The following is a 53,710-nucleotide window of genomic DNA, read 5'->3' on the forward strand; positions in this document are numbered from 1 at the left end:
ATCGTTAGGATAAAGCACACGGGATATGTCCTCAGCGTATATCTTCTCCTTTGAAGCCTCAAGGTAGTCCTGCTTGTTGAACACATCGAAGTCGAACTCCTTTACAGGCTCAGCCTGCCACAGTCTGAGAGTTCCCACATTCTCAGTACGGAAACCGAATACGGGCATATCATAAGGCACAGCCTTAACGGTCTGACCGCTGTACTCTATGAGGACAGTGTCCTCGTCGCAGCGGACTGACCACGGATCGCCGTATTTCGTCCAGTCGTCGATATCCTCGCGCTGAAAGCCATCAACTATTGACTGCTTGAAAAGTCCGTATTTATAGCGAATGCCATAGCCGTCAAGGGGAAGTCCCAGCGTTGCGGCGCTGTCAAGAAAGCAGGCAGCAAGTCTGCCGAGGCCGCCGTTTCCGAGAGCAGCGTCCTCTATCTCTTCAAGGTCTGCAGGATCGAGCCCGAGCTCCCTGAATACCTCGCCTGCCTCGTCGTAAATGCCGAGAACCAGAAGATTATTGTAAACCGCCCTTCCCACAAGGAACTCCATTGAAAGGTAAGCCGCACGGCGCTTTGAAAGGTGCTCCTGACGGGCATTTTCCCAGCGGTCTGCAAACATCTCCATTACGGTCTTACCGAGAGCGTCGTGAAGCTGCTGCGGCGAAGCGCTTTTTATATCCTTGGGAAGTCTTCCCGTAAACTTTTCCATAAACAATTTCTTATCCATATTCCCTTGCTCCTATTCTTAAAGTTAAGGGTTTTGAGTTGCGTTTTTCTTTTAAATGATATTCATAGATGTGACCGACAAGTCACATCTTAACTCTTAACTCTCCACTCTCAACTATTCAGCGATTATACATTTTATTCAGCTTACGTATTTTCTTTGCAAGCTCTGGTGTAAAGTCCGACTTCTTCGTGCGGAACTGCCAGTTTCCGCCGAGAGTCGAGGGAGTGTTCATTCTTCCCTCGGGCGGACTTTCAAGGAAGTCCTGTATCTGAGCCGCAGCCACCTCTGCGACGCTTCCCCATGCAGCGCGTATCACAGCGTCGGGAATGTCCTTTTTCTTCTTGACGTTGAGGTATTTCATGGCGAATTTCAGCGACTTCTTATCCAGGTCGTCCACCCAGCCGCTGAGAGTCTCATTGTCATGGGTGCCCGTGTATGCAAAGTAATTCGTACTCCTGAAATTATGGGGCAGATACTCGTTTACTCCGTCGCTGAACGCGAACTGCAGCACCTTCATGCCCGGATATCCGCATTTGTCCAGCATTTTCCTTACCTCGGGAGTAATAAAGCCCAGGTCCTCGGCGATTATTTTCAGCTTGCCCAACTTTTTTTCGGCGAGCTTGAAAAGCTCATAGTTCGGACCTTTTTTCCACTCGCCCACAGTAGCGTCCTCGTTTCCGTAGGGAATGGTGTAATAGCTCTCAAAGCCGCGGAAATGGTCGATACGGACTATATCGTAGAGCCTCGAAGCCGCGCCGATACGGTCTATCCACCACTCATAGCCTGTCTTTTTATGATAGTCCCAGTCGTAGAGCGGATTGCCCCAGAGCTGTCCCAGCGGCGAGAAATCATCGGGAGGACAGCCTGCAACGGCAATAGGTCTGCGCTCCTTGTCAAAGTAGAAAAGCTTAGGCGAAGCCCACGCCTCAACGCTGTCGAGGGCACAGTATATGGGAATATCGCCGATTATCTCGATACCGCTGTCGTTGGCGTACTTTTTCAGCTCCTTCCACTGACGGCTGAACTCGAACTGTATGAATTTATGGAAATTTACATCTTTTTTGAGGTCCTTTTTCGCCTGTGCAACAGCCTTGGGCTTATGCATGGCGAGGTCCCCGTCCCATGAGTACCAGGGCTTTCCCTCAAAGCGGAATTTCAGCGCCATGAAAAGTGCATACTCGTCGAGCCACTTCTTGTTCTCCGTGCAGAACTTCCTGTAATCGGGGAACTTAGCTGGCTTGAAGCGTTCAAAGGCGATACGCAGAACGTCGTAGCAGTTATCATAGAGCAGGGCATAATCCACCTTATCCGGCTCGTTTTCCCAGTCGAACATATCATATTCGTGGCGCTCGAGAAGTCCGTCCCCTTCGAGGACTTCAAAGTCGATAAAGTAAGGATTTCCTGCATTTACCGAGAATGACTGATATGGCGAGTCTCCGTAGCTCGTCGGAGAAATGGGCAGTATCTGCCAGCATTTCACACCTGCGGACCTGAGAAAGTCCACGAACTCGAAAGCCGCCTTTCCCATTTTGCCTATGCCGTAATTTGACGGCAGACTCGATATATGCATAAGTATACAGCTTTTTCGCATTTATTCCAACTCCCTTTTTGAATATTCACTCTGAAATATGTCGATAATAATTCTGAGGTGATACCATGAAGCTTTCACAGCTCTTATTCTCTTTTTTAATGGGATATTTCTGTTACAGTCTTATCGAAATTGTCATGCGAGGATATACTCACTGGACGATGTCCCTTACGGGCGGACTGGTGCTTATGGTGCTGTACATCATAAACAGCCGCAGCTCCGTTACCCTTATCAGGAGCTGTATCGCAGGAACTCTCAGCATAACAGCCATAGAGCTGACCGTCGGCATATTCGACAACGTTATTATGCACTGGAACGTATGGGATTACTCCGATATGCCATTTAATTTTCTCGGTCAGATATGTATCCCCTTTTCCTGTCTGTGGTTCGTGCTGTGTATCCCTGCAAGGCTACTTTGCAGGCAGATAGGCCGCACTCTCGGCAGACAGCCTGTGAACAAAAAGGCTGTTCCGATAAGATCAGAACAGCCCTTATGATCAATAATTCTTGTTTGGATCAGCATTAAAGAAGTTATTGCTGCTTTCCGTGTAATAATCATTAGGCTCAAGCGACATGAAGTCCTCGTCCTCGATATCGGGAAGTCTTGCGCCGCAGCGTCCGCAGAACTGGAAGCGTTCATTGACCTCAGCGTCGCACTTGGGACATACCTTATAGCCCCTGATGCCGTTGAGCTCATATCTCATCTTCTTTATTCTTCTGCGTCGTGTATCTATGTCGTCGCAGAGCACTTTAAGGGCCTCAACGTCCTCACCGTGCTCCTTGTAGTACTTCTTGCCGATATCGGTGAAGATCTCTACGATCCTTTCCTCCTCGTAAAGAATCTTCCTTTTCAGATTATTAGCCTCCGAAATGCTTTTAGCCTTCTCTGAAACACCCCTGCTTGCGTCATTGAATTTATCGAGAATACCCATTTTACATCACTCCTGTCGAATATTTTCTCGTTAATTCTTATCATATTGTATTATACAACATTAACAGGAATTATGTCAAGCGTTTTCAAAATATTTTTACAAACAGAATGGCTTTTTGTGCAATCCCTACATCTCAGCAATGTCATTTTCGGTAAGCTGAATAATGCCCCCGTCTGTCAGAGCCTCGGACGCATTTGCGATGTCGTCCACCCTGATAACAAACGAAACAGACCTGTCCGATTTACCGAGGAATGTATAGAGGTATTCGAGGTTAACGTTCTTTCCTCCGAGGATATCGAGCACGCGGCTCAGCTGTCCGGGAGAATCGGGAATGGATATTGCGACTACCTCTGTTACCGTAACAGCGTAGGAAGTAGCTTTCAGCTTTTCAACTGTCTTATCCGTATCATTGACTATCATTCTGACGATACCAAAATCACTTGTGTCGGCAAGGCTGAGGGCGCGGACGTTGATCCTGCACTCCTTTATCATCTTCATGACGCCTGCCAGCTGATTGGGCTTATTATCAACAAATACTGAGATCTGTCTTACGTTTGACATATGTTTTGCCTCCTTCAGGTCAGGATAATAATACGCCGCGAAGGATCACTTTTTCTTTGCTGCTGTCTTCGGGAGATCCTCATACATAACGAGGACTGAATGCTCGTCAACATACTCGTTTACATGAGTCTGTGCATCATGGCAGAGACCTGCTGATGTGCTGTACTTGATGTCGATGACTTTTACCCCCTGAATGAACTGATTGAGCTCGTTCTCAAAAGCAGCGAATCGCTGGTACTTCTCCTGCTCCGGCATATAGTTTGTGGAAAATAATCTGATTTTCATAAATGAAACCTCCTTAAAATAATGGAAAATATTTAACAGCGCGTCAGTGACGACGCTGTGTAAACCTTAATCGTGAAGCTTTCGTCTGTCGATAACTCGTACAGCCTTACCCTCGCTTCGTGTGATAGATTTCGGTGACACCAGGTGGACCTTGGGGTTGATGCCCAGCATAGTCTTGATAGCTACTGCAAGGTCTCTCTCCTGTTTCTGCATATCCTTTACCTTATCCGAGAACTGCTCGGGATTCATTTCAACGCTGATGTCCAGCGTATCCGTGTTGTTTACACGGTCTACCTCAATGAGATAGTTGGGCGAATAGCCCTGTTCGATAAGAACAGTCTCTATCTGTGACGGGAATACGTTTACTCCGCGGATTATCATCATATCGTCGCTTCTGCCCATAGGCTTGGCCATTTTTATGAGAGTACGTCCGCATGAGCACTTCTTCCTGCTGAGTACGCAGAGGTCACGTGTACGGTATCTGAGAAGCGGGAAAGCTTCTTTTGTGATACTTGTGAATACAAGCTCGCCAACTGTTCCCTCGGGAAGAACTTCACCCGTATCGGGATCGATTATCTCGGGGATAAAGTTGTCCTCGTTGATGTGCATACCTGTCTGCTCGGAACATTCAAAGGCAACGCCGGGGCCGCTTGACTCGGTAAGTCCGTAGATATCGTAAGCCTTGATACCCAGCGACTTCTCAATTGAGCGGCGCATTTCCTCAGTCCACGGCTCTGCTCCGAAGATACCTGCCTTGAGCTTGAGGTCCTCGGGCTTAATTCCCATTTCGGCGATGGTCTCGCCTATGTAAGCCGCATATGACGGCGTACAGCAGAGTATGGTAGAACCGAGATCCTGCATGAACTGTATCTGCCTTTCGGTATTTCCCGAGCTCATCGGGAGAGTAAGACAGCCTGCCTTGTGAGAACCGCCGTGAAGTCCCATACCGCCCGTGAAAAGTCCGTAGCCGTATGCCACCTGAACAACATCGTCCTCGTTGCCGCCTGCGGCGGTGATAGCTCTTGCACAGCAGTCCTCCCACATATCCACATCGTTCTGTGTGTAGAAAGCAACTACTCTCTTTCCTGTGGTACCGCTGGTGGAGTGTATCCTTACACAGTCGCCGAGAGGCTTTGCAAGCAGACCGTAGGGATATGCTTCACGAAGATCAGCCTTGCTGAGGAACGGAAGCTTGTGAAGGTCTTCTGTTCCCTTGATGTCCTCGGGCTTAACGCCCTTTTTGTCCATGAGATCGCGGTAGTACTTCACGTTTTCGTAAACGTGCTTTACCTGTGCCACGAGGCGCCCGTCCTGGAGCTTTTTCATGTCCTCCCGTGACATACATTCGATCTCTTTGTTCCAATACTTTTCCATTGGACTTCTACTCCTTATTATTGGGATTTATTATGTTATGATATGATGTTCGCCTTTAGAGGCGGATACTATCCGCCCGAATAATCGTCCGATATCCTTTGTAGGGGCTGATGCCCGCATCAGTCCGGTATAACGAGCCCGAACTCACGTGACGCCGAGGGCGGTGTCTCCTACATAGTTTACTGAGCGTTCTTTCCCAGCTCGAAAGCCTTCCTGTTTAGGTCGAGGAATTTGGGCGGTACGCACTGCTCCAGTGCCTTCTGCCACAGCTCGTCGGGATAGTCCATACGTGAAGCAAGCACGCCCATAAGAACTACGTTTGAAGCCTTTGCTGTACCTGCCTGCTCTGCAAGAGAGAGAGCGTCAACCGCAACAAGCTCAGCACCTGCTGCTTTGAGCTTCTCAACGAGATTTTCGGGATACTTTGCAGCGCCTGTAATAACGGGCATAGGGTCTATCTGCTGTGTGGAGGTTATAAGCTTGCCGCCCTTCTTGAGGTAAGGGAGACATCTTGCAGCCTCAAGGAGCTCGAAGGAGATAACGGCGTCAGCCTCGCCCTTTTCGATAACAGGCGAGTAAACCTTATCGCCGTACTTTACGTATGTAACAACGGAGCCGCCTCTCTGAGACATTCCGTGCACTTCGCTGACCTTTACGTCATAGCCCTGCGCAAGAAGCACGTTTCCGAGAAGTCTTGAAGCAAGCAGCGAACCCTGTCCGCCGACTCCGACTATCATTATAGATTTAGTTTCCATTATATATTACTCCTTAATGTTATTATTCTTTAAAAGCTTTTCTTTCCGAACTTCGAGAACAGCCAGAGGGCTCCCAAAGCGCAGAAGAGGTAGTTTTCAGCGAGTGAACCGATGAACTTTCCTTTCAGACCAAGTATCGTAAGTATCCTGCTGAAATTCGAGGAACAGTTGGAATACGTAGGCTCGGTATGTCCGAAGAGGAACTCATAGCTCGTGTCGATGTTATCCATATCCTCGTCCGTATACTCGCCGCTGTCGTCCATATACGAGTACGTAAGGCTCTTTACGGTTTTAAGCGTGTCTCTAAGCGCAAACGTCCACGATGAACGTACTGCGATGAATATTGCTATGACCATAACGGCTATGCAGACGATACCGCCCCGCTTCATATCGAAGCCGCTCTTGCGGGTGGCGATATAGTAACCGAAGAATGTTCCGGCTGCAAGGATAGTTCCGCATATGGAAGCGATTATTCCGAACCTGGCAAGTCCCATGATGAAGAAAAATCCCGGGATCGCTCCGATTATAGCGCCTATTGCGCCCTTTACTATGGTCATGAACTCGGTCTCGGAGCCTTCAAAATCGCCGTAAGACGCTCCGAAATCGGGAGTCGGACTGTACTGCGGTGTGTCGTTGTAGCCCGAAGCTCTTTGTCCATAGCCGTTCTGCGGTGCATTATAGCCTGCGGACTGCTGTCCGTAACCGCTCTGCGGTGCATTATAGCCTGCGGACTGCTGTCCGTAACCGTTCTGCGGCGCATTGTAGCCTGCGGACTGCTGTCCGTAACCGTTCTGCGGTGCATTGTAGCCTGCGGACTGCTGTCCGTAACCGCTCTGCGGTGCATTGTAGCCTGCGGACTGCTGTCCGTAACCGTTCTGCGGTGCATTGTAGCCTGCGGACTGCTGTCCCTGAATGGTATTATTATGCGGCTGTAAAGCTTCTTCCGCCTGACGCGCAAGCTCGTTTATATCGTCCATTCCGCCTGAATTTCCGACTCCTGTCATTAAATCGTCCATCTCTGTACTCTCCCTGATGTTATTTTACAATTTCAAGGTCACCATCGACAAATCCAATGGCAGTTCCTTTGACTTCATTAAGAATATCCTTATATCTGCCGTTTCCGAGGTACTCCTCAGCCATTTCCTTTATGAGTTCCTGAGCGTGTTCGCAGCCTGTGTCGTCTTCGTCCGAGGTATCAACGGTGAAGATGTTCTCCTCACAGCTCCACACTTCTTCGCAGGCCCATTCTCCGTCCTTGTCGTCGGGGTCGAACTCACAGGTGGCAACAAGCTGCACACCATAGATGTGGTCCTCCTCGGACTCCTCATACAGATTAAAACAGAACGCCTTTGTTTCCGCAGGCATATCGTTGTTTTCGAGGAGATCGTCCAGCCAGTGGGCGAACTCCTCATATATTGGTAACTGTATCATATTATTTCCTCTTTGTTTTCTTGTATCTGAATAATTCAAGCTTTCCGCACTTCGGACACTCATATATACTCGCTGAGAGTGCTCCGGAAAACAGATTATCCAAGTCGCCTAATATAAAGCCTGTACGTCCAAGCTGTATGCGTTTAGTGCCCTTATATTCCATAAGCACATTGCAGTAAGGGCAGTATATAGTTCTTATCTTCATAGTATTACCTCATTGATTATCGATTTTTTATTGTACATTTGAACTATTTTACGTTTTGTGGAACGCCGAGTGCCTCCGCACCCGGCGTTCCTTAGTCTTTCACGTTCAGCAGCTTACTGGATAGCTCCTACCTTACACTGCTCCTGACAGATTCCGCAGCCTACGCAGAGAGTGTGGTCTACTACTGCCTTACCGTCGCGCATGGAGATAGCAGGACATCCCAGCTTCATGCACATCTTGCAGCCTACGCACTTGTCGGTATTTACCTTGAGAGGCGGATTGTGCTTTACGTACTTGAGCAGAGCGCACGGACGGCGCGAAATGATAACAGAAGCCTCGTCAGCTGCAAGCTCCTCCCTGATAGCTGCCTCAGTCTCGGCAAGCTTGTACGGGTCTGTAACTCTTACACGCTTGATACCGATAGCCTTGCAGAGCTCCTCGAGGTTTACAGCCGCAGCAGGGTCGCCCTTGAGGTTCTTGCCTGTTGTCGGGTTCTGCTGATGGCCTGTCATTCCTGTGATGGAGTTATCAAGTATGATAACTGTGGAATTTGAATTATTGTAAGCGATATTCACAAGTCCTGTCATGCCGCTGTGCATGAATGTGGAATCGCCGATAACTGCAACTGTCTTGTGCTCGGACTCTGCGCCCCTTGCCTTGTTGAAGCCGTGGAGTCCAGAGATCGAAGCTCCCATGCAGATAGTTGTGTCTATAGCATTGAGAGGTGCTGCCGCTCCGAGAGTATAGCAGCCGATATCGCCCGATACTGTTACGCCCAGTTTCTTTAAGCAGTAGAAAAGTCCTCTGTGCGGACATCCTGCACACATAACAGGAGGACGTACAGGTATCTCGTCGTCAAGCGCTGTGAAATCCTTCTTCTCGCCGAGAAGCTTCTCTGCAATAACAGACTGCGGAAGCTCGCCGATGTAGCCGAATATCTCCTTGCCCTTAACATTGTTTACGCCGATATTGCGGCAGTGCTCCTCGATAATGCCGTCAAGCTCCTCGATAACGTATATCTGCTGGTACTTCTTTGCGAAGTCCTGAATGAGCTTTACGGGAAGAGGATTTACCATACCGAGCTTCAGCACGGAAGCCTTGTCGCCGAGAGCTTCCTTTACGTACTGGTAAGCAGCTCCGTTTGTGATAACGCCGAACTCAGCCTTGTCCGATATCTCGACTCTGTTGAGAGGTGTGGTCTCTGCATACTCTGTGAGCTTCTTTGTGCGCTCCTCAACGAATACGTGTCTGCCCTTTGCATATGCAGGCATCATTACGAACTTGCTGGGAGTCTTTTCATAGTCCTTGAGAGGGAGGTCGTTTCTGTCCTCCATTTCAACTATGCTCTGTGAATGAGCAACTCTTGTGGACATTCTTACTATGAACGGTGCGTCGTACTTCTCCGAAAGCTCGAAGGCAAGCTTGACGAACTCCTTACATTCCGTTGAATCAGAGGGCTCCAGCATAGGCACCTTTGAAGCGATAGCGTGGTGACGGCTGTCCTGCTCGTTCTGAGAGGAATGCATTCCCTGGTCGTCGGCAACTGCGATGACCATACCTGCGTTAACGCCTGTGTATCCTGCTGTATATAAGGGGTCTGCAGCTACGTTGAGACCAACGTGCTTCATTCCGCAGAAGCTCCTTGCGCCTGCGATAGAAGCTCCGAGAGCTGTCTCCATAGCAACCTTTTCATTGGGAGCCCACTCGGCATAGACCTCGTCGTACTTTGCGACCTCCTCTGTGATCTCTGTGGACGGTGTACCGGGGTAGCTCGATACTACGCGGCAGCCCGCTTCATACAAGCCTCTCGCAAAGGCTTCGTTTCCCAGCATTAATTTCTTCATATTATGTATTTCCTTTCATGTTAAAGATTATCATATCAATAAAGCCCTTAGCCTTTAGCTTTCAGCCATTAGTGAGCGGATTCGCCGCTGCAACAAGCTAACGGCTAATGGAAAATGGCTAACGGCTCAGTTCGTCAAGCAGCCACTTTGCAACCCCGTCCTCGGAGTTTGTCCCGATGACTATATCGGCTGCGGCCTTTACCTCGTCCCTTGCGTTGCCGACTGCGACCTTTATGTCCGCCTCCGCGAACATGGGCAGGTCGTTCAGGTTGTCGCCGAATGCGACTATCTCGTCAAAGCCGTACTTCTCACGCAGAAAACGAAGCCCGTTGGACTTTGAGGCTTTGTGTGAGAATATCTCAAGATACCACGAATCGTCGTAAACGTCAAGATAAAAGGCGATATCAACGCCTGCTATCCTTTCGGCTTCGAGCTTTACGGGTAAAAGTTCGTCATACTTTCCTCTGGTGGTGAAGTATACCGTGTACTCGTCGGCATAATCCTCAAGTCGGCACTGTACAAAGGGTTTCTTGTACTCATGCTTCCTTACCTCCGCAAAGCTCTGCATGACTCTGCTGGTGAGCTTTGAATAGTAACAGGTAAGAGCTCCCTTGTCTATGCGGTACATGAAGCATTCAACGCCGTGACGCCTGTATATTTCAAGCAGCTTTGCAGACAATGCGGGGTCTATGAACTCGTTCTTGACATAGCTCTCGTTTCTGATATCATAAATGCTCACGCCGTTCATAAGTATACACGGTACGTTTATATCCAGAGCCGAGGTTATCGGTACCGCCGAATATATCGACCTCGCAGTTGCAAATGTGAAGTTCATGCCCTTTCGTGCAAGAGCGTTCATTATCTCTGCGGTATGCGCTGTTATTTCGGGCTTCGGGCTCAGAAGAGTTCCGTCAAGATCGCTGATATAGAGCCTTTTCAAATTTTACGGTCACCCCCGTGATCTGCATATGGATATTCATAATAGTATTATAGCATATTCAGTCAAAAAAGTGAAGAATTAATTTTTAACAGGAAAGCGATTTGTACATTCCGACGGATTTTGACAGCTCTTAATGTTAATCATGCATAAAGCAGTATACTGCCGTGCATTGAAAAAGGGCGGCCAAATGCCGCCCTCAAAAAAATAAAGGACGGAAGCCCGTGTCCGCCCTTTATATCGGTATTTAATTTATCTCAAGTCTTCTGGCAACAGGAGCTTCGGGAGCTTTCTTCGGGAGCTCAATGGTAAGGATACCGTTCTTGTACTCCGCACTGATAGCTTCCGTATTGATATCGCCGATATCAAAGCTCCTCTTATATGAGCCGTAAGTCCTCTCACGGCGGATATAATTGCCCTTCTCGTCCTTTTCGTCGTTATTTGTGCTGTGCTCAGCCGCAATGGTGAGCTGTGTTCCGCTCAGGTCGAGCTTGATGTCCTCTTTCTCAAAGCCCGGGAGCTCCGATTCAAGAACGTATTTGTCGCCGTCGTCGCGGATATCTGTCTTGCAGTTGTTCATCGGCATATTGCCGCCGAAGAAATTCTTGTCAAAATCATTGAATGCGTCCCACAGACCGTAGCCTGTGCCGCCGAAAGGTGTAAGTCCATACATAATTCATGCCTCCATTTGATTTTTCATATTTATCCTATGCAGTTTTCCTCATAATATGCACTTTCCATCGGTATCGCTTCCTTTCGTTTCATTGTCTATATATTACAGCGCTTTTTTGAAAGGAATATCAAGGTTCTGTGACAGTATAATGAAAATTAGCACTCTCGATGCGAGAGTGCTAATCTGAAGCTTATTCAATTGTCCTTTATCTCAGCTTTCAGACTGTGCAAGCACAAGATCCTCGAATTTTCCGCGTATCGCCTTTACAAGTGCCTGCGGAGAAAGATGTATCTGCACGCCTATCCTGCCGCCGCTTATGTAGAACTGCGGCATAGCTTCGGCGCTGTTGTGCACCACCGTCATGAACTGCTTCTTCATGCCTATGGGCGTACAGCCGCCGCGGACATAGCCCGTTACTGCCGTTATATCCTTAACGTGGAGAAGCTCCACGGATTTCTCGTCCACGCTCTTTGCAGCCTTTTTCAGGTCCAGCTCCAGCGCCACGGGAAGCAGAAAGCAGTAATAGCTGCCGCTCTTTCCCTTTGCAACGAGGGTCTTGAAGGTCTCCTCAAGGGGCTGACCCAGTTTTTCGGCTGTGTGGATACCGTCGATGAACTCCTCGCATTCGTAGGTCTGTACTGTGTATTCTATCTTGCTCTTATCAAGAAAACGCATTGCGTTTGTTTTCAGTTCCTTGCCCATTGTTTTTCTCCCTGACAGAAATAATCGTTATCATTTCAGCACGTTTATACAGTTAGAATAGTACCGCGCTATAAAGTTGGAGCAGTACCACAAAAATACCAAATGAAATATAAGACATGAAACCACTAATAATATACTTACCCGTTTCAGGTCAGCTTTTTTGCCTTTTTCTTTGCATTCCGGATATGTACCTTTGCACAGAGGAAATACAGCCCCAGCCATATTATTATGTCTGTGATGCAGAATAAAACAATTATGATGCGTTCAGAATACTGCATATCTTTTTACCTTTTCAAAACAGCGGATAATATCCGCACATACCAAGCACTTATCACTTTTTGCTGAAAACGCAGCCGCAGTAGTTCTGTCTGTACAAGTTATACTGCCTTGACAGCTCTATGGAATGCTTGTAGCCGTCGTGCTTCTTGAAGTCCGAGAAAAGGTACGGTACTCCGCATTCGTCCTGTATCTGCGCTCCGCACTCGTTGATAAAGGTACAGTCCTTATGGGGGCTGATAGTAAGGGTAGTGGTGAACATATCACAGCCAAGCTCCCTTGCCTTTGCTCCTGCCTTTCTCAGGCGGTATGCTATGCATCTGCGGCAGCGCTCTCCCCTTTCGGGCAGGTCCTCAAGGCCCTTTGCAAGCTCGTAAAAGGGTGCAGGGTCGTACTTCTCCTCTATCACCGGGATATCAAGTCCCATTTCCCGAACCAGCCTTTTCAGCTCCGCAAAACGGAAGGCGAACTCCTCCTCTGGAGCTATGTTCGGGTTGCAGAAATACAGCGTGACACTGAAGTATTTCTCCAGCACCGTAAGGGTATGGCTGCTGCACGGCGCACAGCAGGCATGGAGCAGAAGCGACGGCCTTTCGCCGCTTTTTTCGAGGTCACTGAGCTTGCTGTCCAGCAGTAGACCGTAATTCGTCTTAGGCTTGCCCTCCATTACTGATCCTCAAGGTTCTTCAGCGCCTTGAGCTCCTCTTTGTTTATCCTTATCTCCGCGTCCTTGAGGAGCTTTACCTCGCTCCTGTCAAGAGTTACGGGAACTTCCGACTTATCGGTCTTTACGCGAAGCTTTCCTGTGATGAGGTTTACGTCCTCCACCTTGCCCCTGTCACCGTCGGGAGTTACTACGATAGCTCCCACCTTAGGCGTTATCTTGAGCAGAGCTTCATATGCGTTCTGCTCGTTTTTAAGGCAGCACATAAGTCTGCCGCAGGTTCCCGATATCTTCGTAGGATTGAGGGAAAGTCCCTGTTCCTTTGCCATTTTTATGGAAACGGGCTGAAAATCGCCCATATAGCCCTTACAACAGAACTCCCTGCCGCATATGCCAAGTCCGCCGAGTATCTTCGCCTCGTCGCGGACGCCTATCTGACGCAGCTCTATCCTGGTTCTGAATACGGCTGCAAGGTCCTTTACCAGCTCGCGGAAGTCAACACGGTTCTCGGCTGTGAAGTAGAAGAGAAGCTTGTTGTTGTCAAATGTGCATTCAACGTCCACAAGCTTCATGCTCAGCTTGCGGAAAGCTATCTTTTCCTCGCATATCTTGAAAGCGTCCTTTTCACGCTGTTTGTTCTTCTCCACGGTTTTCATGTCGTTGGCGTCCGCAAGCCTGATTATGGGCTTGAGAGGCGAGGTCACCTGATCGTCGTTTATCTGACGGTTGGCGATAACGACCTCTCCGCATTCAACTCCGCGGATAGTCTCGACTATGGCGTGGTCGCCAACGTTCGCCTTTATATTTCCGGGGGAAAAGTAATATATTTTGCCTACGCTCTTGAAGCGTACTCCGACTATTTCTTTCATAGAAGCTCCTAACCGAAAGTCTATCCGACTATCTCCATTATCTCAGCGCCAAGCGCCGTAAGCGCCAGCGGTATGCCCACATTCCTCTCCACAGCCCTCCATGCGTTCTCTATGCATGAATGGAGCCGCGCAGACTGATACGCCGTCACGGCCTGTGACAGAGCAAGGGCTCCCTCGCGGAAGCAGCCTATGGTGTGGGCAGAGCTGTCCTTTGCAAGCACCGCCGCGTCACGGACGAGCTTATCAAGCATGGACAGCGTTTCTCTCACGTCCCCGCGCTCCCTGCCGAGGGAGAAAAGTCCGACTGTGAGAGCGTATTCATCTTTTCTTATTATACTATCGGCAAGCGATTTTGTCAAATCCACACGCTTTCTCAGCTCCCCGTCGCTGATATAGCTCTCACACATTCCGATATTTCCGTGAAAGCAGCTTACTGCGGCGCTTATCTCCTGCTGACCGTGACCGCTCTCCGCAAGAGCCTCCGCAGCTTCTTCCTCGGTGCAGGGAGAAGTGGTGAAGCACACGCAGCGTGAGATTATAGTCGGCAGGAACTCCGACTTTGAGCCGCAGGTGAATATGAAATACGCATACTCAGGAGGCTCCTCTATGAGCTTGAGGAGAGCGTTCTGCGTTCTGTCGTCAACATTGCAGCAGTCCGCAAAGATGTATACCTTGCAGCCGCTACTGTTGTTGGGCTTGATATAGGCGTCAGCTATAACCTCGCGCGCAGTCTCGACGCTGTAATTGCCGAGCTTTCCCGTTTTTTTCGGGTATATCACATCGGGGTGCACATCGTTACAGATATTTTTGCAGGTATTGCACACTCCGCAGGGTCTGCCCTCCACGGGAGCCTCGCACATCAGCGCCTGTGTGTAGTATTTCGCGATACTCTTTCTGCCGCTGCCCTTTTCGCCGCTTATTATAAGGGAATGAGCCGTCCTGCCGCTGACCGCCATTCGCTCAAGAGTGCTTTTCAGCTGCTCGTTTCCGTATATTTTCTTCATATTCAGTCCTTTTCAAAGGGAAGTCTTTTCTTTCCGCGCACCATAAAGGGAACTGCCCTCTTGTGACAGCATATGCGGTTCACGGCCTCCTCGCCGCCGTACTCGCCGTCTCTCGTCCATGAGAACGGCTTGTCGGAAAGATTGGTTATCGTCACTTCATTGGTACGGAAGAATACAATGTTCTTGTCCGTCATGTCATTTTTCAGGAGAGCAAGAGCTGTTCTGCCAAGCTCTGCTGCATTTTTCGGCTTTCTTATGAGAGTTACCTCGAAAATGCCGTCGTCAAGGAGAAAGTTCTTCATATTTATCATGCCTGCCACGGAAGCTGTGTTCGTCACCATTCCGTATACGAATTCGCCCTCGATAGTCTTGTCCGCATACTCTATACGCATGGGTTTTGCCTTGATACTGCCGAGATGAGCAGCTCCCCCTGCGATATAAGCCGCGTGGCCGAAAACGTTCTTCACCTTCTGCGAGGTCTCGTAGGTGATATTGGTAAAAGCTCCGAAGGCCGCAACATAGGAGAAATAGCTGTCGTTGAAGCCGCCGACGTCGCAGAGGACAGGCTTTCCGTGAGTTATGACCTTTGCAGCCTTTATCTGGTCCGAGGGGATACCGAGGCTCTTTGCAAAATCATTGGTCGAGCCTGCAGGAACATATCCTATGGGTATCTTCTTTTCATAGCCCATAACTCCCTGCAGACACTGGCTGAGAGTTCCGTCGCCGCCTGCCACAACAAGCAGGTCGTAGCCCTTTTCACAGGCGAATACCGCCTGCTCAACAGCGTCGCCGCCGCTCTGTGTGGTGTGTACGGTCACTTCATATCCCTCTTTTACGAACTCGTCGATTATCCTGCCCAGCTTCTTGTTTATGACTGCCTTGCCTGCAACAAGATTTACCACAAAATATATCTTTTTCATAGCTTTCTCCCTATATAATCAGCGGACAGGGGTTAGCTGTCCGCTGAGATCGTTATGCCTTCTTTAAAAATTCCTCAAAAGTTTTCTTTTCTCCCTTTGCGCTTGATAGATATGCATAGAATCTAAGTATCTTTGCAGCGTCAACGGAGTCTATCATGCCGTTTGAGTCGATGTCTGCCGCCTTGTTCTGAGCATCTGTAAATGTGCCCTTTGCACCGCTTACAGAACGTTTTGCGTACTCAACAAGCACCTTTGCCGCGTCAACTGCGTCTACATAGCCGTCGTTATTCACATCGCCCAGCTTGTATGACGGAACTGGCTGTGTTGTTGTAGTGGTCGTTGTTGTAACGGGAGCTGTAGTTGTGGTAGTTGTGGGCTTTGCAGTTGTTGTGGTAGTGGTCGTGGTTGTCGTTGTAGTTGTTGTTGTCGTCGTGGTAGTTGTGGTCGTTGTTGTCGTAGTAGTTGTGGTGGTGGTTGTAGTTGTGGTAGTAGTTGTTGTCGTTGTTGTTGGCTTTGCAGTTGTTGTAGTGGTGGTCTGCTCCTCCTTTACGCCTGCAACTCTCTTGTATGTAGCAAGGGGAAGTGCAGGATAGCTTGCCTTATCGGTGAAGCTGTCGAAGGTCCCGGAAAGGAGTCCCTTATCCTCGTGGAGCTTGCCTATCTTGTCAAGAACTGCCGCTGCGATCGCAACGTGTCCCTTCTGATTGGGGTGGATATCCATATCAAACAGCGAGCCTGATGACTGTACGTCAACAAAGTAGTATGCATAGCCGTTGTTGTTCTGACCATCCTTGTTTGCGCTGGGCGCTTTGCCGAGAGCTGTGAACTCGTACTTTACGTCAACTATGTCGATACCCTTTACGTTCTCGATCTGCTGAGAATAGGACTTCATTATGTCCTCAAGGTCAGCTCTCAGGATATTGACCATTGATGCGTTGTCGCCGAACCTGTCAGTCATGTACTTGGGGTCGAACTGAAGAGGCTGGAATATGGTCTGAACATATATCTTGGCGTCGGGATTTACCTTCTTTATTCCGTCCGCAGCCTTCTGTATGTTGGGAACGATGTGCTCTCCTATAAGACCGCCACTGTATCTCTTGTCCTTTGTGTAGATATCGGGCTTGCCGCTTATCTCCTCAACAAGGTCGCCAAGCTCTGCGCCGAATACCAGCTGATTTGTAAAAGAGCCTGTGAGAGATTCCTTGAGTCCGCCCTTGCCGTTGATGTTTATCATGGTGGTTATGTCCGAAACTGTGGGATTTTTGGGGATATCCTTTGCAGAATAGCCCTCGTTGAAGAAATTGTTGCGGGTAGCGTAATCAAGCATGAACTTCGCAATATGCTCGATAATGTCGTTTCCGCCTACAGAAATAACGACATACTCTGCGTCTGCAAGGTTTTTCTGCTGCTGTGTGTCAAATGCAGACATCTTTGCGAGCATATCATCGGTATTGTCGCCTGTGTGTGCATAATTATATACATCACAGCCGAGATAATCGCCGCATATCTCGCCGTAATTATGCTCTACAGCACCTTTTCTCGTGTATCCCGAAGCAATGCTGTCTCCGAGAAGAACCATTCCCTTCTTTTCGGGAGCTTTTTCCGTTTCAACAGCGTTTGTTGTAAAGGACGCCATTGCACTGACACCTACGATTGCTGAAACGAAAGCTGAAATGATTTTTTTCATGTGGATTGCCCTCCTAAATAATTAATCTTATACGCTGATTATATAATATTTCTTACTCATTGTCAAGCAGTAAGTTTCAGCCATCTGCCCTTTGCCGCGGGAAAAAGCCGTTTCATCTTCTATTTCCGCAGGGCACACGCAAAAATGCGGAGCAAAAGCTCCGCATTCGTTGATATCTTATTTAGCGCCTTCCATTATGGCACTGAGGATATTGCCCTCCCATGTGAGAGCTCCCCTGTTGAATATGCCGAAGCTGGAATCGCCGCTCATCTTGCCGTTGTCCCATACAAAGCACTTTATGCCCTTTGCCTTTGCCGCGCTTATGTAATAGGTATAGTAGCTGCTCCTTGTAGCCGCGTCCGCAGCGTTCACACAGCCGAACTCGTCAATGATAACGGGTATTCCCTTATCTATGAACTTCTGCTTGAGCTCGGAGAACTTAGCGTCCAGCTCGCCCTTGCCGCTTTCGGTAAAGACTGTATCAGCTCCCTCCGCAAAGCGCCACGGAGCATAGTAGTGAACTGTGAATATCACGTTCTTGTCGCTGGGGACTATCATATCGTTAAGGGCTACGCTGTCGGCAGAAGCCGCATATGACGTAACGATAAGGGTCCTGTCGGCGTTCTTGCCGCCGCTGGCGCGGACTGTGTCAACGAAATCCTTTGCATACTTGTTGACGGTCTTGCGCTCTCCCTTGGTACCGCCCATCCATTCCATAGCCGAGCCTACCGTTCTCGGCTCGTTCATGCCCTCGAACATGAGCCTGTCATCGTAATTCGCAAAACGTGCGGATATCTGCTCCCATATCTTCTTCAGACGGGCGCTGTCGCCGCTGTAGGAAGTCTCCTGGGGATCGAACCATATATAGTCGTCATGGTGCATATTGAGTATGACGAAAAGTCCCTCGCTGTATGCATAGTCAACGACCTCCTGAACTCTGTCGAGCCATTCGGTCTGTATTTCATCGCCGTTCATATGCTCAGACCACGTTACAGGTATTCTCACGGCATTGAAGCCTGCCGCCCTGACGGAATTTATCATTTCCTTCGTGGTCTTCATATTGCCCCAGCCAGTCTCGGTGCTGAGACCTGTTTTGCCTGTATCATAGCTGTCAAGGGTATTGCCCAGGTTCCAGCCAACCTTTATCTCGGATACTATCTCCTTGGCGCTGCGGAAGCCGTTTGCGTTATGGGCGGCTATCTCCGTAGCCACCTCTGTTGTGGGCTGTACCGCAGGTGCAGGGTAGTCTCCCGTGCCCGTGCTGAACTTTACGTCTACCGTTTTTATGGTAACTGTCGGCTGTTCGCTCCACCAGTACTTGAACAGGAGCTCGTTGTTCCTTGCAATGCAGCCCTTTGCCCTGTCAGGTACGAACCAGACGAGGTCAAGCTCCGAATCATTGGTGAATACCGCTGTATCTCCCGATACGTATTCGCCGTCTGAGGAGCTTATGCCGTATGCTCCCGTGAATTTTCCCAGCCTTCCTTCGGAAGCTATGCTGAATGTTACCACCTCGGGGACCATTCCCTCGGGGATAAAGTCGAGAGGTATGCGTACTGTCCTGTCGCCCTCGGAATAGCTTACGCTCTCCCCCGATTTGGTGACGCCCTCACCGTCAACGGGAACTTCTCTCGTTCTCTCAAGGGTGCAGATAACGTTCTCTATCCTGAGACTGTCGCAGTTTCCCCACCAGTAGCCGAACATTACCTCGCCGCTCTCATGGATATAGTCCTTCAGCTCCTCGGGGACTACCCATGTGATCTCGCCGTATGTTCCCTGTGTGGGTGCTGTAAACTCCTCCGACTGGAACCAGCCGGGATGTGTTGCGGCAGGACATCTGTCCTCGACAGATATTCCGCAGCCGCCTTTGAATTCGCCTATATTGCTCGTACCATCGCCTGAGTATATGATGAAGGTGAACGAAACTATCCTGTCCCCCTCATCTATAAGATCGGCAAGGGGAAATTTTGCGGTATTGCTTCCCTGTGCTCTCCCGATAACTCTCCCGTCAGTCATCTGAGTGCCGATCATAGCCGAAACGGTCTCAACTGGGCTTATATGCTCGGTTGCCATCTCTGTAGTTTCCTCCTCAATAACGGCGGTCGTCACCTCCTGTGTACCCGTCTCTTTTTCTTTTTCCGACAGGTCAGGCGATCCGCCTTTCTTCGCGCATGACACGCCGAGCAGCAGCATAGCTGCGGCTGTGAAGAGCGCCATTGCCTTTTTTCCCATTGTTAAATGTCCTTTCCTCTTTAGCCCTGATCTCTCTCTTATCTAAGGCATACTAAAAACACCTATTTTTATTATATCACGCTATACGCTCATTTGCAATGCATGATTTTGCCTAATATGAACCCCACAGAAACGACTTTATATAATAATCTGCCCATAACTATATAATTATTTTATAAATAAATATGACAAAACGGTGAAGCATAAGTGGTAAAAGTGTGTCTCTTTGTCGAATAATTGATTACAATTCTCCCTTTGGCTTGACAAATTATCAGCGCCCGTGTATAATAATTACAGTAGAAGCGGAACTACTTCTTTCCGCGGTAAAATAAACGAATACCTTTAGTTATGAAAGGATAGGAAACTATGAATATTTCAAAGAAAAAAGCAATCGCGCTGGCATCTGTTCTCTGCGTAGCATTTTCTTCTCTCGTTTCATGTCTCGACAACAAGGAAGGCGGCTCTTCCGATAAAAATGATACAAACAGCAAAAGCAGCAGTTCTCAGACAACTACTGCCGCTGACGGTCAGCAGTCTGCTCCTACCAAGGATATCAGTCAGATAAAGAACGACGAAGGTGCCGTTGTAGGTACCCCATTCCAGTCAGGCTCCGCTGCTGATTTTGCAGAAACAGGTATGCCTGTAAAGGACGACCTCAATGCTGACGATCCGACTTCAAAGGAGCCCGCTACAGAGGTCGTTGAGGTGACAGAGGCTAACGGCGAAAAGGCTACAGACGCACAGGGACAGGTCGTTACCGAGATAGTTACAAAGGCTCCGTCGGCTGACGATTACGTAAGCAAGACAGATAAGAGATACTGCCTCTGGATCGACATCTCCGCTGATCCCGACACTGAGAAAGAATACAAGGGCGTTCCGATAACTCAGGACGGTTACGCTTTCAACGATCAGATCGTTAAGGTAACATTCAAGCTCAAGGACAATATCCCCGACAGAGACTACGCTGTAAGATTCAACCCTGATTTCTCAAGTCTCCGCGGCGTTTCACTCAAGCCGAAGGTAGTTCAGGGCAATATCCGTGTAGGCGGCGATATCGCTGCACAGGACGTTTCGGGCGAGTCTGATTTCGTTGCATACGGCGACAATATCTCCGCAAAACCAGGCGATACCGTTGATTACTACATCAATTTAAAGAACAACCCAGGTCTCGCAGCTATGCTCCTCTGGGTATACTACGATTCAAACGCTATGGACGTTCAGAGCATTACTGCTGCAGGCGACTACGCAAAGATCGCACGCGGCACGGAAACAGGATCCAAATAATCAGGATAAAGACAAAAGCCATAAGGAAGCTATCACTTCTTTGTGGCTTTTTATTTTGTGCTGCCGCCCGTGCATGGCTGCTGTCAGGCGTTTCTTCAAGGGCGGAAACATTTTTTCAAAAAAGGGTTGACAAATGTAAATTTACCTGATATAATATAATCATACCAAACATATAGGTAATATGAACATTACTTGGAGGTACATCATGGTTACTTATATTTTTATGCGATGTTGCAGATGAAATGCATATCTTTACCGGGAACGAATAAAATTGATAAAAATCATATAAAGGAGATATTATTATGGCAATTTATAAGAAGATAACAGACCTCATCGGCGGAACTCCGCTCCTTGAGCTCACAAACACAGAGAAGAACAACGACCTCAACGCTACTATCCTCGCTAAGCTCGAGTACTTCAACCCTGCCGGAAGCGTTAAGGACAGAGTTGCAAAGGCTATGATAGACGATGCAGAGGCAAAGGGTATCCTCAAAGAGGGCAGCGTTATCATCGAGCCCACCAGCGGCAATACAGGTATCGGTCTCGCGTCTGTTGCAGCTTCAAGAGGCTACCGCCTTATCATTACAATGCCCGAGACCATGAGCATCGAGCGCCGCAACCTCATGAAGGCTTACGGTGCAGAGCTCGTCCTCACTGACGGCTCAAAGGGCATGAAGGGCGCTATCGCAAAAGCAGAGGAACTCGCACAGGAAATAAAGGGCAGCTTTATCCCTTCACAGTTCACTAACCCTGCAAACCCTGCTATCCACGAAAAGACCACAGGCGTTGAGATATGGGACGATACAGACGGAAAAGTCGATATCTTCGTTGCAGGCGTCGGTACAGGCGGTACTGTCAGCGGTACAGGCGCTTACCTCAAGTCCAAGAACCCGAATGTCAAGGTAGTTGCTGTAGAACCGAAGAACTCGCCTGTTCTCTCAGAGGGCAAGGCAGGTCCGCATAAGATACAGGGTATCGGCGCAGGATTTGTTCCGGAGACTCTCAATACAAAGATATATGACGAGATAATCACCGTTTCCAACGAGGACGCTTTTGAAACAGGCAAGGCTATCGTAAGAAACGAGGGCGTACTTGTGGGTATTTCATCGGGTGCGGCTGTATGGGCTGCTATCCAGCTTGCAAAGCGCCCCGAAAACAAGGGCAAGACTATAGTTGCTCTGCTTCCTGATACAGGCGAGCGCTATCTCTCAACTCCTATGTTTGAATAATAATATTAACCATATACACTTCTCAAAAAAAGCCATAAAGAAGAGATTTCTTCTTTATGGCTTTTTACTTATACCGGATCGTTATGCTGTCCCCCGAATTAAGCTCGAAAGACAGCGCTTTGTCATTTTCTTCGATGAGGAGCTCTGAGGATACGATATAGCTTCCCTTGCCCCACGGTTCCCTGTGCGTGATGTTCAACTCCGAAAAAGGGCATATAACGAGCTCTGCGCCGCAGCCCCGTGCGTCCCTGAGGTATATTTCGACCCTTGAAGCCGAATAGTCCACGCAAAAAGATACTGTTTCATAGTCATGCAGCCCCGAATCGGCTGCCATAGACTCGGTTATTATGCTTTTCATGGCTTTATATGCAGTAATCGCCTGAAATGCTTATTCCGCGGTCGATTATGTCCTTGAGACTTATACCGTCGAGATATTCGTTGACCGCCTTATAAAGCCCCTCCCATACGAAAAGGGTGGAGCAGTCGGCTGCTCTCGGACATTCGTTGGGTTCAAAGTCAAGACAGGCTACGGGCGCAAGACTGCCCTCGGTAGCTCTCAGTATATCTCCTACCGTTATCTCGTCGGCTTTTCCTGCAAGCATATATCCGCCCTTGTTTCCGCGGTTCGTCCTGAGAAGCCCTGTCTTGTTCAGCAGAGGAACGATCTGTTCGAGGTATTTCTTCGATATTCCCTGCCTGTCTGCTATATCTTTAAGCGATACGTAGCCCTCCTCCTGGTGGAGCGCAAGATCATAAAGCATTCTGAGCGCGTATCTTCCTTTAGTCGATATTTTCATAGATCAATCTGCACGTCCTTTCTGTCTGCTGTATCTATTATTATACCATAGGTTTAGTATGAATTGCAAGAGCTGAGAGAGATTTTTTTATATTTTTCCCTGATTTTCGCCGATGTGCTTTTCCCCCTTGACATATGCCGCCTTGTTGTGATATACTATATGTGCTCAAAATGCAAATATATCGCAGTGCGATTTCTTAATACCACGGAGGATACAAACATGAGGATCAAAAAGACAGCTGCGCTTTTTATGGCTGCTTCGCTTATGGCTGCGCTTTCCGCAGGCTGCATTAACAATAACAATAAAAACAATACTTCCGAAGAGGACATCTTCCCCACACTCAGCAATGAAACTGTTGCTCCCATAGGCTCTACCGAGATAAAGGGCGAGCTCGGCAAGGAAGTAACTGCCAACAATACCTCTTTCACTCTGAGATCACTGCTTGTCCACACCGACAGCGCTGCAAAGGAAAGATTCATATTCTTCGATATCGACCTCAGAAACAGCACAAATAAGGAGTACACGCTGAATACTCTCAACAACTTCTATATAAAGCTCGATGACGGTACCGAGGTATTCTCCGACGTCCGCAGTCAGCTCTATGCAAACGGCAACATCAAAAAGGACAAATACTTCGTTGATCCTTTCAATATCCCCTCAAACGGACAGTTCAGCGGTATCGTGGGCGGATTTATCCTCAAGGACGATATCGACAGCTTCACGGTCTGCTTCTTCCCGACAGGCAGCAACCCCAACGACAAGGGTACGGTCATTGAGTACAGCATAACCGCCGACGACCTAAAAGAGCTTGATTCAACATTACTGAAATAAAGAAAGCCCGCATTGCGGGCTTTCTTTTTCTATCTGTCTATGGCTTGTCACTTAGACTTGATCTCTTCACAAAAAGCTTTGAATGTGATATTCTTGCCTGACGAAACTCTTGCATAATATGCAAGCAGCAGTGAAGCGTCAACTGCGTTTATCCTTCCGTCCTTATTAACGTCGCTTACATTGATATCCTCAGCTGTGGGAACAGCCTTGTCCGTGGAGTATTTCGCGTAGTCCGCAAGAAGGAACGAAGCGTCTACCGCGTCGATAATGCCGTCGCCGTTAAGGTCGCCTGTCTTTTTCTTTGCATCTGTTATTTCGATATATCCCTGCTCGATTCCCTTTGTGAAGAGCCATGCCTCCATATTCTTGCCGTCCTTGTCGTCGGCAAAATTCGTGAATATATCATGGCGCAGGGAATTGCTCTTGTCCACCCAGAAAAAGACCTCTATGGGGTACTTGTCCCCGACCTTTGCATTTTCCGGCACCTTTACCCTGAACTTCCACATAACGCCGTCTTTACCGCCGTTGCCGTTGCCGCAGGAGGTAGTCAGGAACAGTCCGTGAGGGGCACCGTTTTCGTCTACATAATCTGGCTCCTGTTTATAGCTCAGCTTCTTTATAGCAGGACCGTTGTCCGCATAATCCTCGTCGTCCACAGGGATAAGCCGAAGTCTGTCGTCAAATCTTATATGCAGTCCTGTTGAAGCATATTTTCCGTCGGCGCCGCTGATCGTGAGTTCTATCTCTTTTTCCTCATCTGTCTGATTAACGGGCACTTCAAAACGGCTAAGGGACAATGTAGGCTTGGTTTTCGCCTTTTCGGGGTTGAGAACTACCTTTTTGCCCCCCTCTGTTCCGTCGTCTACTGTATATTCAACCGCATAGCTCTCGCCTGCCGCAGGTCCTGCATAGACCTTTGATATAGACGGAGCAAGCAGCATTGTAGCCGCTATACAGAACGTTATAAATCTTGCTATCCTTCGTTTCATACATCTCACTCCTTTTGTCCCCTGAGGGGGCTTCCTTTGTTGATTTTATTATAGCATATTCGATAAATTATTGCAATATGGTTACGAAAATTCAGGAGTTATAACAATCGGCAGTAGCTTTTTTGACCTTTTTCACCAAAAAGAAGCTTCTCATTAGTTGTTTTTACTTATCTCTCGGAAAAACGGTCGTCCGATCTGCTGAAAGAGCCCTCAGAAACGCTATGTAAACAGTTCCTCCGACCACCGCAGATGCACCTATTACTGTTAATCGCGACAGTTCCCTATGTTTCGCGGTGCACGCTGTCAGATAAGCTGAACCGCCGCACATAAAGCCTGCATAAAGCGCGTTTACAAATGGTATAATATGTATTTTTATTTTCACCGTTGTAATATAAATCCGGAGTGATAGACAGAGTATCAGCGCATAGCACAGTGTGGTGGAAAATGCAGCTCCGTCAACTCCCATAAAAGGTATGAGCAGCAGATTGCCCGCGAGCTTCACGGCTGTGCCTGCAAGCATTATCTTCAGGGGCGCGGAGGGTTTCCCTGCGGCCTGAAGCATACTGAACAGCGGATAAGAAGCGCACAGGCAGACCATTCCTGCCATAAGATACCTCAGCGGAGCTATGCACAGCGCCGCTTCGTCGCTCTGCCTCGGATACAGGAAGCCCAGCACCTCGGGCGCAAGAACAAAAAGCCCTGCCGCCGCAGGTACCGATATTATCACGGCAGTCAGCAGTGCCTGCATCGTACCGCGCTGTACAGCCGCCCTGTCGCCGCTGCCGCAGGCTGAGGCAATGCAGGTAAGAGCTCCCTTGCCCAGCATATTCGTCACCGAGGGAACAAGTCCGAACACCGTGAGGGCTATGCCTGCAAATGAACCGTACACAAAGCTCGGCAGTTCCCCTGCCGTTACGCCTGCGGGAGCTTTTATTCCGCTGCCGAACCTTGATATACAGCCTATCACAGTCCACATATCAACTACCGCCGTGAGGTTCGTCACAAGAGCTCCTATGCCTACGGGAAGCGCCGTCGCCATGAGCTCCCTGACTATGGCCCTGCCGCTCATGAGATGAGCTTCGCCGCCGCGGTGCGGACGCACGACAAGTCTCATGACGCCAAAGAAAAGAGCCGCTCCTGCCGTGGAGAGAGTAACTCCGAGGACGCCTGCCGCCGCGGCTGCTCCGCGGATATCGGTGATATCCGGAAACAGTCCCATGACCGTGCCGGGGTGTGAGGTCACATAGCCGCACAGCATAAGGCCTGCGACTGCCTTAACTACGCCCTCCGCCGCTTGTGAGAAGGCTGTGGGGTACATGTTGCTCATGCCCTCATAGTAGCCGCGCTCAACAGCGGTGATACAGCCGAAAAATACGGACGGAGCTATCATTGCAACTGCTCCGTAAGCTTCGGGGCTGCCGATAAAATACAGGCTGAACGGCTTTGCAAGCAGAAATATAAGGAGGCTCCCTACAAGTCCCACTCCCGAAAACAGCATCAGAGCAGTCCGTCGCACCTTTGCGGCATTTGCATACATACCGAGAGCCGCGCTCTGTGCAGTCATACGCGCCACGGCGGAGCTCAGCCCCGTCACGGTCAGGGCGTACACGGGCATGAAGATACTGTAGGCACAGCTGAAATAGCTCATGCCTATGCCGCCCAGTATGTTGGTAAGAGGTATCTTGAATACCGCTCCCAGCAGCTTTGCTGCCGCTGCCGATATCATCAGTATTATGGAGCCCTTGAGGAAATCCTGCCTTTTCAGTCCGAAACGCCTCCTGTTTGACATAATATGCGGAAAAGACCGCTTTTTTATAAAAATATATGATGCAGGATTTGAATTTATGTGGTATAGGTTCGCGGCACGGATAATTAATTTGCCCACTATTTTTCCGCGGCTGTTGCTTTTTTTGTAATTATGTGGTATAATGGTTAAGATAGGCTGATAATACATTCCGAACTGTCCCGATATAAGACGTGACGGGACAAAACCAAGCAAATAATTAACAAACAGACGAAAGGCTGGTTTTTATCATGAATTATAAATTCTCAGACAAGGTAAGCAAGCTGCAGGCATCGGCTATCAGAGAAATACTGAAATTCACCGCCGATCCCGAGGTCATTTCCTTCGCGGCAGGCAATCCTGCACCTGAGGCTTTCCCCAAGGAGCAGATCGCCGAGATATCCGCTGAGCTTCTCAGAGACGACCCTATCCTCGCTCTTCAGTACAGCGTTACCGAGGGATACACTCCGCTCCGTGATTACCTCAAGGGCTGGATGACTGAAAAGGGCTGCTTCCATAAAGAGTTCGACGACCTTATCATCACCTCGGGCGGTCAGCAGGCCAACGAGCTTGCCTGCAAGGTGCTCCTCAATGAGGGAGATACTCTCCTTGTTGAGTCTCCAAGCTTTATCGGTTCGCTCAACGCTTTCCGCTCATACAACGTTCACCTCAGGGGTATCGAGATGGAGGACGACGGAATTGACCTTGAAAAGCTGGAAAACGCTCTCAGGACAGAGAAGAACGTGAAGCTCCTCTATGTTATCCCGAACTTCCAGAACCCAACAGGAAAAACTATGTCGCTTGCAAAGAGAAAGGCTGTTTATGAGCTTGCCTGCAAGTACGACTTCATTATCCTCGAGGACGACCCATACGGCGAGCTCCGCTTCGAGGGCGAGAACGTTCCGTGTATCAAGAGCTTTGATACCGAGGGCAGAGTCATCTACTCCAGCACATTCTCAAAGATAATCTCATCGGGCTTCAGAACAGGCTACTGCTCAGCTCCGTCACCTGTTATCCAGAAAATGGTCGTATGCAAGCAGGTGGCAGACGTTCACTCGAATATGTGGGCTCAGGTAGTATCCTACAGATTCATGTCAACAGTTGACAGAGAAGCTCATTTCAAGAAGCTCCGCGCTATATACAAGGAGAAATGCGACCTTATGTGCGGATACATTGACAACGACTTCTCAAAGCAGATAAAGTACATCAAGCCTCAGGGCGGTCTCTTCGTATGGTGCGACCTTCCCGAGAGCTGCGATATGAACGATTTTTGCAGAAAGGCTGTACAGCAGTACAAGATTGCAGTCGTTCCCGGCAATTCGTTCAGCATCGAGGAGGGCGAGGTAAGCCACTCCTTCAGACTCAACTATTCAACGCCTACCAACGAGCAGATAAAGAAGGGCATGGATATACTGGCCCGTATGACAAAAGAAATGCTCGATTGATAAAAAAGAAAAGGGCAGATCCTTTTTGCAGCGGAAATATCTGCTGACAACGCAAAAAGTACAAGCCCAAAGAAATTACACTGAAAGGATAATCCATTATGCCAAACAGAATGACAGACAGATATAATGTCACACAGAAATACCTCATGACAAGAGGTCAGGCTATCAATTTCCCTGCCGAGTACTTCAACAACATCATCAAGCTCAAGAAAGACGATGTTTTCGGAGTAGTCATCGACATCCCGATGTCGGCAGACGTTCTCACTACTATGGTATGCTTCATCAACGGCGCTGCCAACGTTTACTTCAACAACGGCGGCGAGTACACAGGAGCTTCCCAGAGATACAGAAATCTCGTTCAGGCTGCTCATACTCTCGTTGCAAATGCAGGTCAGATCATGCCCAAGTGCGAAAAGACAAAGTCCTACGACCTCCCCAAGGGAAGAAACAACAACATCTTCCTCCTCACCAAGAACGGCGTATACAAGACAGTACTTGCTTCAGGTCCTATCCCCGAGGAAGAAAAGGAGCTCCGTTCATTCTACGTTCTCTATCAGCGCGTTCTCAGCGAGATAAGAAACTGTCAGCTCAAGGACGACGCTATCAGAAGAAAAGAAGCTAATCAGTAAGGAGTCGGCACAAAATGGACGATAAAAAGCTGATATTCAGCGGTATCCAGCCTACAGGAACCTTCACTCTCGGTAACTATATCGGAGCTGTAAGAAACTGGGGCGTTTTGCAGGAGCAGTACAACTGCATCTACTGCGTTGTTGATATGCACGCTATCACGGTAAGACAGGAGCCAGCAAAGCTCCGTCAGAACACACTCAATTCGTATGCGCTTCTTATGGCGTGCGGCGTTGATCCCGAAAGATCCATACTCTTTATACAGAGCCACGCTCCCACACACGCGGAGCTCAACTGGATACTGGGCTGCAATACGCAGTTCGGCGAGCTCTCACGTATGACTCAGTTCAAGGACAAGAGCCAGAAGCACCCCGACGATATAAATGCGGGACTCTTCACCTACCCTACTCTCATGGCTGCCGATATCCTCGCATATAACGCAGACCTCGTTCCCGTAGGCGTAGACCAGAAGCAGCATCTCGAACTTGCAAGAAATATCGCTCAGCGCTTCAATCAGCGCTACGGCGACTTCTTCACGCTCCCCGAGCCATATATCCCGGAGGTGGGCGCCAAGATAATGTCATTGCAGGAGCCTTCAAAGAAAATGTCAAAATCCGACGATAACCCCAACGCCTGCATACTTATCCTCGACGATAAGGACACTATCATACGCAAATTCAAGAGAGCCGTTACCGACAGCGAGGCTGAGATATGCTACCGTGAGGGCAAGGACGGCATAAATAACCTTATGACTATATATTCCTGTGTTACAGGCAAGGACTTCAAGGCTATAGAGTCCGAATTTGCAGGAAAGGGCTACGGCGACTTCAAGCTCGCTGTGGGTGAAGCCGTTGCCGATCACCTTGAGCCTGTACGTACTGAGTTCGCAAGACTCAGCGCCGACAAGGCTTACCTCAAGCAGTGTTACACCGAGGGTGCACAGAAGGCTCTCAGGTACTCCGGAAGGATAGTTTCAAAGGTTTACCATAAGGTCGGATTTGTTGACAGATAGGTGATTTGACCGTTTCGGGCGTTTGTATATATATAACTAACTGTAATTATATGGCAAAAATATACAAACTGCGACGAGGTAAAGCATATTATTCCACAATATTGACGAAATTGTAAAAAATAGGTTGCAATTTGATAAATTTTAGGGTATTATATTACATAGCCCGTCTTTAAGGGAGTGTTTTCCTATGGTTGAATATCAGCAGAAGGATCATTACTCGATCAGCGATCTGCTCGATATAGTCAGGCTTTTGAGAGGCGAGGGCGGCTGCCCCTGGGACAGGGAGCAGACCCACAAGTCTATCAAGAGCGACTTCATAGAAGAGACCTGCGAGGTCATCGAGGCTATCGACCTTGACGACAAGGCGCTTCTTCGTGAAGAGCTGGGCGACGTTCTGCTTCAGGTAGTTTTCCATTGCAGGATCGAGGAGGAAACAAGTACGTTTACCTTCGATGATGTGTGCGACGAAGTCTGCAAGAAGCTCATCATCCGTCACCCCCACGTTTTCGGTGACGTCACAGCCAATACCACCGACCAGGTGCTTAAAAACTGGGACGCTATCAAAATGGAAACAAAGGGACAGGAACGCTATACCGATACGCTCACAAGCGTTGCAAAGTCGCTTCCCGCTCTTATGAGAGCGCAGAAGGTCGGCAAACGCGCAATGCGCGCAGGTATGGATTTCCGCTGTGCAGAGGATGCTGTGGCTTGTATCGGAAACGAAAAGGCTGAGCTGGACGCTGCTATCGCTAACGGCGATAAGGCTAATATCGAGGAAGAAATTGGCGATCTGCTTTTTTCGTGCGTAAATGCAGCTCGTCATCTCGGCGTTGACGCCGAGCTTGCACTTAAATCGGCTACGGAAAAGTTCATCAAGCGCTTTTCCGTCACAGAAGACCTCACTTCTGCCGAAAAGATCGACATGAAGGAGCTTCCTATTGAAGAGCTTGACAAGTATTGGAACAAGGCAAAATCAATTATCAGTAAAACGGAGGAACGTAAAAATGACAAAGACTGAACTCATCAATTCAATCGCAGAAAAGGCTGGCTGCACAAAGAAGGACGCTGCAGCTGCTCTTGAGGCTACACTTTCATCAATCCAGGAGACACTCGTTAAGGGTGAGAAGGTTTCTATCACAGGCTTCGGTACATTCGAGGTTCGTGAGAGAGGCGAAAAGACCTGCATCAACCCCAAGACAAAGGCTAAAATGGTTTGCCCTCCCTGCAAGGCTCCCGCTTTCAAGGCTGGCAGAGGCCTCAAGGAAGCTGTTAACACAGTAAAGAACAGCAAGAAGAAGAAAAAGTAATAAATAACGGGGACAGGCTTCTGTCCCCGTTTGTTTTACAATAGAAAGGATAAATATGAGACTGGACAAATACCTTAAAGTAACACGCCTCATCAAGCGCCGCACCGTTGCCAACGAAGCCTGCGACGCAGAAAAGATAGTCGTTAACGGCAAGGCTGCACGCGCTTCATACGACGTTAAGGTGGGCGACATAATAGAGATCAATATGGGTACACGCCCCCTCAAAGTAAAGGTCCTGAGCGTCACAGAACACGCTACAAAGGAGAATGCTGCGGATAACTATACCGTTATTGAATAAGGAAATGTTCAAGCCCCCGTGTGACTTCGGCACACGGGGGCTTTGATATTACTTGGTATTATGTAAGTCCCAGCGGAACGTTACAAGCTTTGACGCACGGGTGCAGTCAAGCATATTGTTGTTTTCAAGCTTATTGATGTCAAGGAAACGGTAATTCTGCTTTTCCTCCTTGCTTGCGCCGAATATTCCCTTCAGCTTAGACATTGCGCCGGCAGGCGACTTCTGAACTACCGCACCGAGGCGATGATGTTCACGCATGAAGGTTATTATATCTGCGGCAGATGTGAGGAGCTTGTCACCTACGTTGTAAACTCCGGAATATTTAGTAGAATCCGCATTCTTGATAAAGCAAAGAATAAAATCAACAAGATTGTGCACGCAGCAGAACTGAAAGCCGTATTGTCCCTGTCCGTACACGAAAAGCGAACCGTCCTTCGGGTCTGTGATCTTTACCATGAGATTATCGGTGAAATTGTGGGTATAAACAGGTGCAAACCTTATTATACAGCCGATTATCTCCTTATGGTGCTGCATTTCCGTAGCCATCATCTTCTCAGATGAGTACTTCATGCTCGCGTAATTTGTGATCGGTTTGAGATCGCTGTCCTCGCGTATAGGTTCGCGGGACTTGGTGATCTGATAGATCTGAGAAGTACTGAGCATAACTATTTTCTTTATCGTCGATGTTACCGCATAGTGATAGATGAATTTGTCTGCAGCGGCACACGCCTTCATCTCCCCTTCGGTTATAGTCGGCGGGAAATCGTTATCCACAGTGAATGCAGCGTGTACGATCGCCGAAAAGTCATACTTCTCAAAAAGCTCTGCAATGGTGTTCTTGTCAGCAGGGTCACACTCAACGAAGGTGTAGTTATCCTTGCCGTCGTTGTAGCCTGTTTCCTCCCTGTCAATAGCTATGACCTCATATCCCTTCTTCAGCAGTCCTGAACAAATATGCTGACCTATTAGTCCGCATCCCCCTGTAACAAGCACTTTCTCCATGATCATAGCCTCCTTCCAAGCTCTAATTAACAAGATCTTAACCGCTTTTCGTTAATTATAGCATAATTTTGCACATTATTCAATAGTTAAACTAAAAAATTACATCTTTGCTTAGTTTTCGGGGTCTCATTCGACATCCGCAGCCTCGGGAGCTGCGTTTATCTTGTCAAGATACTTATCAACTGTTGCGTAAATGGATTCGTATGTCTCATTCCACGGTGTTCCTCTTGCAGCCTTTCTAAGACTGTCATCAAGAAGCTCGCCGCAGTCGTCGGATATGCCCTTTGATATGTCGATAACAGGATTTTCCTCCGCAAGCTCCTGCATACTATCCTTCATATCGAGCATTTCCTGTGTCCAACCGTAGTCTTCCAAGAATTGCTTATCAGCAAGTGCCTTTGTGTTCTCGTCCAGATGTGTGAAGCGCTTGCAGTCGAGGTACTTTGCCACGCCCTCGGGGTTTGAACCGCCGCTCACGAACATATAGGCTTCAAAGCCTGTGGGGATATAATATTCGTCAGCCTTTGGGTCCTTTGGCATAGGTACGAAGAACGCATCGTTTCCGAAGGTCTTGCTCCACTGAGCCTTTTCCTTGTAGAACTCATACAAGCCCGAAGGATAGAACAGCGTCTTGCCCTCGCCAATATATGCCGGGTGCTCCGTCCAGCCCAGGTCATCACTGCCAATAGCAACATAGCCTTTCTGACTGAGCTCATACATCCAGTTCTGAACACGCTCCATTGAAGGATTGCCGATATTGCTTATAAGTTTGCCGTTTTCGAGGCTTACGGGCGGAATACCTATGGTATTCATCAGTCCGAACTCGAACCACCAGCCGTCAATGCCGTACCTCTGATTGGGGATATCGACGTACTGTTCGAGCATACTCTCGAATGCGTCCCAGTCCCATTCGCCCTTTGCGAACAGTTCTGCGGGGTCCTCCAGACCTGCCTCAGCAACGGTCTTTCGGTTGTAGATCACTCCCACCTTGTCACCGGTAGCCTGAACTCCAGCCATATAGTGTTTGCCGTTCCACATAAAGCTGTCGTTAAGCTCCTTTACGTCCTCCCACAGGGGAGAACTGAAGTCGATGTAGTCATCGACGGGAGCGAATATCTTTTTTATAGCACCGTTTGGAAAAGCGTCGAGGTTTCCTCCATAGAAAAAGTCTATGCCCTCGTCGGAGTTTATATACTCCGCAAGCTTGTCATAACGGTTCTGGAATGTACATTTATAATACTTTACCGTGCCGCCGTAGCGCTCCTGGAATACTGCAAGATCGGTAGGAACGTTCTTGCCTGTGCCGTCGGGATTGATATCCCAGTCGGAAAGCCACTTTATAACACCGTTTTCAAGTTTGTCGCCTGTAAGAAGGTCAGATTCAGCGGCATTCTTATGTATCTCTTCTCTTACAGAATTATCGAGCTCCTTACTATACTTCGGCTTCTCGTCCTTGCTGCTGCATGAAAGAAGTGATGCAGGCATTGCAGCTATGAGCAATGCAGAAATGAAATACCTGATTTTTTTCATCATCTAACTCCTTTTAAGATCGCGCTTTTATTTTTGAACAGACCTTTAATTGCGTTTTTATCAATTATTGCGTTTTTCTTAATTATATCACTTTGTTACTATTTGTGTCAATATCTATTTTACATAGATTTTAGGACGATTTATAGTGATATTATCACATATTTCTGATTAAATAAATATCAGAAAGCATCTGTATTACGTACTATTTTTTACAAATACTGCCTGAAAGTCTGTAGGCGCAGCTGTCTTTCATTGTGCATATCGCACAGCTTCGCCTGCCCCGCTCAACAGGCGAGTCAGAAATGCCGATGACTGCCGTCACCGACTTTGAAGGGATAAGGAGACTGCTGTCCGTAACTGTCAGTCCTATGCGGCGCTGAGCGTTCAGTGCAAGGAGAAATCCGCGCTGCAGCGTTATCGGAAGGTCTCCGTAGCCAGGGCTGAACCGCCATGTCCTGTAGGTCGCAGCTTCCCTTGCGAATATCTCCTCCTCCGCCCTGTCGCAGACCTGTTCTATGGCTGCGCTGCATATGCAGTCAAGTGCGAGAGAATATGCCATATCCGTCACAGCTGCCTGTCGTATGAGCTTATCGGCTTCCTGCGAAAGAGTTGCCGCAAGGAGCACTGCTTTGTTGCAGCCCTTCATATGACGCTTTATGTCCTCCCCCGTCAGAGGCTCGGACATTGCACTGAGAAGAACTCCACCGTCTGTAACGGTCATATCAGTTTCAAGATAGACGTACTTGGGGCGCAGAGTCTCGCGTACCTGCTTTTCCGCCCTGTCAAGGAGCTCCGCAACTGCGCTGTCGGGCTCGCCCTTTACGCCCATATACCGTGCGGCTTCCGCCTTTGATATCGGCAGCAGCTCCATTACGCACCGATTATGCCCGATACGGCTTCGCTTATCTTGCGTGCAACGTAGGGCTTGTTCATAGTATAGAGATGTATGCCGTCAACTCCGCTCGCCACAAGGTCTACTATCTGGTCTACAGCGTAGGCTATTCCTGCGTCGCAGAGAGCCTCGGGACTGTGCTCATATCTCGTCATTATACGCACGAACTTCTTCGGCAGACTTGCGCCGCAGGTAGTTACCATACGCTCTATCTGATTTTTGTTGACAACAGGCATTATTCCTGCCTCTATAGGCACGTTTATACCTGCGATCGCAGCCTTTTCGCGGAACTCGTAAAAGCTGTCGTTATCAAAGAAAAGCTGGGTTATAAGATGATCGGCGCCTGCCTCCACCTTTTTGCGGAGATTCGTTATATCCTCTATGAGATTTTCTGCGTCGGGGTGACACTCTGGATAGCAGGCTCCTGCAATGTCGAAGCTGCCCTTTGTCTTTATGTAGCTTATAAGGTCGCTTGCGTGACGGAATTCGTCCACAGGAGGTATATCAGGATTGATATCGCCTCTCAGTGCGAGTATGTTCTCGATACCGCGCTCCTGCGCCTCGCTGAGCGCTGCGTCGATCTCAGCCCTTGTAAAGTTGATACAGGGCAGATGAAGCATTGGCGTAATGCCGCTCGCCTTTATTTTTGAAGCTATCTCCAGCGCATATTTGCTGTTTCCGCTGCCGCCTGCGCCAAAGGTTACGCTGATAAAATCGGGCTTGAGTCCGTTCAGCTCGTCGAGAGTCTCGTATATCACCTCTACAGGGCTCGTCTTTTTGGGTGGGAATACCTCGAATGAGTACACCGTTTTTTGGCCGAAAAGTTCCTTTATATGCATGATCTGCCCCCGTTCAGTCTATTGACCAGTCTATTTCTCCCATGCCCTTTGCGCGGAGAAATGCGTTCGCCTTTGAAAAGTGCCTGCACCCGAAAAAGCCGTTGTACGCCGAAAGCGGACTGGGATGTGCGGCTTTCAGTACAAGGTGAGCCGGATTTGTTATAAACTGCTGCTTTGCCTTTGCGTCGCCTCCCCAGAGCATGAATACCATTGGCTTTTCACGCTTGTTCAGGAGCTGTATAACATCTGTGGTGAAGTTCTCCCAGCCTATGCCGTGATGACTTCTTGCCTGATCGGCACGTACCGTGAGTACGGAATTGAGCAGAAGAACTCCCTCCTGCGCCCATTTTGTCAGCTCGCCGTGCTTGCCGAGGTTGTCGATACCTACATCGTCGCGTATCTCCTTGAATATGTTTATCAGCGACGGCGGCGGAGCTACTCCCTTGCGCACGGAAAAACTAAGCCCGTGAGCCTGTCCTTCACCGTGATAGGGATCCTGTCCTATTATAACGCATTTTACATCGTTGTACGCCGTGTACTTCATAGCATTGAATATGTCGTACATTCCAGGGTAAATACGCTGCGTCCTGTATTCGGTTATAAGCGTCTGCCTGAGCTCAAGATAGTATTCCTTGTCAAATTCACCCTTTAAAAGTTCGTCCCAGTCATTGTTGAAATTTACCATTTTTACACGTCCGTTTCTGTATACAAATACGGGGCAGCTTATGTGTGGTACACATACAAAAGTGTATGTTTATTATTGAGGGAAACCCTTTTGAAAAAGGGTTCTCCCTCAAACTCCCTTCCTAAAACTTCCAGCTTAAATTTTCCTAAACAGGTCACCCACCCAAAAACTAAAACGCTCTGTACATCTTACAATGGGCGTCCTGTTTAGGAAAATTTGGGTTAAAAGTCTTTGGAAAGGGGTTCGGGGAAGAACCTTTCCTCAGAAAGGTTTTCCCCGATAAATAAGTATAGGCTTCTGTATATGTACCGCACGTAAGTCGCCCTTTTATCAATTGAACACTGTATCCTCGTAATATTTGAACTTTACGAGGGTATTACGCTTATATGTAAGCGAGCCCTGCTGATTAAAGGGAATTTTGTCGTAAGCCTCTGCCGAGCACTCTATTTTCAGCTTCTGCCCCTTTCGGGTCACGAAAATAAGCTCATAGTACTCGTCGACGAGTCTTATCTGCCCCGAGCTTTCGATTATTCTCAGTCGGTCGTCGCTCTTTCTCACAAGGGTAGCCATTTCCACAATAGGCTCGGAGGTGCGCTTCTGTACGAACTCCTCTTCGGGAGCGGCTCTGCGCTGCGCGGGTGCGGCAGGAGCGCCTCTGTGCGGCGATCCTCCGTCCATTTCCTCCTCAGGCTGTTCCTCGAGGAATATTGACAGAAACCGTCTGAACTTGCTCTTGCTGCTGAAAAGCAGTATTATCAGTATGAGTATTACAACTATTGCACCTATCAGTATGAGCAGCTTCTTCAAAGGCGCTGAAATAGCGGTATGATCTGCCGCTGCCATAATGATGATATCGTTTAATAATGAGGTCATTTCTTTTTCTGCGCCAAAAGCGCAGCTCCTTTCGTTTATGGGCTCTTTATTGCAGGAGCTCCACTTATAATTATATATTGTCCTTTATATTATAATATATTTTTGCTATTTTTGCAAGTTTTTAATTGCAAATTTTTTGAAAACACGCAGTATCAGGTGAATTGAAAGGGTGCATGGTATACGTAAGCCAGCAACTTAAACTTATCATCTTGCATTTTGAGCTTTTTTGTGTTATAATCAATCGAATACGATTTACGGAGGACATTATGCAGAAAATTCTCGGTTATATGCGAAAAGCTATTCAGGAATACGGACTCATAAGCGACGGCGACCGCATTCTTGCAGGCATTTCGGGCGGCAAGGACAGCCTTGTGCTGATGCAGGGGCTTATACTCCTCAGGCGCTTTATCGGTATAGATTATGAAGTCGTGGGAGTTACCCTCGACATGGGCTTCAAGGACAGAAAGCCCGACTTCTCCCCTGTTGCGGAGCTTTGCAGCAGTCAGGGCGTGGAGTACCACGTTATCCCCACTCAGATAGGCGAAATAGTCTTTGATGTGCGTAAGGAGCCAAGTCCGTGCAGTCTCTGCGCGAGAATGCGCCGCGGAGCTCTTCACGACGCCGCAAACGAGCTGGGCTGCAACAAGGTGGCTCTCGGTCACAACTACGACGACGCTGTCGAGACCTTTGTAATGAACCTGTTTACTGAGGGGCGTATCGGCTGCTTTTCGCCAAGCACCTACCTCACTCATAAGAAAGTCACCGTTATCCGGCCGCTTGTGCTCGCTCCCGAAAAGGAAATACGCCGAGCCGCCCGCAAAAACGAGCTTCCCGTTGTGAAGTCTGTCTGTCCTGCGGACGGACACACAAACAGGCAGAAAACCAAGGAATTCCTTGCAGACATGGAGCGTAAAGACCACGGCTTCAAGGACAGGCTCTTCGGCGCCATGAAACGTGCCAACGTTGACGGCTGGGGCGGTATTGATTACACTCCGCCTGCAAAAAAAGACTAAAAAAGGCTCTCCAATGGAGAGCCTTTAATATTCAGTATGAATGGGGACTAATTAATTAGTCTTCCTTCTTTCTGAGAGCAAATGCTGTACCTACAGCGATTGCAAGACCTGCAACTGCGAGACCTGCACCCTGAACACCTGTCTTAGGTGAGTTGCCAGCCTTAGTTGTTGTCTTAGCAGCTGTTGTTGTAGTTGTAGTTGTTGAAGCCTTAGATGTAGTAGCTGAAGATGTAGATGTAGTTGTTGTTGTAGATGTTGTTGTAGTTGTTGTAGTTGTAGTAGTTGTAGTACTAGTTGTTGTTGTTGTTGGGCCCTTAACCTGGATACCACCCTGAACGATACCGTTTGTGAATACCCATGCCTGCATGAGCTGACCCTCTTCGTTCTGGTCAACGTTTGTGAAGAGGTCCTTAGCGTTCTCTGTGCTCTTGTAAGCGATCTCTACAGGGAAGAAGTCGCCGCCCTTAGCATCAGCAGGAAGCTTAAGGTCAAATGTCCAAAGAACACCGTCGTTACCGCTGTCCTTATCTGCAGATGTAGTTACGAAGAAACCGTTATTTCCGTCCTTCTCTTCTGTATAGCTGAGCTTCTTACCAGCGTCGCCTTTTTCAGCGTACTCACCGTCTCTCTGAACGAGCTCGAGTCTCTCATCGAACTGTACGTGGAGACCTGTAGGAGCATACTTGCCAGCAGCACCCTCAACGCTGAGGTTAAGAGTTACAGTTGAACCAGCAGCTGAAGCTTCGTCAACTTCCTTTGTCTCAATTGTAAGTGTAGGCTTAACTGTAGCCTTTGTAGGATCTAAACCTGCTAAGTCATAATCCTGACCAGCAGCCTTGGCAGCAAATGCTACCATAGCTGTACTTGAAACTGCTACAGCTGAAACAGCGAGTGCTGCAATAACACTCTTGAATGCATTCTTCTTCATTGTCATTATTTCCTTTCAGATATAATTTATATATGTTCTCTGCCGCCGCTAACGGCGGCAGATTAAACATTCATTTGGTTTTAGCGAATGAGATCACGACTCATCCTGTGCTTTTTCCTGAGCGTCCTTGTTTTCGTTAGGATCAGGAGTGATCTTGTCAACGATGTCCCAGAGCTGCTTGTTTGTCATGCTATCATAGTCAGAAGAAGATCTCTTAGCGTAGAACTTGAGGATCCTTGAAGCATCGACAGCGTCGCAGGTTCTGTTGATCTTTCTTGTGAATCTTGTTACAGGCTTGTCAGCACCGGTCTGAACGTCGCTGAGGAATGCAGCGAGATCGTCATACGAGCTGCTCGGGTTGTTCTTGAGTATCTCATTGTTTGAAAGCTTTGTATCCGCAGGCTTATTACCTGTTGAAAGGGCTGCATAGTAACGGAGCACGAGTGAAGCATCAGCTGCATCTGCAATACCGTCGAGGTTTGTATCGCCCTTAACGCCGATGTAAACCTTCATTGTGAAAGGATCACCGACTGAGTCTGTAACTACCTCACCGTTGTAGTAAACGGGTATCTCATACTTAAAGGTCTTGTTTTCCTTGTTGTATGTGTTTGCAGGTGTTGCAGTACCGAATGTGATAAGGTTCATGTCTGCGTCTACAACAGCATTTTCCTTCTCAGCAACGATAACCTTGTTGCCGTCCTTATCAACGTAGCCTTCCTGATACTTACCGTGGATCTTAGCGTCCTTGATCTGTGACTTGTCGAAAGCTTCCTCAATGCTGTAATAGAATGAGTACTGCTCTACACTAGCCTCTAAGTAAGCGTTAAGAACTGTAGTTGTCACAACAGGCTCTGTTGTAGTAGTTGTTGTTGTGGTGGATGTGCTTGTATCAGAACCGCCCTTACCTGTAGTTGTGGTAGTGGTTGTTGTAGTTGTTGTTGTTGTGGAAGTTGTAGTTGTGTTTGTCTGAAGAACTCTCTCGAGCTGGAAATCAGCAGAACCGAACTTCTCTTCCTTTACGTTTGTAAGGTCGCCCTTTGCAGTGAGCTTCTTGTATGAGCTTTCATATGTATAGCCCTGCTTTGCAAGGGATTCCTTAAGCTCCTTGACTTCCTTTTCGCTGTCGGGGAATATAGCGATTGCTGTTCCCTTAGCGCCGTTTGTATCAACACTGATGTTCATAAGGCTGTCAGCGAACTGACCAAGCTCGTTAGCTGTGATGCTGAACTTGTTGTTTGCAACGTTCATAGCCTTCTCATAGTACTTGAGAACTGTGCTGTTTGCTGCGATATCAGTAGCTGTAGCGGGGAGCTGCTTGTTGATGCCGAGCTCCTTGTAGTACTTGTTGTTTGTGAGCTTATCGTTAGCATAAGAGATTGCATCAGGAACTGAAGCAAATGTCTTTGAGTGTGCACCGGCATTCAGGAGCTTTGTTACTCCGTTGTCTGCCTTTGTAGCAGCCTTGATGAACTTGTCAAGTTTCTCGTCGTACTTGCCCTGAATCGAATCTGCAAGGCTTGCGTCGAAGCTCTTCTTGATTCCCTCGTCGCCTGTCTTCTTGATGGACTCTAAAGCTGTCTTAGCGAACTCAGGAAGCTGTCCGAGGTAATATGTCTTACCGTCGTTGCACTTGTAGGTGAAATCAGCTGTAACTGTTGTACCATACTTGAGGTCAGAGCCGTTGATAACGAGCTTGAACGTACCGCCGATCTTTGTCTTTGAGAAATCGATGTCGCTGAACTTGATAGAAACATAGTCCTGGCTGATGTTCTTGATAGTATCGTTATCGATCTTAGCACCTTCAAGCTTTACTTCACCAAGAGTCTTTACTTCCTCATTTGCAAGATCCGGAATTTCATACTTCTCCGCGAGTTCCTTACGTGTATCCATATCGATGGTTGTAAGGTCGAGGTTCTTGAGGTCCTCAATGTCAACGCCCTCGGGAAGGAGTGAAAGATCCAGTCCCTCAGGGATCTTCGGAGCCATCTGACGTCCGGGAGCAGCCTGTGGTGCGGGCTTTGAAGAATCCATCTCGCTCTTGATGATCTCATTGAAATCAGGCTCTTCGATCTCGCCCTCGATTGTGAGGTTAAGATTCTCGTCGAGCTTGTATGTCACATTCTTGATGAGATCAAGTGCATACTCTGCAACATCCTTATACTGACCGGCATTGTTAATGATCTTCTCGGAATACTCCTTGATATCAATTGTTCCGGACTTTTCGCCCTGTCCAGCCATACCCTGTGTTAATTTCTTGTTCCACTTGGACACTGTCTCGTCTGCAGGGATATAAAGAATATCTTCAAGTGTTACACCTTTTTCTTCTGCCTGTACTTGTGCAGTTCCCTTTACCGCATTGATTGATACAGCATTTGTGAATGTTGGACACTGTGTGAGAGTCAGCGGAACAGCTGCTGCTGCTGCGATTGCTCTCTTGAATAATGAGTTCTTCATTGTTCTATACCTCTCTAACATTGTTTATTCCCCCTTTGCCCGAGACACGTCTTGGTCACAAGTGGCCCCGTGCATTAGGCTAAATTTCGGGACCAATTTCTGCATTTGAATACAACTTGCCCCAAAATTCATAACTACATTTTATCACATAAACAACAATAAGTCAAGCAAAACAGCACATTTTTATCAAAAATAATTGACGATTAATATTTGGGCTTTTTGTGCTTATTTCACAATATAGCCCTTAATGAACAGTAATATTTTCGTCCAATTGAACTTTCTGTAATATTTCTCCTCATTTCGATTCGATTTTTTGCTTTTCAGCATACATATTATATCATTTTGTTTTTGTTCTGTCAATCGGTAAATATTGAAAAAAAGCAGGCCATTCGGCCTGCTTTTTTATTAAGCTTAATCAGCTTTTATGATCCCTGCTCTTCACTTTTGCTTGGATTGATCTGCTGCCAGATAGTATTGCTTGATACTTCTGCAGCTGTTACAGATCTCATAGCATAGAATCTGAGGATCTTGGATGCGTCAACAGCGTCGATTACTCGCTCGCTCTTTGTCTGCTTCCAGTTTACTGCACTGTACTCGTTTTCGCTTACGTCACCGAGGAATGCAGCGAGCTGGTCAAATGCATCAGTAGGCTCGCTAACCTGATATGAACCTGATGTTGCAGCTGCTGTCTGGCACTTTACGCTATCAACTGTTGCACCTGTTGAAAGTGCTGCATAATATCTCTGTGCTATAGAAGCGTCTACTGCGTCACAGATGTTGTTAAGTGTGATATCACCCTTAACACCGATATATGCCTCGATAGAAAGTGCGCTGCCGCTCTCGTCTACGAGACGCTCAGAACCATAGTAAACATCTACGCTGTACTTGAAGTCAACTGCACTACCCTTGCCTACAACGTGAGGAACACTGTTATAAGCAGATTCAGGAGTTACATCATTGAAGTTGATCTTGCCAGTATCAATGTCCTGCTCTTCCTTGTGACCGTCATCGTAAACATCATAAATGTGGATAGTCTTGATCTGGCTCTTCTTGAAGCCGCCTGATACACTACCGTCATCGTGGCTGAAGTAGAAGCCTACCTCTGTCTCGATAGAAGCATATGTCTTTACATATCCAGCCTTCTTGGTTACAGTTGTTGTAGTTCCTGTTTCACTACCGCCATTATTTGTGGTTGTAGTAGAAGTTGTTGTCTTCTTAGGATCAACTGTTGTCGTTGTCGAAGTTGTTGTCTTCTTAGGATCAACTGTTGTCGTTGTTGAAGTTGTTGTCTTCTTAGAATCAACCGTTGTCGTTGTTGAAGTTGTTGTCTTCTTAGGATCAACTGTTGTCGTTGTCGAAGTTGTTGTCTTCTTAGGATCAACTGTTGTCGTTGTCGAAGTTGTTGTCTTCTTAGGATCAACTGTTGTCGTTGTCGAAGTTGTTGTCTTCTTAGGATCAACTGTTGTTGTAGAAGTTGTTGTCTTCTTAGGATCAGCTGTTGTCGTTGAAGTTGTTGTCTTCTTAGGATCAGCTGTTGTTGTAGAAGTCGTTGTCTTCTTAGGATCAGCTGTTGTAGAAGTTGTTGTAGAAGTTGTTGTTACCTTCTCAGTAGTAGGATTCGGATCACCCTTAGGAAGAACTGTGATGCTTCCCTTTACAGTGTAAATCTTTGAAGAGATATTTGCACTCTTCTCGCCTGCTACTACGAGATTCTTGATCTCTACAGGGATAACTTCGCCTTTTTCAGCGTTCTCGCTTACTGTGTAGATAAGCTCTGCAACAACGTCATCATTGCCTGCAGCCTTTAATTTGCTGTCAGCAAAGAGAAGTCTTACCTTGTCGTCGCTTGTCATAACCTCAGCACCGTAAGCTGACTTCTTGCCAACTTCTGCGAGAGTTGCATTGGCACCTGACTCCATATCGAACTGAGCGCCTGCGATAGCAAGTGCCTTGTTGTTAGGATCAAATACCTTGATCTCAACCTTAACCTGATCACCGGGTCTTGCATACACATTGTCAACTACCCAAGCGATAGACTTATCCTCGGGAATTACAATAGGAGCAGCTGTTGTTGTTGTGATCGGGAAAGAAACGGTTGTTGTAGTTGTTGTCTTCTTAGGATCAACCTTTGTTGTAGTAGTTGTTGTTACTACCTTCTTAGTAGTTGTAGAAGTTGTTGTTGTTCCGCCGATAGTGATAGAACCGTCAACAAGCTTAACCTTAGAAGAAATGTTTACGCCCTTTTCAGCACTTACAACTGTATCTGCCCACTTAACAGGGAATGTACCTGTTGTACCTGCGGGGATATCAAATATAAGTGTAGCGAATACATCGCCGTCCTTAGCTGTAGCGCCCTTTACTGCTGCGAAGAGATAAGTATTCTTCTCTGCGTTGGCAGCAAGTGAAACACCATAAGGCTTGCCTGAAGCTTTTTCCAGAGTGATAGGTGACTTAACGTCGATCGCAAACTGAGCGCCTGCAACTGCGAGGTCAGAGTTACCCTTTACCTGAACCTTGAGCTCAGCGCTTGTAGCGCCTGCCTCAACTGTAACGTCAGGAATCACCCATGATACTGCGTCAGCATCGGGATTAGAGCTTACTGTGATAGAACCGTCAACAAACTCAACGTTTGATGTGATGTTCTTGGATAAAGCGCTGCTGATAACTTCCTCAGCCCACTTTATGTCATATTTGCCTTCTGCACACTTTTCATCAACCTTGAATTCGAGTGTAACAACGGTCTTGCCGTTCTTAGCAGCTACTGAAGCTGAACCGGCCTTACCGAACATGATAACATTCTTGTCAAGATTCTTGCTGATAGAAGCGTCGTAAGCCTCTGACTTCTCAGAAACACCTACAAGCTTGATATCCTTTGATGCAGAATTGATAGCGAACTGTGCACCGGCAATTGCTACTGCTGCGTTAGCAGAGTCATCAACAACTGCGCTGAGCTTTACAGTATCGCCCGGCTTAGCGGTCTCGTTGCCGAGAACCCACTTGATCTTGCCTGTCTGCTGCTCATCAGCAGATTTAACTGTGATAGAGCCGTTTGTGAACTTTACCTTAGAGGTAATGTTCTTTGCTAAACCGTCACTTACAACCTGCTCTGCCCACTTAACATCGTAAGTACCAGCCTTACAATCTGTAGGAACAGTATATGTAAGTGTCATGATCTCAGCCTTATCAGCTGCAACAACGCCTTCCTTAGCAACCTTTGAGAAGAGGAAAGCAGGCTGTTCGCCCTTGTCATTGACTTCGATCTTAGCGTCATAAGCTCCGCCGTCCTTAACGGAATCGAACTTTACAGCCGAGCCAGCGTCGATAACGAACTGACCGCCTGCAACTCCTACAGCTGAGCCTTCTGCGTTGTTTACGTAAGCTGAGAGTTCAACCTTCTGTCCGGGAACAGCAGTAACATTGTCAAGTACCCACTCAACAGTTCCGTCAGCGTCTTTCTTGACATTGATAGCACCATCTGTGAATTTTACCTTGTCTGTTACATTCTTGCCGCCGGGAGCGCTTGCTGTGCTCTCAGACCACTTTACGTCATATTTGCCTTCCGCACAATCTGCGGGGATAGTGAATTTAAGAGTACCTACTACAGAATTCTGAGCAGCTACGATACCCTTTACACCACTAAAAAGAAATGTATTTTCGTCTGCGTTGGACGCGATCTCGTATCCATATGCATTTCCTGTTACGATAGAATTGAAAGCGATAGGTGAAGCAGCTTTGATCACGAACTGACCGCCTGCTATTTCAAGACCTGTGCCCTGAACAACTATCGGCATAGTCACGGTCTGACCGGGAGCTGCTGTAATTGTCGGGAGCTTCCATTCAACTGATCCGTCTGCAGCGAATGTCTTAGCAGAAACATCCAGTACTTCGCCCATACTAATGTTAGGCTGCTCGACAGTTAAACTGCCGGCAGCACTAACTGACGAAGCAAATGCACCTGTCATGAGCGAAGCGCTCATGACAACGGATGTAACTGCTGAAAGCAGTTTCTTCATCAGTGCATTTCCTTTCCGAGCATAAAGCTCTTATTAAATTAGTACGTTCTTATACTGTTCTCATTCGGGCTTGTTGATCTGCTTGAGGCAGTACTTGATGAGAGTCTCGCTATCTTCAGATGTGATACCCTTCTCGCCTGCAACGTCAGCATTGATCTTGCCCTGCTCTGTGAAGTAATCGATTGAGCTGTCAGAGATGTATGTGAGTACGAGTACAACGTCACAAACGTTTACGTCACCGTCTTCGTTTGCATCGCCCCAAACCTTCTTGCCGTCACCGCCGTTTGTCTTAGGTGCTGTTGTTGTAGAAGTTGTTGTTGTCTTAGGAGCTTCTGTTGTAGTTGTTGTTGTCTTCTCTTCCTTCTTAGTTGTAGTTGTTGTTGTAGTAGTTGTTGTTGTCTCTACTACAGGCTCATCGCCAACTACGATCTCGAGAGGAGCGAAGCTTGTCTTGTAGTTGAAGTTTGTGCTGTCCTTGAATACCTTGCACTGATCAGCAAAGCCGATTGTGTATGTGCCGTCCTTAGCGTCAGCGTCAACCTTAACCTTGAGTGTGAATGCAGCCTTTCCATCAGCAGGAACGATAGGCTCACCTGAATCGTCTGTAGATGTGAAGTTTGCACGGTACTCGTCAGGGTTTGTAGAAACTGCAGAACCGCCGCAAGCTGCTGACTTGCTACCGATCTGAGTGATTGTAAGACCCTTGGAAGCTGCGAACTGTACGTCCATAGCTGATACAGGCTTACCGTCAGCCTTTACGTTAGCAACAACTGTGATCTCGTCGCCAGCCTTAGCATTAACCTTTGTATTGCCCTTGTTGTCTGCGAATGTGAACTGGATGTCGCCGTCCTGAACTACAGTCTTAGTTGTAGTTGTTGTTTCCTGCTTAGGAGCTGTTGTAGTTGTTGTTACCTTAGGAGCCTCAGTTGTAACATCACCTGAACCGCCGCCTACCTTGATAGTAGCAGGAGCGAAGCTTGTCTTGTAGTTGAAGTTTGTGCTGTCCTTGAATACCTTGCACTGATCAGCGAAGCCGATTGTGTAAGTAGCATCCTTAGCGTCAGCAGGAACCTTAACCTTGAGTGTGAATGCAGCCTTTCCATCAGCAGGAACGATAGGCTCACCTGAATCGTCTGTAGATGTGAAGTTTGCACGGTACTCGTCAGGGTTTGTAGAAACTGCAACACCCTCGAGAGCTGTTGCCTTGCCGCCGATCTGAGTGATCTCAAGACCGTTTGTAGCCTTGAACTGAACGTCCATAGCTGATACAGGCTTACCGCCAGCCTTTACGTTAGCGTAGATTGTGATCTCTTCGCCAGCAGAAGCTGTGATGTCGCTGTTGCCGTTCTTATCAGCGAATGTGAACTGGATATCGCCGTCCTGAACTACAGGCTTAGTTGTTGTAGTCTCCTGCTTCTGAACAGTTGTAGTTGTTGTTACCTTAGGAGCCTCAGTTGTTGTAGCCTGCTCCTCACCATCGCCTTTAACAACGATCTTCATTGTCTCGAGATTGAGAGTCTTATCCTTAGTTGTGAATCTTGTCTTCTCGCCCTCTACGAGAGGTGATGGGTTGTCGTTTACGCCTGAAGCGTCTGTATTGTACTCACAGAACTTGATTGTGTATTCGCCTTCAGCGATATTAGCAGGAATAACTGTATCGAATACATAGAAAGGATATGAATCTGACTTTTCGCCAGCCCACTTGTAATCCTTACCGTTGTTTGTCCATGAGCAACCGATGAAGTAGTTGTCTGTGCCTGCTGCTGACTGGGATGAATCGATACCGAATACATACTTACCAGCTGCTGCATAGCCATCGAGATCATCGTATGAACCTGCAAATGAGATATAGCTGCTTGTTGAGAATGTATCTCCGCCAAGTGTGTACTCCTTCTCAGAGTCTGTATAACCTTCCTTAGTAGGATTATAAAGCTTGAAAGAGATGTCCTTGGAGTCTGTTGTGATAGCAACGAGAAGAGAATCTGTCTTGTTGGTACCCTCTGAATAATATACAGCAGAAGGGATAACATAACCGTCTGCGGGGATATCCTTCTTGTTGATTGTTATGGAGGACTTAGCATCAGAAGCAGCCGGCTTGCTGATGTCATATGTTTTAATAGCAAAGCCCTTGGAAGCGTCTGCAGCACCTACAGTTGCAGGAACTACTGCGCTTACCATTGATGCAGCCATACACAGTGATGTGACTGCAGAAATTAACTTTTTCATTTGTAATAATTCCTTTCTTTAGGTTTTTACGCCTATTAATAAAACATAAATTGGGTTTGTATTCCTTTGTAAGGGGGACAAATCAGATAATCTCGGATCAGAGCTCTTTAATGCTCTTGAGCAGGTACTTCTGGATCTTGAGTGCATCGTTAGATGTAAGACCCTTTACTTCTTCATCAACATCGCCGTTGAGCTTGCCCTGTTCAGTAATGTGCTTGGAATCAGATCCGCTTAAGCCATACTTGTTGGGGTTTGCAAGACTCTGCATGATGAGAACAGCATCTCCCATATCTACTGTACCGTCACAGTTTGCATCACCGCGAACGATCTTTTCAGTTGGCTTTTCAGTTGTTGTTACAGCCTTGCCAACCGTAACGCTTCCGTTGCTAACACTTGTAGCGAGCTTTACAGGCTTACCGTCCTTCTCGTAGCCACAGCCGATGTCTCCGTTGGGAGAACCTGAACCAGCATATGTCTCACGATCAATAGGAACGATCTTGAGAGCTGACTCTGCACCATTTGTTGCACCGCTTGCTACAGTACCCTTGATAGTACAGAATACGCCGTCGCCCTTGAGCCAATATGAAGCGTCATCAGTAGAAGTCGACCAGATCATGCTCACAAAGCCCTCTTTTGAATTGATAGAGCTTTCAAACAGCGGGGAAAGAGAAGCTGACTTGTCAGCAGACTCTGCGCTCTTGTTTATGAGAGCTCCCTGTTCAACTGATTTAATTGTGAGTACCTTGCTGTCATAGGTAACAGCAAAGTCAAGTGCCTGGATACCGGAAGATGGGATATCAGCTAATGATACGTCCACCGAAAATTCTGCACCTGCCTCTGCATTAGTTTTGCCAACGGATATCTGCACTGTTTCGCCGGCAGCTACTGCAGGTGCAAGTGAGCAGACAGAAAGTGAAAGCATCGCAGCCAATGCTCCGACGACTACCTTTTTTGTCTTCATTATTTTTTCCTCCTTCTTCAATAATGTTATATAACAAAGGAACGGGTATGCCCCTTTTATTATATCTTGTCTTAATTCAGCGGCCCCCTGTCCGCCGTCCGCAAAACCGCGTCACCGATATACGAATGAAGCACGTGCCTGGCGGGCGGAAAACGCCGCTGCTGGTCATACAGACGCGACCTAAGCACTCTGAGCTGCGGTTCAAGCGGATCTATCCAGATCAAGCGTTTGTACACACTGCTCCGAAGCTCCCCTCTGATGTCAGTCCGTGACCACACCGCACTCTGCACGCAGTGGTTTTGTCCTAAGACGCATCACACTGCCGTGATGAGACACTTAATGCCAAGTCTATACTTATTCATGATTTCATTATATATCAGGTCTAATCAAAAGTAAATAGGTTCATATAGTTTTTGGTATTTTACATAAACAGTTAAAGTTATTTTTGCACGGTTTGCACAATCTCATTTTTTCTCAAAAACAGCGTTTCAAGCCTGTATTTGAACAAAAAATGAATTTATCAATTTATTTGTCGAGTTTGCGAAATTCAGTAGGAATTGCCTCGTCAATTATGCGATTTATAACGTTCCAGCCGAAGTCTGTATAAGTACCCTGCGGCACCGCATAAGGCAGTCCGTGACGCTCTGCAAGCTCGGGTGAATATTTGCTGTAAGGATAAACTTTCATGTTTGAAAATTCGCTCTCGTAGTGAACGATAGTGGGTATGCAGCCCACATTTTCAAGTCTCAGCTCATTCGTCTGACCGTCGATGACGATATCGAAATCGGGAAGCTCACCGACCACGTTGAAGTTGTCGGTCTGAGCACATATGAAATTGCCCATTGAGTAGTAGACAAAGCCCTTTGTTCCGTCATCACGCTCTATCCATTCCATTGTCTGGGCTGTATGCGTATGGCAGCCGAGTATGACATCTGCGCCCCAGTCCACCATTTTATCGGCGAGTTCACGCCTTTCGTCGGAAACGATAGTCGTATCCTCAGCGCCCCAGTGCGCCGAAACTATAACAACATCCGCAAGCTGTCTTGCTTCCTTGATCTGCCTCTCGATAACGTCCTCCTCGTCGTTCTTGATAACTCTGAGCGGCACGTCGTCAAGCAGCGCGTCGAAGCCGTTTATATGCTCCGCATAGGCAAGGAAAGCGATCTTTACGCCGTTGACCTCGCGGACGCGGATATTGTTCGCATCTTCCTCGTCAAGGTAAGCGCCCAGGACTGTAAGGTTATTCTCCGCTGCCTTTCTGTTCCAGAAATTTATGGATTCCTCCAGTCCGCTCGTACCCATATCGAGCAGATGATTGTTTGCCATTGTAAATACGTCGAAGCCGAGGTCTATCACCGCGTCAGCCACCTCGGGCGGCGAGTTGAATATGAGGACTCCGCCCTCTGCGCCTCGTATGCCGTTGCTCTCGGAGATGACAGTCTCCTGATTGAGTATTGCGACGTCGGCAGCCTCGATGAGGTACTTGACCTCAGAGTACATGGGCTTGAAGTCGTAGCCGTAGCCGCCTGCCAGTTTTTCGGCGTTCTTGAACACTGAATAGTGTATGAGGTTATCGCCTGCAGCCGTTACGTGAACGACCTTATCGGGCGGAACAGTCGTCTGCTCCTCCGTAGTTTCCTCGGGGACTGTTGTCACCGCTACTTCAGAAGTATCCTGCGGATCGTTGTTGGCTTTGCCGACTATAGTTCCGCAGCCGATGCCGCCTGCAACCAGCGCTGTCAGGATCGCCAGCGCCCCTGCGGCACGTCCTTTTCTTAGTTTCATAAAGGTCTCCTTTGTAAAAGCAGTATAAAAACAACATAAAATATACCGCTTTTCAATTCATATTATATCACATTATTTTTCATTTGGCAATTACAATTTGTATCAAACTTAAATGACTTTACAAGCTGTTTTATATTACAAAAGATTAAATTTTGGTTACAAACTGCGGATTTAAGCCAAATTCTCCTTTTGTAACTTTATCACTACCCGTTATTTGTGAGTTCATACGAATTTTTAACTGATAATTTGTGCAATCCGTCAAACTTTGTCATTTTTATCCAAATAGTATACATTTTTCTACACTTTGTTGATTTCACGCTGACGCTGTAACTCGATAAACTCTGCCGCAAGAGCTTCCGCTTCCGCATAAGATGAAAGCTGATAGCACCGGCCGCGGAACTTCGCCGAACCGTAGTAGCCGTTCATGTACCACGCCGCGTGCTTGCGCGCCTCATGCATTGCCAGCTCCTCGCACTTTTCGCTGAGCTCCAGTATCAGGCGTATGTGCTCAAGCATGACGTCCATTTTCTCCTCAAGAGTGGGCGGAGTATAGGCTTCACCGCGGAGCTGCGCCGCTATTTCGCGGAAAATGAAAGGATTGCCGTAGCTGCCGCGGCCTATCATAACGAGGTCGCAACCCGTCCGCTCGTACATATCCGCACAGGAACGGAAATCCGTGATATCGCCGTTTCCGATAACGGGAACGCTCACCGCGTTCCTGACCGCCTTTACCACGTTCATATCCGACTCGCCGCTGTAGAACATATCCCTCGTGCGCCCGTGGACTGCTATCGCAGCAGCTCCTGCCGCTTCAAGAGCCTTTGCCATTTCGGGAGCATTGATACTGTCGGCGCTCCAGCCGCTTCGTATCTTCACGGTTACGGGAGTGTCCCCTGCCGCTTTTACTGCCGCCTCCGCAACAGCCGCCGCAAGCTTCACATCCTTCATAAGCGCCGAGCCCGCACCCGTTCCGACGACCTTCGGCACAGGACAGCCCATATTGATATCTATGATGTCGGGAGCATAGTCAAGAACTATCTTCACCGCCTCCGCCATGAAATCAGGCTCGCTGCCGAAGAGCTGCACCGCCATTGGCCGCTCCTCATCCGTGACCGTACAGAGCTCCGCTGTCTTGCGGTCGCTGTAGCAGATTCCCTTTGCGGAAACCATTTCGCTGACCACGTAAGCCGCCCCGTACTTCTTGCACATGAGCCTGTAGGCGCGGTCGGCAACTCCCGCCATGGGTGCAAGAGCAGCAGTCCGCTCAATGCTGACCTTACCTATTTTCAAAGTATCACTCATTTTGCTGCTCCGCAGGTTTACCGTCCTTGTTGCGGAAAACAAATATCTTGCTGATAACGTAATTGAGTATGAGGACCACAACGTTAGCAAGCGCCTTTACCAGCCAGAAATTCTTGCCTATCATGCCGAATCCGACGTGTATCATCACCCATTCCACTGCAAGGGTAAAAACTCTGCCGCCGTAGAACTTTCCTGCCTCTGCAACTATGTTTTTGAAGCCCTTTGCATTGGACTCGAACACCCATAACTTATTTGTGATGTAAGCAAATGTGACCGAGCAGACCCACGAAAATACGGTGCTTATATCTCCTATAGACTTCGTGCTGTAGCCTCCTGCGTTTTCGAGGACAGTCTTTGCCAGCCCTGCTGTCAGAAAGCTTACAGCAGTGGTAAGGACTCCGAAAACAAGGTACAGCCATTTCTCCTCATATTTGTAGTATATTTTCTGAAGCGGCTTCGGAAGTATCGAAACGCACCACTTGATGAACTTTTCCATTATCAATATCCTTTCATATTACAATGCCTTATTATAATAGCAGTTTACGAAAGAAAATGCAAGCCCTTTCGGGTGTTTTTGTAGTTTTTTTGAAATTTTCACTGAGTTTGCCCCCTTACACATACAATAATCGCTGTCAGTGCGGAAATTGTTACACATTTCATCTGTAAATATAAAAAAACCGCAGCTGTGATATTACATTTCGTACAAAGCTCTATTCACATTATACTAAGAGGGGACATCTTTTTTGTGAAATACTAATATTGTATATAACAAAAAATTGTGATATAATAACAAATGTATTAATCATTTCGCTTATTTAAGTTATCGGTGCGAAATGCTGATACTTGTCAAAGCTCTGTTTTCATTTCACAGCTAACCGCTGCGAAATCAAGAAAGCTCCCTTATGGGAGCTTTTTTATGTCCGCAGCATCGTCATTATATACAATGCCGCAATTTTTGCACGAGTTCCAATTGTTTGATTCTACAATATTTAAAGCCGCACTTTAAAAACTTATTGACACGCTTTAAAATACGTGCTATAATGCATACATCAGCTGATAGAAACTTTAAAAACTTAAAGTAGCACTTTAAAAAAGGAGATGCTGTTATGAACAAAATGATATCCGAAAAACTAAAAAAACGTACCTTTATCGACACTGTACTGAGCTGTATTCTCTGCTTTGTCGCCCTCGGAGCTGCTATATGGCAGTTCATAAGATTTCTGGACCATACAAATATGAAGGAGTACCTGACCAACAGTCTCTGCTCTCTTTTAATATTCGCCGAGCTGGGACTTCTTGCGCTGATACTGCTTGAAATACGCAAAACAGGCAAGCCCTTTTCAAAGAAGATCATAGCAAAGCTCCGCATTATGGCAGTTATCCTGTTTGCGGGCGGTCTTATCCCCTCCTGTTCGACTATACCCGTTGACGACAGTCAATATGCAATGGCCATATCTTTTAATATGCAGAATATCCTTATAATCGCAGCAGGCGTCATAATCGGCATTATATCCGAGGTTTTCGTCTATGGTCTCAGTCTTCAGGAAGACAACGACCTGATAGCGTAAAGGCGGTGCGGAATGGCTATAATAATCAGACTTGACAAAATGATGGCTGACCGAAAAATGTCGCTGAACGAGCTCGCCGAAAGAGTGGGTATGACCAATGTCAACCTTTCCAACCTGAAAACAGGCAAGATGAAGGGTATCCGCTTCGAGACCATGAACGCTATATGCGAGGCTCTCGACTGTCAGCCCGGCGACCTTTTTGAGCATACCAAGGACTGAAGCAAGCTCCCCTCACGGGTAATGTCATTAAGCTAAGGAAAAGTAAAATAATCACAGGAATCAAAAAGATCCTGTGATTATTTTTTTTGTATATAATGTAAATTTTTGCAAAAAGGTATTGACAAATAGCCAAAAATGTGCGGCGCAGCTAATCAG

General features: G+C 47.6%; 51 protein-coding genes (1 of these 51 running past the window's edge). 13 read left to right on the plus strand and 38 right to left on the minus strand.

Annotation, left to right across the window (positions count from 1 at the left end):
• Both IKW96_RS14540 and malQ read right to left on the minus strand, forming a co-directional pair.
• Nucleotides 1–723: the 5' portion of a glycogen/starch/alpha-glucan phosphorylase gene (locus IKW96_RS14540; RefSeq protein ID WP_296576532.1), read on the minus strand. Its footprint begins 1,623 nt before the window's first position; the window shows 723 of its 2,346 coding nt (coding positions 1–723); it begins with the start codon at nucleotides 721–723; the stop codon falls past the left edge of the window.
• A gap of 118 nt (nucleotides 724–841) precedes the next feature.
• Nucleotides 842–2,314, minus strand: a complete 1,473-nt coding sequence (gene malQ, locus IKW96_RS14545) for a 4-alpha-glucanotransferase (RefSeq protein ID WP_296576534.1) — start codon at nucleotides 2,312–2,314, stop codon at nucleotides 842–844.
• Between the two features lie 65 nt (nucleotides 2,315–2,379).
• Here malQ and IKW96_RS14550 point away from each other — a divergent pair, with 65 nt between their 5' ends.
• Nucleotides 2,380–2,808 (plus strand): hypothetical protein, encoded by a 429-nt coding sequence (locus IKW96_RS14550; RefSeq protein ID WP_296576536.1) that lies wholly within the window; start codon nucleotides 2,380–2,382, stop codon nucleotides 2,806–2,808.
• Here the strand turns inward: IKW96_RS14550 and IKW96_RS14555 are convergent, their stop codons facing one another.
• The 18 genes from IKW96_RS14555 to IKW96_RS14640 form a co-directional block, all read right to left on the minus strand.
• Complete coding sequence (locus IKW96_RS14555) at nucleotides 2,809–3,243, minus strand: zinc ribbon domain-containing protein (RefSeq protein ID WP_296576538.1); 435 nt, start codon at nucleotides 3,241–3,243, stop codon at nucleotides 2,809–2,811. It lies immediately after the preceding gene.
• A 126-nt stretch (nucleotides 3,244–3,369) separates the two neighbouring features.
• On the minus strand, nucleotides 3,370–3,804 hold the full coding sequence (locus IKW96_RS14560; RefSeq protein WP_296576540.1) for an amino acid-binding protein: 435 nt from the start codon (nucleotides 3,802–3,804) through the stop codon (nucleotides 3,370–3,372).
• A gap of 45 nt (nucleotides 3,805–3,849) precedes the next feature.
• Entirely contained in the window at nucleotides 3,850–4,089 is a 240-nt protein-coding gene (locus IKW96_RS14565; protein WP_294753325.1) for a hypothetical protein, read from the minus strand.
• A gap of 66 nt (nucleotides 4,090–4,155) precedes the next feature.
• A complete protein-coding gene (locus IKW96_RS14570; RefSeq protein WP_296576543.1) occupies nucleotides 4,156–5,463 on the minus strand; it encodes a phenylacetate--CoA ligase family protein in 1,308 nt (435 codons plus the stop codon).
• A gap of 179 nt (nucleotides 5,464–5,642) precedes the next feature.
• Complete coding sequence (locus IKW96_RS14575; protein WP_296576545.1) at nucleotides 5,643–6,218, minus strand: indolepyruvate oxidoreductase subunit beta; 576 nt, start codon at nucleotides 6,216–6,218, stop codon at nucleotides 5,643–5,645.
• 29 nt (nucleotides 6,219–6,247) lie between these two features.
• Nucleotides 6,248–7,234, minus strand: a complete 987-nt coding sequence (locus tag IKW96_RS14580) for a hypothetical protein (RefSeq protein ID WP_296576547.1) — start codon at nucleotides 7,232–7,234, stop codon at nucleotides 6,248–6,250.
• A gap of 19 nt (nucleotides 7,235–7,253) precedes the next feature.
• Nucleotides 7,254–7,649 carry a hypothetical protein gene (locus tag IKW96_RS14585; RefSeq protein ID WP_296576548.1) on the minus strand — a complete coding sequence of 132 codons (396 nt, stop codon included), beginning with the start codon at nucleotides 7,647–7,649 and terminating at the stop codon, nucleotides 7,254–7,256.
• A gap of 1 nt (nucleotide 7,650) precedes the next feature.
• Nucleotides 7,651–7,854 carry a hypothetical protein gene (locus IKW96_RS14590; protein WP_296576550.1) on the minus strand — a complete coding sequence of 68 codons (204 nt, stop codon included), beginning with the start codon at nucleotides 7,852–7,854 and terminating at the stop codon, nucleotides 7,651–7,653.
• Between the two features lie 113 nt (nucleotides 7,855–7,967).
• A complete protein-coding gene (gene iorA, locus IKW96_RS14595) occupies nucleotides 7,968–9,698 on the minus strand; it encodes an indolepyruvate ferredoxin oxidoreductase subunit alpha (protein ID WP_296576552.1) in 1,731 nt (576 codons plus the stop codon).
• Between the two features lie 118 nt (nucleotides 9,699–9,816).
• Nucleotides 9,817–10,638: an HAD family hydrolase gene (locus IKW96_RS14600; RefSeq protein WP_296576554.1), complete on the minus strand. Its 822-nt coding sequence runs from the start codon at nucleotides 10,636–10,638 to the stop codon at nucleotides 9,817–9,819.
• A 244-nt stretch (nucleotides 10,639–10,882) separates the two neighbouring features.
• A complete protein-coding gene (locus IKW96_RS14605; RefSeq protein WP_296576556.1) occupies nucleotides 10,883–11,308 on the minus strand; it encodes an Hsp20/alpha crystallin family protein in 426 nt (141 codons plus the stop codon).
• Between the two features lie 210 nt (nucleotides 11,309–11,518).
• Nucleotides 11,519–12,010 carry a Cys-tRNA(Pro) deacylase gene (ybaK, locus tag IKW96_RS14610; RefSeq protein WP_296576557.1) on the minus strand — a complete coding sequence of 164 codons (492 nt, stop codon included), beginning with the start codon at nucleotides 12,008–12,010 and terminating at the stop codon, nucleotides 11,519–11,521.
• A 331-nt stretch (nucleotides 12,011–12,341) separates the two neighbouring features.
• The gene (locus tag IKW96_RS14615) at nucleotides 12,342–12,953 is read right to left on the minus strand and encodes an epoxyqueuosine reductase QueH (RefSeq protein ID WP_296576559.1); all 612 of its coding nucleotides are present in this window, start codon (nucleotides 12,951–12,953) and stop codon (nucleotides 12,342–12,344) included.
• Nucleotides 12,953–13,819 carry a stage 0 sporulation family protein gene (locus IKW96_RS14620; RefSeq protein ID WP_296576562.1) on the minus strand — a complete coding sequence of 289 codons (867 nt, stop codon included), beginning with the start codon at nucleotides 13,817–13,819 and terminating at the stop codon, nucleotides 12,953–12,955. Before IKW96_RS14620 ends, IKW96_RS14615 begins: the two co-directional genes overlap by 1 nt.
• Before the next feature lie 20 nt (nucleotides 13,820–13,839).
• Nucleotides 13,840–14,823 carry a DNA polymerase III subunit delta' gene (locus tag IKW96_RS14625; RefSeq protein WP_296576564.1) on the minus strand — a complete coding sequence of 328 codons (984 nt, stop codon included), beginning with the start codon at nucleotides 14,821–14,823 and terminating at the stop codon, nucleotides 13,840–13,842.
• 2 nt (nucleotides 14,824–14,825) lie between these two features.
• Nucleotides 14,826–15,743 (minus strand): diacylglycerol kinase family protein, encoded by a 918-nt coding sequence (locus IKW96_RS14630; RefSeq protein WP_296576566.1) that lies wholly within the window; start codon nucleotides 15,741–15,743, stop codon nucleotides 14,826–14,828.
• A gap of 52 nt (nucleotides 15,744–15,795) precedes the next feature.
• Nucleotides 15,796–17,430: a GDSL-type esterase/lipase family protein gene (locus IKW96_RS14635; RefSeq protein ID WP_296576568.1), complete on the minus strand. Its 1,635-nt coding sequence runs from the start codon at nucleotides 17,428–17,430 to the stop codon at nucleotides 15,796–15,798.
• 177 nt (nucleotides 17,431–17,607) lie between these two features.
• Complete coding sequence (locus IKW96_RS14640) at nucleotides 17,608–19,662, minus strand: cellulase family glycosylhydrolase (RefSeq protein ID WP_296576570.1); 2,055 nt, start codon at nucleotides 19,660–19,662, stop codon at nucleotides 17,608–17,610.
• Nucleotides 19,663–20,028: 366 nt separating this feature from the next.
• Between IKW96_RS14640 and IKW96_RS14645 the strand changes: the two genes are divergently transcribed.
• Together IKW96_RS14645 and cysK are read left to right on the plus strand one after the other, a co-directional pair.
• Entirely contained in the window at nucleotides 20,029–20,946 is a 918-nt protein-coding gene (locus IKW96_RS14645) for a hypothetical protein (protein WP_296576572.1), read from the plus strand.
• A 302-nt stretch (nucleotides 20,947–21,248) separates the two neighbouring features.
• A complete protein-coding gene (gene cysK, locus IKW96_RS14650) occupies nucleotides 21,249–22,175 on the plus strand; it encodes a cysteine synthase A (RefSeq protein ID WP_296576574.1) in 927 nt (308 codons plus the stop codon).
• 64 nt (nucleotides 22,176–22,239) lie between these two features.
• On the opposite strand, the gene IKW96_RS14655 is transcribed toward cysK, so the two are convergent.
• Both IKW96_RS14655 and IKW96_RS14660 read right to left on the minus strand, forming a co-directional pair.
• Entirely contained in the window at nucleotides 22,240–22,533 is a 294-nt protein-coding gene (locus tag IKW96_RS14655) for a hypothetical protein (protein ID WP_296576576.1), read from the minus strand.
• Nucleotides 22,534–22,537: 4 nt separating this feature from the next.
• A complete protein-coding gene (locus tag IKW96_RS14660) occupies nucleotides 22,538–22,972 on the minus strand; it encodes an Rrf2 family transcriptional regulator (protein WP_296576578.1) in 435 nt (144 codons plus the stop codon).
• A 219-nt stretch (nucleotides 22,973–23,191) separates the two neighbouring features.
• Here IKW96_RS14660 and IKW96_RS14665 point away from each other — a divergent pair, with 219 nt between their 5' ends.
• A complete protein-coding gene (locus IKW96_RS14665) occupies nucleotides 23,192–23,803 on the plus strand; it encodes a hypothetical protein (RefSeq protein ID WP_296576579.1) in 612 nt (203 codons plus the stop codon).
• Nucleotides 23,804–23,850: 47 nt separating this feature from the next.
• On the opposite strand, the gene IKW96_RS14670 is transcribed toward IKW96_RS14665, so the two are convergent.
• Together IKW96_RS14670 and IKW96_RS14675 are read right to left on the minus strand one after the other, a co-directional pair.
• Nucleotides 23,851–24,792, minus strand: a complete 942-nt coding sequence (locus IKW96_RS14670) for a dockerin type I domain-containing protein (RefSeq protein ID WP_296576593.1) — start codon at nucleotides 24,790–24,792, stop codon at nucleotides 23,851–23,853.
• Between the two features lie 163 nt (nucleotides 24,793–24,955).
• Nucleotides 24,956–26,581, minus strand: a complete 1,626-nt coding sequence (locus IKW96_RS14675; RefSeq protein ID WP_296576596.1) for a polysaccharide biosynthesis C-terminal domain-containing protein — start codon at nucleotides 26,579–26,581, stop codon at nucleotides 24,956–24,958.
• Nucleotides 26,582–26,826: 245 nt separating this feature from the next.
• On the opposite strand from IKW96_RS14675, the gene IKW96_RS14680 reads away from it, so the two are divergent.
• The 6 genes from IKW96_RS14680 to IKW96_RS14705 all read left to right on the plus strand — a co-directional run bounded on the left by IKW96_RS14680 (nucleotide 26,827) and on the right by IKW96_RS14705 (nucleotide 31,264).
• Nucleotides 26,827–28,020 carry a PLP-dependent aminotransferase family protein gene (locus IKW96_RS14680; protein ID WP_296576597.1) on the plus strand — a complete coding sequence of 398 codons (1,194 nt, stop codon included), beginning with the start codon at nucleotides 26,827–26,829 and terminating at the stop codon, nucleotides 28,018–28,020.
• Nucleotides 28,021–28,118: 98 nt separating this feature from the next.
• Nucleotides 28,119–28,649: a hypothetical protein gene (locus IKW96_RS14685; protein ID WP_296576599.1), complete on the plus strand. Its 531-nt coding sequence runs from the start codon at nucleotides 28,119–28,121 to the stop codon at nucleotides 28,647–28,649.
• 14 nt (nucleotides 28,650–28,663) lie between these two features.
• On the plus strand, nucleotides 28,664–29,659 hold the full coding sequence (gene trpS / locus IKW96_RS14690; RefSeq protein WP_296576601.1) for a tryptophan--tRNA ligase: 996 nt from the start codon (nucleotides 28,664–28,666) through the stop codon (nucleotides 29,657–29,659).
• A gap of 187 nt (nucleotides 29,660–29,846) precedes the next feature.
• Nucleotides 29,847–30,677 (plus strand): nucleoside triphosphate pyrophosphohydrolase, encoded by an 831-nt coding sequence (gene mazG / locus IKW96_RS14695; RefSeq protein WP_296576603.1) that lies wholly within the window; start codon nucleotides 29,847–29,849, stop codon nucleotides 30,675–30,677.
• On the plus strand, nucleotides 30,664–30,966 hold the full coding sequence (locus IKW96_RS14700) for an HU family DNA-binding protein (protein ID WP_296576605.1): 303 nt from the start codon (nucleotides 30,664–30,666) through the stop codon (nucleotides 30,964–30,966). Before mazG ends, IKW96_RS14700 begins: the two co-directional genes overlap by 14 nt.
• A gap of 55 nt (nucleotides 30,967–31,021) precedes the next feature.
• The gene (locus IKW96_RS14705) at nucleotides 31,022–31,264 is read left to right on the plus strand and encodes an RNA-binding S4 domain-containing protein (protein ID WP_019678992.1); all 243 of its coding nucleotides are present in this window, start codon (nucleotides 31,022–31,024) and stop codon (nucleotides 31,262–31,264) included.
• Nucleotides 31,265–31,312: 48 nt separating this feature from the next.
• Here IKW96_RS14705 and IKW96_RS14710 read toward each other — a convergent pair whose 3' ends face one another.
• The 6 genes from IKW96_RS14710 to IKW96_RS14735 all read right to left on the minus strand — a co-directional run bounded on the left by IKW96_RS14710 (nucleotide 31,313) and on the right by IKW96_RS14735 (nucleotide 37,085).
• Nucleotides 31,313–32,266, minus strand: a complete 954-nt coding sequence (locus IKW96_RS14710; protein ID WP_296576607.1) for an NAD(P)-dependent oxidoreductase — start codon at nucleotides 32,264–32,266, stop codon at nucleotides 31,313–31,315.
• Nucleotides 32,267–32,392: 126 nt separating this feature from the next.
• Nucleotides 32,393–33,796 carry an ABC transporter substrate-binding protein gene (locus IKW96_RS14715; protein ID WP_296576609.1) on the minus strand — a complete coding sequence of 468 codons (1,404 nt, stop codon included), beginning with the start codon at nucleotides 33,794–33,796 and terminating at the stop codon, nucleotides 32,393–32,395.
• Nucleotides 33,797–33,998: 202 nt separating this feature from the next.
• The gene (locus tag IKW96_RS14720; protein WP_296576611.1) at nucleotides 33,999–34,667 is read right to left on the minus strand and encodes a vitamin B12 dependent-methionine synthase activation domain-containing protein; all 669 of its coding nucleotides are present in this window, start codon (nucleotides 34,665–34,667) and stop codon (nucleotides 33,999–34,001) included.
• The gene (gene metF / locus IKW96_RS14725; protein ID WP_296576614.1) at nucleotides 34,667–35,527 is read right to left on the minus strand and encodes a methylenetetrahydrofolate reductase [NAD(P)H]; all 861 of its coding nucleotides are present in this window, start codon (nucleotides 35,525–35,527) and stop codon (nucleotides 34,667–34,669) included. Before metF ends, IKW96_RS14720 begins: the two co-directional genes overlap by 1 nt.
• A gap of 13 nt (nucleotides 35,528–35,540) precedes the next feature.
• A complete protein-coding gene (locus IKW96_RS14730; protein WP_296576616.1) occupies nucleotides 35,541–36,212 on the minus strand; it encodes a uracil-DNA glycosylase in 672 nt (223 codons plus the stop codon).
• A 330-nt stretch (nucleotides 36,213–36,542) separates the two neighbouring features.
• Complete coding sequence (locus IKW96_RS14735; protein ID WP_296576618.1) at nucleotides 36,543–37,085, minus strand: hypothetical protein; 543 nt, start codon at nucleotides 37,083–37,085, stop codon at nucleotides 36,543–36,545.
• 266 nt (nucleotides 37,086–37,351) lie between these two features.
• On the opposite strand from IKW96_RS14735, the gene IKW96_RS14740 reads away from it, so the two are divergent.
• Nucleotides 37,352–38,098 carry an ATP-binding protein gene (locus tag IKW96_RS14740; RefSeq protein ID WP_296576620.1) on the plus strand — a complete coding sequence of 249 codons (747 nt, stop codon included), beginning with the start codon at nucleotides 37,352–37,354 and terminating at the stop codon, nucleotides 38,096–38,098.
• A gap of 55 nt (nucleotides 38,099–38,153) precedes the next feature.
• Here IKW96_RS14740 and IKW96_RS14745 read toward each other — a convergent pair whose 3' ends face one another.
• The 8 genes from IKW96_RS14745 to IKW96_RS14780 form a co-directional block, all read right to left on the minus strand.
• A complete protein-coding gene (locus tag IKW96_RS14745) occupies nucleotides 38,154–39,026 on the minus strand; it encodes an NPXTG-anchored protein (RefSeq protein WP_296576622.1) in 873 nt (290 codons plus the stop codon).
• Nucleotides 39,027–39,119: 93 nt separating this feature from the next.
• A complete protein-coding gene (locus tag IKW96_RS14750) occupies nucleotides 39,120–41,480 on the minus strand; it encodes a hypothetical protein (protein ID WP_296576624.1) in 2,361 nt (786 codons plus the stop codon).
• 422 nt (nucleotides 41,481–41,902) lie between these two features.
• Nucleotides 41,903–45,493 carry a cohesin domain-containing protein gene (locus IKW96_RS14755; RefSeq protein WP_296576626.1) on the minus strand — a complete coding sequence of 1,197 codons (3,591 nt, stop codon included), beginning with the start codon at nucleotides 45,491–45,493 and terminating at the stop codon, nucleotides 41,903–41,905.
• Nucleotides 45,494–45,553: 60 nt separating this feature from the next.
• Nucleotides 45,554–47,719 (minus strand): dockerin type I domain-containing protein, encoded by a 2,166-nt coding sequence (locus IKW96_RS14760; RefSeq protein ID WP_296576627.1) that lies wholly within the window; start codon nucleotides 47,717–47,719, stop codon nucleotides 45,554–45,556.
• A 97-nt stretch (nucleotides 47,720–47,816) separates the two neighbouring features.
• Entirely contained in the window at nucleotides 47,817–48,680 is an 864-nt protein-coding gene (locus IKW96_RS14765; protein WP_296576630.1) for a cohesin domain-containing protein, read from the minus strand.
• A 525-nt stretch (nucleotides 48,681–49,205) separates the two neighbouring features.
• A complete protein-coding gene (locus IKW96_RS14770; protein WP_296576632.1) occupies nucleotides 49,206–50,465 on the minus strand; it encodes a CapA family protein in 1,260 nt (419 codons plus the stop codon).
• Nucleotides 50,466–50,762: 297 nt separating this feature from the next.
• The gene (gene dusB, locus IKW96_RS14775) at nucleotides 50,763–51,767 is read right to left on the minus strand and encodes a tRNA dihydrouridine synthase DusB (RefSeq protein ID WP_296576634.1); all 1,005 of its coding nucleotides are present in this window, start codon (nucleotides 51,765–51,767) and stop codon (nucleotides 50,763–50,765) included.
• Nucleotides 51,760–52,263, minus strand: coding sequence for a GtrA family protein (locus IKW96_RS14780; RefSeq protein ID WP_296576635.1), 504 nt, complete (start codon nucleotides 52,261–52,263; stop codon nucleotides 51,760–51,762). The genes dusB and IKW96_RS14780 overlap by 8 nt, the downstream gene beginning before the upstream one ends.
• Nucleotides 52,264–52,873: 610 nt before the next feature.
• Here IKW96_RS14780 and IKW96_RS14785 point away from each other — a divergent pair.
• Nucleotides 52,874–53,335: a DUF2975 domain-containing protein gene (locus IKW96_RS14785; protein ID WP_296576636.1), complete on the plus strand. Its 462-nt coding sequence runs from the start codon at nucleotides 52,874–52,876 to the stop codon at nucleotides 53,333–53,335.
• Nucleotides 53,336–53,347: 12 nt separating this feature from the next.
• The gene (locus tag IKW96_RS14790) at nucleotides 53,348–53,554 is read left to right on the plus strand and encodes a helix-turn-helix transcriptional regulator (RefSeq protein WP_295078593.1); all 207 of its coding nucleotides are present in this window, start codon (nucleotides 53,348–53,350) and stop codon (nucleotides 53,552–53,554) included.
• Nucleotides 53,555–53,710: the final 156 nt, after the last annotated feature.

Origin of the sequence: Ruminococcus sp. (genome assembly GCF_017549005.1) — a bacterium.
Classification (GTDB): Bacteria; Bacillota; Clostridia; order Oscillospirales; family Ruminococcaceae; genus Ruminococcus.

What these genes read in the sequence shown, in the direction of transcription:
- malQ (WP_296576534.1), bottom strand. Translation starts at nt 2,314, where the DNA reads ATGCGAAAAAGCTGTATACTTATGCATATATCGAGTCTGCCGTCAAAT.
- IKW96_RS14550 (WP_296576536.1), top strand. Translation starts at nt 2,380, where the DNA reads ATGAAGCTTTCACAGCTCTTATTCTCTTTTTTAATGGGATATTTCTGT.
- IKW96_RS14555 (WP_296576538.1), bottom strand. Translation starts at nt 3,243, where the DNA reads ATGGGTATTCTCGATAAATTCAATGACGCAAGCAGGGGTGTTTCAGAG.
- IKW96_RS14560 (WP_296576540.1), bottom strand. Translation starts at nt 3,804, where the DNA reads ATGTCAAACGTAAGACAGATCTCAGTATTTGTTGATAATAAGCCCAAT.
- IKW96_RS14565 (WP_294753325.1), bottom strand. Translation starts at nt 4,089, where the DNA reads ATGAAAATCAGATTATTTTCCACAAACTATATGCCGGAGCAGGAGAAG.
- IKW96_RS14570 (WP_296576543.1), bottom strand. Translation starts at nt 5,463, where the DNA reads ATGGAAAAGTATTGGAACAAAGAGATCGAATGTATGTCACGGGAGGAC.
- IKW96_RS14575 (WP_296576545.1), bottom strand. Translation starts at nt 6,218, where the DNA reads ATGGAAACTAAATCTATAATGATAGTCGGAGTCGGCGGACAGGGTTCG.
- IKW96_RS14580 (WP_296576547.1), bottom strand. Translation starts at nt 7,234, where the DNA reads ATGGACGATTTAATGACAGGAGTCGGAAATTCAGGCGGAATGGACGAT.
- IKW96_RS14585 (WP_296576548.1), bottom strand. Translation starts at nt 7,649, where the DNA reads ATGATACAGTTACCAATATATGAGGAGTTCGCCCACTGGCTGGACGAT.
- IKW96_RS14590 (WP_296576550.1), bottom strand. Translation starts at nt 7,854, where the DNA reads ATGAAGATAAGAACTATATACTGCCCTTACTGCAATGTGCTTATGGAA.
- iorA (WP_296576552.1), bottom strand. Translation starts at nt 9,698, where the DNA reads ATGAAGAAATTAATGCTGGGAAACGAAGCCTTTGCGAGAGGCTTGTAT.
- IKW96_RS14605 (WP_296576556.1), bottom strand. Translation starts at nt 11,308, where the DNA reads ATGTATGGACTTACACCTTTCGGCGGCACAGGCTACGGTCTGTGGGAC.
- ybaK (WP_296576557.1), bottom strand. Translation starts at nt 12,010, where the DNA reads ATGGGCAAGGAACTGAAAACAAACGCAATGCGTTTTCTTGATAAGAGC.
- IKW96_RS14615 (WP_296576559.1), bottom strand. Translation starts at nt 12,953, where the DNA reads ATGGAGGGCAAGCCTAAGACGAATTACGGTCTACTGCTGGACAGCAAG.
- IKW96_RS14620 (WP_296576562.1), bottom strand. Translation starts at nt 13,819, where the DNA reads ATGAAAGAAATAGTCGGAGTACGCTTCAAGAGCGTAGGCAAAATATAT.
- IKW96_RS14625 (WP_296576564.1), bottom strand. Translation starts at nt 14,823, where the DNA reads ATGAAGAAAATATACGGAAACGAGCAGCTGAAAAGCACTCTTGAGCGA.
- IKW96_RS14630 (WP_296576566.1), bottom strand. Translation starts at nt 15,743, where the DNA reads ATGAAAAAGATATATTTTGTGGTAAATCTTGTTGCAGGCAAGGCAGTC.
- IKW96_RS14635 (WP_296576568.1), bottom strand. Translation starts at nt 17,430, where the DNA reads ATGAAAAAAATCATTTCAGCTTTCGTTTCAGCAATCGTAGGTGTCAGT.
- IKW96_RS14640 (WP_296576570.1), bottom strand. Translation starts at nt 19,662, where the DNA reads ATGGGAAAAAAGGCAATGGCGCTCTTCACAGCCGCAGCTATGCTGCTG.
- IKW96_RS14645 (WP_296576572.1), top strand. Translation starts at nt 20,029, where the DNA reads ATGAATATTTCAAAGAAAAAAGCAATCGCGCTGGCATCTGTTCTCTGC.
- cysK (WP_296576574.1), top strand. Translation starts at nt 21,249, where the DNA reads ATGGCAATTTATAAGAAGATAACAGACCTCATCGGCGGAACTCCGCTC.
- IKW96_RS14655 (WP_296576576.1), bottom strand. Translation starts at nt 22,533, where the DNA reads ATGAAAAGCATAATAACCGAGTCTATGGCAGCCGATTCGGGGCTGCAT.
- IKW96_RS14660 (WP_296576578.1), bottom strand. Translation starts at nt 22,972, where the DNA reads ATGAAAATATCGACTAAAGGAAGATACGCGCTCAGAATGCTTTATGAT.
- IKW96_RS14665 (WP_296576579.1), top strand. Translation starts at nt 23,192, where the DNA reads ATGAGGATCAAAAAGACAGCTGCGCTTTTTATGGCTGCTTCGCTTATG.
- IKW96_RS14670 (WP_296576593.1), bottom strand. Translation starts at nt 24,792, where the DNA reads ATGAAACGAAGGATAGCAAGATTTATAACGTTCTGTATAGCGGCTACA.
- IKW96_RS14675 (WP_296576596.1), bottom strand. Translation starts at nt 26,581, where the DNA reads ATGTCAAACAGGAGGCGTTTCGGACTGAAAAGGCAGGATTTCCTCAAG.
- IKW96_RS14680 (WP_296576597.1), top strand. Translation starts at nt 26,827, where the DNA reads ATGAATTATAAATTCTCAGACAAGGTAAGCAAGCTGCAGGCATCGGCT.
- IKW96_RS14685 (WP_296576599.1), top strand. Translation starts at nt 28,119, where the DNA reads ATGCCAAACAGAATGACAGACAGATATAATGTCACACAGAAATACCTC.
- trpS (WP_296576601.1), top strand. Translation starts at nt 28,664, where the DNA reads ATGGACGATAAAAAGCTGATATTCAGCGGTATCCAGCCTACAGGAACC.
- mazG (WP_296576603.1), top strand. Translation starts at nt 29,847, where the DNA reads ATGGTTGAATATCAGCAGAAGGATCATTACTCGATCAGCGATCTGCTC.
- IKW96_RS14700 (WP_296576605.1), top strand. Translation starts at nt 30,664, where the DNA reads ATGACAAAGACTGAACTCATCAATTCAATCGCAGAAAAGGCTGGCTGC.
- IKW96_RS14705 (WP_019678992.1), top strand. Translation starts at nt 31,022, where the DNA reads ATGAGACTGGACAAATACCTTAAAGTAACACGCCTCATCAAGCGCCGC.
- IKW96_RS14710 (WP_296576607.1), bottom strand. Translation starts at nt 32,266, where the DNA reads ATGGAGAAAGTGCTTGTTACAGGGGGATGCGGACTAATAGGTCAGCAT.
- IKW96_RS14715 (WP_296576609.1), bottom strand. Translation starts at nt 33,796, where the DNA reads ATGAAAAAAATCAGGTATTTCATTTCTGCATTGCTCATAGCTGCAATG.
- IKW96_RS14720 (WP_296576611.1), bottom strand. Translation starts at nt 34,667, where the DNA reads ATGGAGCTGCTGCCGATATCAAAGGCGGAAGCCGCACGGTATATGGGC.
- metF (WP_296576614.1), bottom strand. Translation starts at nt 35,527, where the DNA reads ATGCATATAAAGGAACTTTTCGGCCAAAAAACGGTGTACTCATTCGAG.
- IKW96_RS14730 (WP_296576616.1), bottom strand. Translation starts at nt 36,212, where the DNA reads ATGGTAAATTTCAACAATGACTGGGACGAACTTTTAAAGGGTGAATTT.
- IKW96_RS14735 (WP_296576618.1), bottom strand. Translation starts at nt 37,085, where the DNA reads ATGACCTCATTATTAAACGATATCATCATTATGGCAGCGGCAGATCAT.
- IKW96_RS14740 (WP_296576620.1), top strand. Translation starts at nt 37,352, where the DNA reads ATGCAGAAAATTCTCGGTTATATGCGAAAAGCTATTCAGGAATACGGA.
- IKW96_RS14745 (WP_296576622.1), bottom strand. Translation starts at nt 39,026, where the DNA reads ATGAAGAAGAATGCATTCAAGAGTGTTATTGCAGCACTCGCTGTTTCA.
- IKW96_RS14750 (WP_296576624.1), bottom strand. Translation starts at nt 41,480, where the DNA reads ATGAAGAACTCATTATTCAAGAGAGCAATCGCAGCAGCAGCAGCTGTT.
- IKW96_RS14755 (WP_296576626.1), bottom strand. Translation starts at nt 45,493, where the DNA reads ATGAAGAAACTGCTTTCAGCAGTTACATCCGTTGTCATGAGCGCTTCG.
- IKW96_RS14760 (WP_296576627.1), bottom strand. Translation starts at nt 47,719, where the DNA reads ATGAAAAAGTTAATTTCTGCAGTCACATCACTGTGTATGGCTGCATCA.
- IKW96_RS14765 (WP_296576630.1), bottom strand. Translation starts at nt 48,680, where the DNA reads ATGAAGACAAAAAAGGTAGTCGTCGGAGCATTGGCTGCGATGCTTTCA.
- IKW96_RS14770 (WP_296576632.1), bottom strand. Translation starts at nt 50,465, where the DNA reads ATGAAACTAAGAAAAGGACGTGCCGCAGGGGCGCTGGCGATCCTGACA.
- dusB (WP_296576634.1), bottom strand. Translation starts at nt 51,767, where the DNA reads ATGAGTGATACTTTGAAAATAGGTAAGGTCAGCATTGAGCGGACTGCT.
- IKW96_RS14780 (WP_296576635.1), bottom strand. Translation starts at nt 52,263, where the DNA reads ATGGAAAAGTTCATCAAGTGGTGCGTTTCGATACTTCCGAAGCCGCTT.
- IKW96_RS14785 (WP_296576636.1), top strand. Translation starts at nt 52,874, where the DNA reads ATGAACAAAATGATATCCGAAAAACTAAAAAAACGTACCTTTATCGAC.
- IKW96_RS14790 (WP_295078593.1), top strand. Translation starts at nt 53,348, where the DNA reads ATGGCTATAATAATCAGACTTGACAAAATGATGGCTGACCGAAAAATG.